The 41,852-nt window shown below is 66.3% G+C and carries 36 protein-coding genes; 21 read left to right on the top strand and 15 right to left on the bottom strand.

Going from position 1 to position 41,852, the window contains the following annotated elements; genetic code table 11:
* Positions 1-96: 96 nt before the first annotated feature.
* The 4 genes from FJU31_RS12160 to FJU31_RS12145 form a co-directional block, all read right to left on the bottom strand.
* Positions 97-1,332: a dipeptidase gene (locus FJU31_RS12160; protein WP_150454978.1), complete on the bottom strand. Its 1,236-nt coding sequence runs from the start codon at positions 1,330-1,332 to the stop codon at positions 97-99.
* Between the two features lie 89 nt (positions 1,333-1,421).
* Entirely contained in the window at positions 1,422-1,724 is a 303-nt protein-coding gene (locus tag FJU31_RS12155; RefSeq protein WP_150454977.1) for an antibiotic biosynthesis monooxygenase family protein, read from the bottom strand.
* Between the two features lie 59 nt (positions 1,725-1,783).
* On the bottom strand, positions 1,784-2,464 hold the full coding sequence (locus FJU31_RS12150) for a helix-turn-helix transcriptional regulator (RefSeq protein ID WP_150454976.1): 681 nt from the start codon (positions 2,462-2,464) through the stop codon (positions 1,784-1,786).
* Between the two features lie 110 nt (positions 2,465-2,574).
* Entirely contained in the window at positions 2,575-3,744 is a 1,170-nt protein-coding gene (locus FJU31_RS12145; protein WP_150454975.1) for a class I SAM-dependent rRNA methyltransferase, read from the bottom strand.
* A 350-nt stretch (positions 3,745-4,094) separates the two neighbouring features.
* On the opposite strand from FJU31_RS12145, the gene FJU31_RS12140 reads away from it, so the two are divergent.
* On the top strand, positions 4,095-5,057 hold the full coding sequence (locus FJU31_RS12140; protein ID WP_150454974.1) for a TerC family protein: 963 nt from the start codon (positions 4,095-4,097) through the stop codon (positions 5,055-5,057).
* 107 nt (positions 5,058-5,164) lie between these two features.
* On the top strand, positions 5,165-5,935 hold the full coding sequence (locus tag FJU31_RS12135; protein ID WP_150454973.1) for a rhomboid family intramembrane serine protease: 771 nt from the start codon (positions 5,165-5,167) through the stop codon (positions 5,933-5,935).
* Between the two features lie 87 nt (positions 5,936-6,022).
* Here the strand turns inward: FJU31_RS12135 and FJU31_RS12130 are convergent, their stop codons facing one another.
* The 6 genes from FJU31_RS12130 to rpmH form a co-directional block, all read right to left on the bottom strand.
* Positions 6,023-7,129: a glycerophosphodiester phosphodiesterase gene (locus FJU31_RS12130; RefSeq protein ID WP_150454972.1), complete on the bottom strand. Its 1,107-nt coding sequence runs from the start codon at positions 7,127-7,129 to the stop codon at positions 6,023-6,025.
* A 137-nt stretch (positions 7,130-7,266) separates the two neighbouring features.
* Complete coding sequence (gene mnmE, locus FJU31_RS12125; protein WP_150454971.1) at positions 7,267-8,616, bottom strand: tRNA uridine-5-carboxymethylaminomethyl(34) synthesis GTPase MnmE; 1,350 nt, start codon at positions 8,614-8,616, stop codon at positions 7,267-7,269.
* 3 nt (positions 8,617-8,619) lie between these two features.
* Positions 8,620-11,295: a polysaccharide deacetylase family protein gene (locus FJU31_RS12120; RefSeq protein ID WP_150454970.1), complete on the bottom strand. Its 2,676-nt coding sequence runs from the start codon at positions 11,293-11,295 to the stop codon at positions 8,620-8,622.
* A 158-nt stretch (positions 11,296-11,453) separates the two neighbouring features.
* On the bottom strand, positions 11,454-13,172 hold the full coding sequence (gene yidC / locus FJU31_RS12115; protein ID WP_150454969.1) for a membrane protein insertase YidC: 1,719 nt from the start codon (positions 13,170-13,172) through the stop codon (positions 11,454-11,456).
* The gene (gene rnpA, locus FJU31_RS12110) at positions 13,172-13,666 is read right to left on the bottom strand and encodes a ribonuclease P protein component (RefSeq protein WP_108770560.1); all 495 of its coding nucleotides are present in this window, start codon (positions 13,664-13,666) and stop codon (positions 13,172-13,174) included. The genes yidC and rnpA overlap by 1 nt, the downstream gene beginning before the upstream one ends.
* A 5-nt stretch (positions 13,667-13,671) precedes the next feature.
* Complete coding sequence (gene rpmH / locus FJU31_RS12105; protein ID WP_005411729.1) at positions 13,672-13,812, bottom strand: 50S ribosomal protein L34; 141 nt, start codon at positions 13,810-13,812, stop codon at positions 13,672-13,674.
* Between the two features lie 255 nt (positions 13,813-14,067).
* Here rpmH and dnaA point away from each other — a divergent pair, with 255 nt between their 5' ends.
* The 15 genes from dnaA (at position 14,068) to FJU31_RS12030 (ending at position 31,018) form a co-directional block, all read left to right on the top strand.
* The gene (gene dnaA, locus FJU31_RS12100) at positions 14,068-15,399 is read left to right on the top strand and encodes a chromosomal replication initiator protein DnaA (protein ID WP_150454968.1); all 1,332 of its coding nucleotides are present in this window, start codon (positions 14,068-14,070) and stop codon (positions 15,397-15,399) included.
* Between the two features lie 275 nt (positions 15,400-15,674).
* A complete protein-coding gene (gene dnaN, locus FJU31_RS12095) occupies positions 15,675-16,775 on the top strand; it encodes a DNA polymerase III subunit beta (protein ID WP_005411731.1) in 1,101 nt (366 codons plus the stop codon).
* Positions 16,776-17,660: 885 nt separating this feature from the next.
* The gene (gene recF / locus FJU31_RS12090; RefSeq protein WP_150454967.1) at positions 17,661-18,755 is read left to right on the top strand and encodes a DNA replication/repair protein RecF; all 1,095 of its coding nucleotides are present in this window, start codon (positions 17,661-17,663) and stop codon (positions 18,753-18,755) included.
* A 112-nt stretch (positions 18,756-18,867) separates the two neighbouring features.
* Positions 18,868-21,327 (top strand): DNA topoisomerase (ATP-hydrolyzing) subunit B, encoded by a 2,460-nt coding sequence (gene gyrB / locus FJU31_RS12085; RefSeq protein ID WP_150454966.1) that lies wholly within the window; start codon positions 18,868-18,870, stop codon positions 21,325-21,327.
* Between the two features lie 67 nt (positions 21,328-21,394).
* Positions 21,395-22,240, top strand: a complete 846-nt coding sequence (locus FJU31_RS12080) for a CPBP family intramembrane glutamic endopeptidase (protein WP_150454965.1) — start codon at positions 21,395-21,397, stop codon at positions 22,238-22,240.
* A 69-nt stretch (positions 22,241-22,309) separates the two neighbouring features.
* A complete protein-coding gene (locus tag FJU31_RS12075; protein ID WP_150454964.1) occupies positions 22,310-23,116 on the top strand; it encodes a M48 family metallopeptidase in 807 nt (268 codons plus the stop codon).
* A 131-nt stretch (positions 23,117-23,247) separates the two neighbouring features.
* On the top strand, positions 23,248-24,438 hold the full coding sequence (locus FJU31_RS12070) for a tetratricopeptide repeat protein (protein WP_150454963.1): 1,191 nt from the start codon (positions 23,248-23,250) through the stop codon (positions 24,436-24,438).
* 143 nt (positions 24,439-24,581) lie between these two features.
* Positions 24,582-25,250, top strand: coding sequence for an energy transducer TonB (locus tag FJU31_RS12065; protein ID WP_150455009.1), 669 nt, complete (start codon positions 24,582-24,584; stop codon positions 25,248-25,250).
* A gap of 92 nt (positions 25,251-25,342) precedes the next feature.
* A complete protein-coding gene (exbB, locus tag FJU31_RS12060; protein WP_079224460.1) occupies positions 25,343-26,104 on the top strand; it encodes a TonB-system energizer ExbB in 762 nt (253 codons plus the stop codon).
* Between the two features lie 59 nt (positions 26,105-26,163).
* Positions 26,164-26,586: an ExbD/TolR family protein gene (locus FJU31_RS12055; RefSeq protein WP_150454962.1), complete on the top strand. Its 423-nt coding sequence runs from the start codon at positions 26,164-26,166 to the stop codon at positions 26,584-26,586.
* Positions 26,587-26,589: 3 nt separating this feature from the next.
* A complete protein-coding gene (locus FJU31_RS12050; RefSeq protein ID WP_005411740.1) occupies positions 26,590-27,003 on the top strand; it encodes an ExbD/TolR family protein in 414 nt (137 codons plus the stop codon).
* A gap of 146 nt (positions 27,004-27,149) precedes the next feature.
* Positions 27,150-28,610 carry a cardiolipin synthase gene (gene cls, locus FJU31_RS12045; protein ID WP_150454961.1) on the top strand — a complete coding sequence of 487 codons (1,461 nt, stop codon included), beginning with the start codon at positions 27,150-27,152 and terminating at the stop codon, positions 28,608-28,610.
* Positions 28,611-28,653: 43 nt separating this feature from the next.
* Complete coding sequence (locus tag FJU31_RS12040) at positions 28,654-28,908, top strand: hypothetical protein (RefSeq protein WP_150454960.1); 255 nt, start codon at positions 28,654-28,656, stop codon at positions 28,906-28,908.
* Between the two features lie 9 nt (positions 28,909-28,917).
* A complete protein-coding gene (locus tag FJU31_RS12035) occupies positions 28,918-29,661 on the top strand; it encodes a pyridoxine 5'-phosphate synthase (RefSeq protein ID WP_150454959.1) in 744 nt (247 codons plus the stop codon).
* 244 nt (positions 29,662-29,905) lie between these two features.
* Positions 29,906-31,018 carry a PA0069 family radical SAM protein gene (locus tag FJU31_RS12030; protein WP_150454958.1) on the top strand — a complete coding sequence of 371 codons (1,113 nt, stop codon included), beginning with the start codon at positions 29,906-29,908 and terminating at the stop codon, positions 31,016-31,018.
* Positions 31,019-31,156: 138 nt separating this feature from the next.
* On the opposite strand, the gene FJU31_RS12025 is transcribed toward FJU31_RS12030, so the two are convergent.
* The 3 genes from FJU31_RS12025 to FJU31_RS12015 form a co-directional block, all read right to left on the bottom strand.
* Positions 31,157-31,864, bottom strand: a complete 708-nt coding sequence (locus FJU31_RS12025) for a 2OG-Fe(II) oxygenase (protein WP_150454957.1) — start codon at positions 31,862-31,864, stop codon at positions 31,157-31,159.
* Positions 31,865-31,972: 108 nt separating this feature from the next.
* Entirely contained in the window at positions 31,973-32,989 is a 1,017-nt protein-coding gene (locus FJU31_RS12020) for a class 1 fructose-bisphosphatase (RefSeq protein ID WP_150454956.1), read from the bottom strand.
* 274 nt (positions 32,990-33,263) lie between these two features.
* Positions 33,264-34,466 (bottom strand): amino acid aminotransferase, encoded by a 1,203-nt coding sequence (locus tag FJU31_RS12015; RefSeq protein WP_150454955.1) that lies wholly within the window; start codon positions 34,464-34,466, stop codon positions 33,264-33,266.
* 168 nt (positions 34,467-34,634) lie between these two features.
* Between FJU31_RS12015 and FJU31_RS12010 the strand changes: the two genes are divergently transcribed.
* Positions 34,635-36,758: a TonB-dependent receptor family protein gene (locus FJU31_RS12010; RefSeq protein WP_150454954.1), complete on the top strand. Its 2,124-nt coding sequence runs from the start codon at positions 34,635-34,637 to the stop codon at positions 36,756-36,758.
* Between the two features lie 62 nt (positions 36,759-36,820).
* Here FJU31_RS12010 and FJU31_RS12005 read toward each other — a convergent pair whose 3' ends face one another.
* The gene (locus FJU31_RS12005; protein WP_150454953.1) at positions 36,821-37,210 is read right to left on the bottom strand and encodes a hypothetical protein; all 390 of its coding nucleotides are present in this window, start codon (positions 37,208-37,210) and stop codon (positions 36,821-36,823) included.
* Positions 37,211-37,359: 149 nt separating this feature from the next.
* Between FJU31_RS12005 and FJU31_RS12000 the strand changes: the two genes are divergently transcribed.
* The 3 genes from FJU31_RS12000 (at position 37,360) to ligD (ending at position 41,245) form a co-directional block, all read left to right on the top strand.
* Positions 37,360-37,758: a hypothetical protein gene (locus tag FJU31_RS12000; protein WP_150454952.1), complete on the top strand. Its 399-nt coding sequence runs from the start codon at positions 37,360-37,362 to the stop codon at positions 37,756-37,758.
* Positions 37,759-37,849: 91 nt separating this feature from the next.
* Positions 37,850-38,779 (top strand): non-homologous end joining protein Ku, encoded by a 930-nt coding sequence (gene ku / locus FJU31_RS11995; RefSeq protein WP_150454951.1) that lies wholly within the window; start codon positions 37,850-37,852, stop codon positions 38,777-38,779.
* 3 nt (positions 38,780-38,782) lie between these two features.
* Positions 38,783-41,245 carry a DNA ligase D gene (ligD, locus tag FJU31_RS11990; RefSeq protein WP_150454950.1) on the top strand — a complete coding sequence of 821 codons (2,463 nt, stop codon included), beginning with the start codon at positions 38,783-38,785 and terminating at the stop codon, positions 41,243-41,245.
* Between the two features lie 109 nt (positions 41,246-41,354).
* On the opposite strand, the gene FJU31_RS11985 is transcribed toward ligD, so the two are convergent.
* The gene (locus tag FJU31_RS11985) at positions 41,355-41,750 is read right to left on the bottom strand and encodes a hypothetical protein (RefSeq protein ID WP_150454949.1); all 396 of its coding nucleotides are present in this window, start codon (positions 41,748-41,750) and stop codon (positions 41,355-41,357) included.
* Positions 41,751-41,852: the final 102 nt, after the last annotated feature.

Below are 41,852 nucleotides of genomic sequence, written 5' to 3'. Positions count from 1 at the left end.
CTCCTTTTGCGACCCCCCACATCGCCCCCTTCCCCCCCCCCCCCCCCCCCCCCCCCCCCTCGACTCTACAAAGGCGCGGTCGAGCGTGGCTCGACTCTACCGAGCAGCAGCGTAGGCCTGCGCCTGGCGCATCACCCGCAGCAGATTGCCACCCCAGATGCCGGCGATCTGCTGCTCGGTATAGCCCTTGCGCAGCAGCCACGCGGTGATCTTCGGCAACTGGCTGACATCAGGCAGGTCGCTCAGGCCACCGCCACCATCCCAGTCCAGGCCGATGCCCACGTGCTCGGGGCCGACCACCGTAAGGATGTGCTCGAAGTGGGCGAAGAAGTCGTCCAGGCTGGCGTGGCGCACCGGATGTTCATGGTCCAGCGCCTGCTCGGCCTGCTGCAGGGCAACGCCCTGGGCGATCGTCATGCCTTCCCAGCCGCCCAGCTGCTTGCTCAGCGCTTCTTCGGCCTGCTTGCGTTCGGGCGTCTTGGCGGTGTCGATCAGGTAGCCGCCATAGGCATTCACCTGGATCACGCCACCGGCCTTGGCCAGCTGGCGCAGGCGTGCATCGTCAAGGTTGCGCGGGTGGTTGTAGACCGCCTTGGCCGAGCTGTGCGACAGCACGAACGGCACCGGCATCATCGCCAGCAGGTCATCGAACACCGCATCGGAGGCGTGCGACTGGTCGATGACGATGCCCAGCTTCACCGCCGCGCGCACCAGGTCCTTGCCCGCCGGGCTCAGGCCCTTCCACTCCGCGCCCTTGGGGTCGGTGGCCGAATCGGCGAACTCGTTGTTGGCGAAGTGCACCGTGCTGAGCAGGCGCAGGCCGGCGCGGTGGTAGAACGAGAGCAGGCTGGGGTCTTCCACCAGCGGGCTGGCGTTTTCCATGCTGATGTACACCACGCGCTTGCCAGCGGCCTTGATGCGCGCGGCATCATCGGCGGTCAGCGCCAGCGCGAAGCGATCGGGGTTGGCCGCCAGCATCTGCCGGATCTCCAGCAGGCGCTGCAGGCCGTGGTCGCGCTCGGCCAGGTGGGCCGCTGCGCTGCGGTCGCCCTGGTCGGTGTAGATCGCCCAGAAACCACCATCCAGCGCGCCCTCGACCATGCGCGGGTAATCCACCTGCGAGAGCGCGTTGTGGTCGTGCCGCTGTTCGATGTCGAAGCCGGCGCGGCCGAAGTTGGCCGGCGTGTCGAGGTGGCTGTCCAGGGTCAGCAGGCGCTGCTGCAGGGCCTTGGCGCGAGCCAGTTCCTGCGCGCTGAACTCGATGGCATGGGCGGACAGCGGCGCACTCAGCGCCAAGGCAAGCAGCAGGGACGGGCGACGCAGCGACGGCATGGGCTCTCACCGGTTAGGAGAAGAGCCCGACCATAGCGCCGTGGCCCGCCGTTTTGTAGAGCCGAGCCCATGCTCGGCTGCCAGGCCGATCAACCCGGCAGGAAGTGCTGCATCAGCTGCAGCTCGTCAATGGCGGCCATGTACGGTGCGAAGCGCGCATCACCACCCGCGAAAGCCTGTGCTACCGCCTGCGCACTGGCCAGGTTCTGCCAGTGGGCGATGTCAACGAAGCGGTCGTCGCCGTCCATCGGTGAGAACGGCTGGTAGTCGATCAGGCCGGGGAACTGCGCGATGGCCGCGCGCAGCTGCTCACGCAGCATCGGCATGTCGGCACGGGCGTGCGGTTTGACGGTGAACACGGCCAGTTCGAGGACGGAAGAAGCAGGGTGCATGGTGATGCCCGGTGTTGGAGGAGCGCGTAGTCTGCGCAGCCCCTGCTGCCAGCGGGGTGTCAGTGGCCGCGCAGCGCCCAGGCCTGCTGTTGGTAGCCCAGATAAGCTTCCAGACCCACCTGCGCCGGCAGGTCCAGACTCTCTGCTTCGGCCAGGGCTTCGATGTGGTCCAGGCGGAAATCGCGGTAGTCCTGGCGCAGCGCGCACCAGCTGCCCAGCGTCCAGTGCTGGCCCCAGTGGAAAAGCCCCAGCGGGTAGACGGTGCGCACGCTGGTTTTGCCCTGCAGCGTGCGGTACTGCAGCTGCACGCTTTGGCCGGCGGCGATGGCCGCATGCAGCGGCTGCCAGCACGGCAGCGAAACGGGCATGGCACGCAGCGCGCGGGCAGTGCGCGGGCTGGCCGAGCGCGTGGGCATCGCCGCCTGCAGCTTGTGCAGCAGCGAACGCGCCGCAGGTTGCAGGTGGCCCGCGCCACTGCAGGCCAGCATTTCCACAGCCAGCTGCAGTGCCTCGGCTTCGGCTGCATCCAGGCTGAGCGGCGGCAGTTCGAAACCGGCGTCGAGTCGATAACCGATACCGGCCTCGCCGTAGACCGGAATTCCGGCCAGGGACAGGTCATCGACATAGCGGTAGATGCTGCGCACTGACAGGCCCAGCTCCGCCGCCAGCACGGCGGCGGTCACCGGCTGGCGCACGCGGATCAGGTTGACCAGCTGAAACAGGCGGTCGGCTTTGCGCATGGGCCCTTCTCTGGCGTTGCACGGCGGCCTGGGTTCTGTAGAGCCGAGCCCATGCTCGGCTGCCAGGCAGATCAGCCGAGCGTGGGCTCGGCTCTACAGCAACAGAAGGTTCAGTCAACCACGCGGCAGAAGACGGCCTTCAGGTAACGCGATTCCTGCACGTGGGCCATGAACGGATGGTCCGGACCGGCGCCGGCCACCTTCAGGATCTGGATCGTGCGGCCGGAGAAGTAGGCCGCGCGGCGCAGCATGTCGAGGAACTGGTCCTCGGCCACCAGACCGGTGCAGGAGAACGTGGCGAACAGGCCGCCCGGCTTGACCACGCCCAGCGCCAGCTTGTTCATGTCCAGGTACTTCTTCAGCGCGGTGATGACCTGGTCGCGGTCGCGGGTCATCTTCGCCGGGTCAAGGATCACCACGTCGTACTGCTCGCCGCGGTTGGCGGCATCGCGCAGCCACGGGAAGATGTCGGACTGGACGAACTTAGGGCGCACGTTGTTCAGGCGCGAATTGCCCTTGGCGATCTGGATGACGTCTTCATCGATGTCGATGCCGACTACTTCCGAAGCGCCACGCGCGGCCGCGTACACGGCGAAACCGCCGGTGTTGCAGCACAGGTCGAGCACGGTCTTGCCTTCCACCTGCTGGCACAGCCACTGCCGGTTCTCGCGCTGGTCGGCGAAGAAGCCGGTCTTGTGCGCACCGGCCGGGTCGGCACGGAACTTGATGCCGTACTCGGTGATCACCGACGCTTCGGTGGTGGTATTGCCGTGGAAGTCGAAGCTTTCCTGCTTCTGCACGTGTTCGTCGGCGAAGCTGTGGAAGCGGCAGCCCGGGAACTGTTCGCGCAGGGCGTCGTAGATCCACTCGCGGTGGCGGAACATGCCGGCGGCGAAGAATTCGACCACCACCAGGTCGTTGTAACGGTCCACCACCAGGCCGGACAGGCCGTCGCCTTCGCTGTGCACCACGCGCCAGGCGTCGGACACCGCGTCCAGCTTCAGCACGCCGCGGCGCAGCTCGACCGCCTGGGCGATCTTGCGCGAGAACCAGCCGGCATCGACCGGCTCGTTCGGGTCGGTTTCGAGGATGCGCACGGCGATGCGGGAGTGCCCGTTGTAGAAGCCACGGCCGATGAACTCGCCATCGATGCCGACGACGTCGACGATGGAACCTGGCTTGGGCCGGACGGTCGGCTTCTCGACCAGTTTCTGGAAGATCCACGGGTGGCTGGAGCGCCACGCGTTCTTGAGGCGGACAACGGGAAGGGGGGTATTCATCGGCCTATTGTAGCCGGGGGCGCTTTTGTAGAGTCGAGCTTGCTCGACTGAACGGGACCGTTCAGCAAAGGCCGTCGAGCAAGCTCGACGCTACGAGGGTGTGGCCTCCCCCATTTGACGGCGGACCGGCCAGGCCGCAGAATCGGCCCCAGAAGGGGAGTAGCTCCCAGACGTTGTCGCCGTCAATTCGAGCCCGCAGGCTCCGGTGCAACGGCAATTCCACCCGCGTGGGGTTGCGAGCGAGACCTTCGCCGTACTGGCGAAGCTCTGTCCCTGGATCCCCCTCCCGATCCTCCGTTGCAGATCCTCGCCGTCCGGCCTGGCATTCATCTTTCCAACGGATATTCCCAATGCAGACGATCGGTAATGTGTGGATGTGGGGCGGCTTCGTGGCGGTGGTCATCATCGCCCTGCTCGTCGACCTGGTGTTGATGCGACATGGCGGACCGCACAAGGTCACCTTCAAGGAGGCCCTGTGGTGGTCCATCGGCTGGGTCGTGCTGGCCCTGCTGTTCAACGCAGGCCTCTGGTACTACCTCAGCGAGACCGCTGGCCAGGTGGTGGCCAACAAGGTCGGCCTGGAGTTCCTGACCGGCTACCTGGTCGAGAAGGCCCTGGCGGTGGACAACATCTTTGTCTTCCTGATGATCATGAGCTACTTCGCGGTGCCGGAAGAACAGCGCCAGAAGGTGCTGATCATCGGCATCCTGGGTGCGATCGTGCTGCGTACGATCATGATCTTCGCCGGCAGCGTGCTCATCAGCCAGTTCCATTGGCTGCTCTACGTGTTCGGTGCCTTCCTGCTCTTCACCGGCTGGAAGATGTGGTTCGCCGCCGGCCAGGAGCCGGACCTGGAAACCAACCCGGCCCTGCGCTGGATGCGCAGGCACCTGCGCCTGCTGCCGGACTACGCCGGCAACGCGATGAGCGTGATGCGCGACGGCAAGCGCTGGTTCACCCCGCTGTTCGCGGTGCTGATCCTGATCGCGGTGACCGACGTGATCTTCGCGGTGGACAGCATCCCGGCGATCTTCGCCATCACCACCGACCCGTTCATCGTGCTCACCTCCAACGTGTTCGCGGTGCTGGGCCTGCGTGCGATGTTCTTCCTGCTGGCCGGCATGGCCGACCGCTTCCACCTGCTGCCGTATGGCCTGGCGCTGGTGCTGGGCTTCATCGGCATCAAGATGATGATCATCGACCTGTTCAAGATCCCGACCCCGGTGTCGCTGGGCGTGGTGGCAGCGATCATTGCCGCCACCGTGGTGCTCAGCCTGAAGTACCCGCCGAAGGAAGACGCCGGCCAGGCCTGAGTCTGAGCGGCCTGCGGCACCCGGCCGGCGGGATTGTCCCGTCGGCCGCTTCCACTCTCCCGTTGCGCTGGCCTTGGTTTCGCGCCGGCCACCGCCATTGCTGAGGTATGGACAACAACACGCCCCTGCCCGCCGGTGACGTGCCGGCCCCCCGCAACGACCGCCTGCGCATCCTGCGGGCGTTCAATGTCAGCCTCGGCGCCGTGCTGGTGCTGCTGGCCGTGTTCGCCCTGCAGGGCAGCTTCGACTGGCGGCCGTGGGCGGTCGCGCCGCTGGAGGCCAAGGGCCTGCTGGGGCTGATCGGCGGGCCGATGCTGCATGCCTCGGTCGAGCACATCGCCGCCAATGGCTTTGCGATCCTGATCCTCGGCACCCTGGCCGGCAGCGTGTACCCGAAGGCCACCGTGCGTGCCCTGCCCCTGCTGTGGCTGGGTTCGGGCATCGGCGCGTGGATGCTGGGCAACCCCGGCAGCGTGCACCTGGGGGCCAGCGGCGTGACCCACGGCCTGATGTTCCTGCTGGCCAGCCTGGGCCTGCTGCGCCGTGACCGCGCGGCGATCGCCACCGGCCTGATCGGCATGCTGTTCTACGGCGGCATGCTGATGACCATCCTGCCCCATGCCGACGGCGTGTCCTGGCAGTCGCACATGGGCGGTGCCTTCGCCGGCATCATCGCCGCGCTGCTGTTCCGCAACGCCGACCCGATGACGCCGCGCCCGCACTACAGCTGGGAGGATGAGGAAGACGAGGTCGAGGCACTGGCCGACGACGAGCTCGAGCCGCCTTCGCCGCGCCGCGTGCCGGTGCTGTGGCAGCCGCGCGAGGGGAACGATTACGTGGTGATCCCGTTCCGCCGGCCGGAAGACCCACGCGGTTGAGGCGAGGGGCCGCCGGGCATGGCCCGGCGCTACCGTGTGTGGGCGTCCGGGGTAGCGCCGGGCCATGCCCGGCGACGCGTTGCAGCGTCAGTTCCCCGCGGCGCCCATGCCATCCACCGCCTGCCGGCCCAGCGCCGGGTCATCGGTGAAGAACGCATCGATGCCGGTGGCCAGGTAGGCGCGCATCTCGGCGATCGAGCCTTCCGGGTTGCGCGCGCTGTCGGCGCCCTTGCGCAGGTTGCTGGCCTGGAAATGGTTTTCCGGGCGGAACGTGTACGGGATGACCATAAGGCCGGCCGCATGCGCATCGCGCACCAGCGCGGTCGGCGTGCCCAGCGCACCGTTGGCCTCCAGCGGGATAATCGAACGCAGTTCCGGACCGATGCCATCGGCGTAGCTGGCGATGTCCTTCAGCCCGGCCGGGGTCATCATCTGCGCATAGCTGAGCGTGCCACCGGCCTTGACCACATCGGCCGGGCGGGCATCGCCCTTCCACAGCAGCTGCAGCAGGCGGATGTTGCCGCCACGGCCGATCTTGCCGCGCAGGTAGCGCAGGTTGGCGGTCTCGAACGACTGGATCGTCACCGGCGCGACGGCGGTGTAGGCATTGCCGCGCAGCGCGGCCAGCACCTTGTCTTCCATCGGCAGGCCGATGGACTGGAAGTAGGTCGGGTGCTTGATCTCCGGCACCAGGCCGATGCCGCGGTTGGCGCGGCCGGCCTGCTGCATCAGGAAGGCCAGGATCTCGTCCAGGGTGGCGATGCGGAACTGGCCGTCGAACGCGGTGCTGCGCAGCTCCGGCAGGCGCTCGCGGGTGTAGAGGGTCTTCAGTTCGGCCAGGGTGAAGTCTTCGGTGAACCAGCCTTCCACCGTCTCGCCGTCGATGACCTTGGTGGTCTTCCGCTTGGCGAATTCCTTGTGCTCGGCCACATCGGTGGTGCCACCGATCTCGTTCTCGTGGCGGGCCACCAGCACGCCGTCCTTGGTCATCACCAGGTCGGGTTCGATGTAGTCGGCGCCATCGGTGATGGCCTGCGCGTAGGCCGCCAGCGTGTGCTCGGGCAGCAGCGCGCTTGCGCCGCGGTGGCCGTAGACGGAGACCTTCGCGGTCGCCGGCGTGGAAGTTTCAGCACTCATGGCCACCGATGGTGCCACGGCCAGCGACAACAGCAACGCACAACCCCACGACTTCACTGCGACTTCCCCAAGCGGTATGTGATGGGGTTCAGTATGCGGCGGGAATGTGACAGGTGGGGGAAGCCTGCACCTGTAGAGCCGAGCCCATGCTCGGCTGACCGGCAGAACAGCCGAGCATGGGCTCGGCTCTACAGTTACTTCCCGATGCAGAAGCTGGAGAAAATCCTGCCCAGCAGGTCATCCGCACTCATCTGCCCGGTGATCTCGCCCAGCGCGTCGTGCGCCAGCCGCAGTTCCTCGGCGGCCAGTTCCAAGTGTTCATGCACCAGCTCGCCATCGGCGCGCTGCGCATGTTCCTGCGCGCGTTCGATCGCATCCACATGGCGGGTTCGGGCCGAGAACTCGCCGTCCACCTGCTCCCCTGCTCCGGCCGAGGCAATCGAACGCAGGCGCGCGTGCAGGTCTTCCAGGCCTGCACCGGTGGCGGCCGAAACAAACACGCGGTCCGGGTCATCCAGCGTCGGCAACGCCGCCAGCAGGTCCGACTTGTTGTGGATGTAGACCTTGTGCGGTACGGCGGCCACGGACTCACCCAGCGCGGCTTCACCGGCGGCGGGGTCGCGCGCATCCAGCACGATGAGTGCCAGGTCGGTGCGTTCGATCTCCACGTGGGCGCGGCGCATGCCTTCGCGTTCGATGGCGTCGCCGCCATCGCGCAGGCCGGCGGTGTCGACCAGGGTCAGCTCCAGACCGTCCAGGCGGATGGTTTCGCGAAGGGTGTCGCGGGTGGTGCCGGCGATGTCGGTGACGATGGCGCGCTCGCTTCCGGCCAATGCATTGAGCAGTGAGCTCTTACCGGCATTCGGCGGGCCGATCAGCACCGCGTGCAGGCCATCGCGCAGGCGACGGCCGCGCTCGGCATCACGACGCAGCAGGGCCAGATCAGCGCGCGCCTGTTCCAGCCCACGCCGCACCTGCGCACCGCCCAGGGTATCCAGCGGTTCGTCGGCGAAGTCGATGGCCGCTTCCACGTGGATGCGCAGCAGCACCAGCTGTTCAACCACTGTATCGATGCGGCGCGAGAACACGCCATCCAGCGAACGGCGTGCCGCGCGCGCGGCGCGGTTGTCGCCCGCGGCGATCAGGTCGGCGATGGCCTCGGCCTGGGCCAGGTCGAGCTTGCCGTTGAGGAACGCGCGTTCGCTGAACTCACCCGGCCGCGCCTGGCGCGCGCCGAGCGCGATGCAGCGCGCGACCAGCTGCTGCAGCAGAACGGGGCTGCCGTGGCCCTGCAGTTCCACCACTTCCTCGCCGGTGAAGCTGTTCGGCGCGGGGAACCACAACACGATGCCATCGTCGATCACCTCGCCGTCGGCGTCGCGCAGTCGCGCGTAGTGCGCATGGCGCGGGCGCAGCGTGGGCGCGCCCAGCGCGTTTGCAACCGCCGCGGCACGCGGGCCGGACAGGCGCAGCAGGCCGACACCGCCCGCGCCGGGGGCACTGGCGATGGCGACGATGGTGTCGGTGCGGGTCACATCGTTCATGGCTCAGAGCTTCTCCAGCTGCGCGCGCGCCTGCGCGGCCCCGCTGCCCTGCGGCTGCAGGGCGAGGTAGGTGGTGTAGGCCTGCTTCGCCTTGGCCTTGTCGCCGGCGTTGAAGTAGGCATCGCCCAGGTTGAGGTGGGCCACCGCGCGCGACGGGTCGATCTTCAGGGTGTTCTCCAGCCAGCGCGCGGCTTCGGCGTAGCGCTGCTGGCGGTAGTAGACGAAGCCGAGGTTGTTGGCCGCCTGGGCAAAATCAGGCCGCAGCTTCAACGCTTCGGTGAACTGCGCGACGGCTTCGTCGTACTGCTTTTCACGGTACAGCTGCAGGCCACGGTCGTTGGCCTGCTGCGCGCGCTGGCGGTCCGAGGCGGGGCCGGCAGTGGGCACCACCAGTTTGGCCTTGCCGCCCTGCAGGTCGGCCACGGTCACCGGCGCCTGCGCGCCCTTGGCATCCTGCGCGGCGTCGACCTTGTTGTTCAGTGCGATGGCATCCGGGGTCAGCTGGTGCGTATCGGCGTTGAGGTATTCCTGGCTGTCCGGCACCTGGAACACGAACTCGCCGCCCTGCGAACCGGGCAGGCTGCCGAAGGCCGGAGTCTGGTGCGAGACGGCCGACACCGCCGGCGCCACGTAGGCGGCCAGTTCGGTACCGGTGATCAGGCCATCGCCATTGAGGTCGCCCTTGCCGGCCAGCGCCTGCAGCAGCACCCAGGTGAACACCGAATGGCCGTTCGGGCCTGCATCGGCCACCTGCTGGTCGGCACCGCCGGCGGTCAGCATCTGCCGCGCGCTGCGGCGTGCGTTCTCGCGCAGGAACGACGACGACGACGGGCCACCGCGGGTCAGGCCCAGGCCGCTGTAGCAGGCATCCATCACGAACATCACGTGTTTGGCCTGCATGCTCTCGGCGATGTTCTGGATATCGGTCATCGCGATGGCGTCGGTGGCGAATTCCTTCGGGTCCGAATCCACCGGGATGATGTAGCCGAGGTCGCGGCCTGAAGCGAGCTGGCGGGTGGCGCCGTGCCCGGCGAAGAACACGAACACGCGGTCATTTTTGCCGGTACGGTCGTCGGCAAGGCGGTCGTGGAAGGCGGCCAGGATGTTGTTGCGGGTGGCCTGCTCGTTCTTCAGCACGATCACCTGCGAGGACGGGAAACCGAACTGCCCGGTGAGGGTGTCGGCCACCGCCTGCGCATCGTGGCTGGCATATTCCAGCTTTGGCCACTTGGCGTAGTTGTCGATGCCGACCACGATCGCCCACGACTTCTCGTAGCCGGTGGTGACCGTGGCGTCGCTGGTCGCGCCCTTGCGTGCACGGGCGACGGTGAACTCGCGGCCGTTCCAACCGGCGAACTGGTAACCCTCGGCAATCAGCCGATCAAGGATCTGCGGCAGCGCCTTCACCGCGCGGTCGTGGATGTCATGGAACAGGATGATGCCGCGCTGTTCCTTGTTCACCTGGCCGAGCACGCGCTGCACGATCGATTCCGGCACCGGGTCGGCCCAATCCATCGAATCGATGTTCCACATGATCGACTTCAGGCCGGCTTCGTTGAGCAGCTGCAGGCCTTCGGCGTTGCGCGCGCCGTACGGGAAGCGGAACAGCGGCGCACGCTTGCTGTCGACATCCTTCAGCAGGGTGTCGGTGTCGAGCACCTGCTGGCGCAGCGCATCGCCGGTGGTGCGCGAGAGCTGGGCATGGGTCAGGCTGTGGTTGCCCACCGCGTAGCCCTCTTCCATCAGGCTGCGGCTGATCTTCGCCATCGGCCCCAGGCTGACCTTGCCATCGGCCTCGACCTTGCCCAGGTTGCGGCCCACTTCGAAGAACACGCCCGGCACGTCGTAGCGCTTGAGGATGGCCACCACTTCTTCGGTGTAGGCCTTGTGCGGGCCGTCGTCGAAGGTCAGCACCACGGTCTTGGCCGGCAGGTCGCGGCCGAAGATCTCGCGGTCACTGTCCTTCATCGACATCGGGTACGGCTCGATCACCCCGTAGTCGCGCAGGATCGCCTCGCGGCTGTAGTCCTTGTGCAGGTGGGCGATGTAGTCCTCCCACTTCTCTCGCTTCAGGTCGATGGCGCGGGTGCGCTCGAAGCGGCTGAAGATGCGGGTCAGTTCCTGGTTGTAGTTGCGCTCGATCTCATCCAGCGCGTCCAGGTCCTCGCCGATGCGCTGGTGCAGCTTCACCGCCGGCAGCGAGGAATCCGCGCCGACACGTTCGTGCAGGTCGCGCAGCACTTCGCGGAAGGCCAAGCGATCGGCATCGAACAGTTCCGGCGCCGATTCGATGTAGTCCAGCACGGTGCCCAGCGTGGCGAAGCGCTGCGGGCTGCCACCGCGCAGCAGGCTGTCGAACTGCGCGGCGATGGCGGTGCGCTGTTCCAGCCCGTCGTGGAACAACTGCTGTCCGATGCGGGTGGACGTGCCACGGTCGGCCGCGCTCTGCTGCTCCTCGTCGGCTAGCAGCACGATGATGCGGCGGTAGCCATCGAGCTGCTTCTGCAGCGCGGCCAGCAGCGGCGCGGCGGCCGGATCGGCGGCGGCGGCGGCCTGTGCGCTGGGCTGGGTGACGGCGGCGGCGGCGGGCGCCTTGCCCTCCTTGTCGCCGCAGCCGGCAACGGCCAGGGTCATCAGCAGCGAGGGCAGGAACAGGCGGAACGACGACGCACGCGGCATGGCAGGCTCGATGGATGGGGACACGGTGTGCGGGCGATTCTAACCCCGCATGCGAAAAGCCCGCCTTGCGGCGGGCTTCTGCGGGGATCAGCATCGGTAGCGTCGACCGTTGGTCGACTGTTCCAACGCCAGTCGACCAACGGCCGACTCTACCCGGATTAATTAATCATGACCGGGGCCCGGGCGGTGGTCGCCCGCCGCGGCACGCCGCCGTGGCGCTTGGTCATCCACCACTGCTGCAGCAGGCCCAGGCCGCCGTTGACCACCCAGTACAGGACCAGGCCGGACGGCATGAAGGCCATCATGAAGCCGAAGACCAGCGGCATGAACTGCATCATCTTCTGCTGCATCGGGTCCATGCCCGGTGCCGGGGTCAGCTTCTGCGTGGCCCACATCACCGCCATGTTGATGACCGGCAGGATGAAGTACGGGTCACGCGCGGTCAGATCCTGGATCCAGCCCAGCCACGGCGCCTGGCGCAGTTCGACCGACTCGACCAGCACCCAGTACAGCGCGAAGAAGATCGGCATCTGGATGAGGATCGGCAGGCAGCCGCCCATCGGATTGATCTTTTCCTTCTTGTACAGCTCCATCATCGCGGTCTGGAACTTCTGGCGGTCATCGCCATAGCGTTCCTTCAGCTGCGCGATGCGCGGCTGGAAGCGACGCATCTTCGCACCGCTCTTGTACTGCACGGCCGACAGCGGGTAGAGCACCAGCTTCAGCAGCACGACCAGGCCGACGATGGCCCAGCCCCAGTTGCCGACCAGCTTGTGCACCTGGTTCAGCACCCAGAACAGGCCCTGGCCGATCACCGCCATCATCGAGAAGCGGCTGTAGTCGACCACGCGGTCCAGGCCCGGCACGTCTTCCTTGGCGATCTGGTTGACCAGCTTCGGGCCGACCCACAGGCGGGCTTCGGTGCTGGTGGACTGGCCCGGGGCCACGGTGAAGGCCGGGCCACGCGCTTCGATCAGGTCACGGCCGGCTACCTGCGACAGCACGTAGTGGGCGGTCTGGTCCTTCTGCGGGATCCAGGCGGTGAAGAAGTGGTGCTGCAGCATCGCCAGCCAGCCGCCGGTGATGTTCTGGTTCAGCGCGCCATCGTCCAGGTAATCCTTGAACGCACGACGCTGGTACTTCTTGTCGTTGTCGTACCAGGTGGCACCGTTGAAGCTGAACGAGTCCGGGTTGGTCATGTTCCGCGACAGGATGGTCGGGGTACGGTCCAGGGTGCGGTAGACGTAGCCGTTCCACGGGGCGGCGCCGGTGTTGCTGACCTCGTCCTTGAAGCGCACGGCGTACTCGTTGCGCGAGACGGTCAGGGTGCGCTTGATGGTCACGCCGTTGTCGGCGGTCCACACGAACGGGATCTGCAGTTCGTTCTGGCCGTCGGCCAGCACGAAGTCGCGGACGTCACCGACCAGCTTGAAGCCATCGGCGCCCGGCGCCGGGGTGTTCTTGTCTTCGCTGGCCCAGCCGCTGATCGCGCTGTACGGATGCGCGGGGTCTTCGGTCAGCAGGCGCACCGGGGCGCTGCCTTCTTGCTTGGACTGCGGGAACTGCAGCAGCTCGGCGTCGAGCACGCGGCCGCCGTCCACCACCAGGCGCAGCACGTCGGTGGTGATGGTCACGCGCTGGGCGGCCGGGGTGGCGCTGGCCTGGGCCTGCTGCGCCGCGGCCTGGCCCGGGGCACCGGGGACCTGCGCGCTGGGGATGCTGCCCGGGGTCGCACCCGGAACGCTCTGTGCGACGGCCTGGGCCGAGGGGGTGGTCGGGGCCGGGGTCGGCGCGGCCTTTTCACGGCCCCACTCCATCCACAGGAACACGGCCACCATCAGCCAGGCAAAAATAAGGAATACGCGGGTCTGGTTCATCAGCGGACAGGCTCGGCGGGGCCGGGACGCGATGCCGGCTCGATCAAAGAGGGAGGTGCGATGCCATCTGGCGGCGGCATTGTGCCGTCCACGCCCGGCGCGGGCAATGCACGCAGGCGCCGCAGCAGGCGCAGGAAGGCCTGGCGGATGTCGTCGTTGCTGGCAGAACGCGCAGCACTACGAGCCACGACGACGAAGTCGCCTGGCTGGATATCGGTTCGTGTCTGACGCAGGATGTCGCGCAGGACGCGCTTGATCCGGTTACGCCCCACGGCGTTCGGATCAACCTTGCGGGAAACCGCCAGACCCAGCCTGGCCGGCCGGTCAGCCGGCAGCCAGTGCAGGGTCATCAGCGGATCGGACACACGGCGGGCGCCGTTGAAGACCGTTGAATATTCGGCACGCGTGCGAACCCGCGCAGAGCGAGGGAATCGCTTGCGCGGGTCTGCAGTATTCACTGTCGAAGGGATTGCGTCTGCCGCGATGTGCGGCATGGCAATCAGGCGCTCAGGACTTTGCGGCCCTTGGCGCGGCGACGCGACAGGATCTTGCGGCCGTCAGCGGTCTTCATACGGGCACGGAAGCCGTGGTCGCGCTTACGCTTGAGGTTGCTGGGCTGGTAGGTGCGCTTGGTGGCCATGTGGGCCTCTCGTATGAATGGGACGGGAAAGAACCGGAAATTCTAGAGAGGTGTCCCCCCCTGCGTCAACCCCTTGTGACTACGCCAATTCACCGGGCTGTGCAATAGCTGTGGATCTTTTTGTGAATAAGTGCGGGACAAGCATTCCGAAGCCGGGCGCTCGGTGGTAGTCTGAGCCATCCATTTCCCCCCTTTCAGGCCTGTGTTTGGGCGCGTTGTCGCGCCTGTGCACAGGTCACCGGACGATTATTGCCGATGGATGCCTGGTCCCGAAGTCTCGAACGCCTCGAAGCGGAGTTCCCGCCGGAAGATGTTCACACGTGGTTGAAGCCGCTGCAGGCCGATCTGCGCGCGGACAGCCTGGTGCTGTATGCCCCGAACGCCTTCATCGTCGACCAGGTGCGCGAGCTGTACCTGGCCCGGATCCGCGAGCTGCTGACGCACTTCGCGGGTTTCGGCGACGTTTTTCTTGAAATCGGCTCGCGCCCGCGGCCCTCGGACGCGCAGAACACGCCGGTTTCGAGCGCGGCGACGGCGGTGGCAGCCGAACCGCAGGTGCCGTTCGCCGGCAATCTGGACAACCACTACACCTTCGCCAACTTCGTCGAAGGCCGCAGCAACCAGCTGGGCCTGGCCGCTGCCTTCCAGGCGGCGCAGAAGCCGGGCGACCGCGCGCACAATCCGCTGCTGCTGTACGGAGGCACCGGCCTGGGCAAGACCCACCTGATGTTTGCCGCCGGCAACGCCATGCGCCAGGCCAACCCGGGTGCGAAGGTGCTGTACCTGCGTTCGGAACAGTTCTTCAGCGCGATGATCCGGGCCCTGCAGGAAAAGACCATGGATCAGTTCAAGCGCCAGTTCCAGCAGGTGGACGCGCTGCTGATCGATGACATCCAGTTCTTCGCCGGCAAGGACCGCACCCAGGAAGAGTTCTTCCACACCTTCAACGCGCTGTTCGACGGCAAGCAGCAGATCATCCTGACCTGCGACCGGTACCCGCGCGAAGTCGAGGGCCTGGAAGCGCGCCTGAAGTCGCGGCTTGCCTGGGGCCTGTCGGTCGCGATCGAACCGCCGGACTTCGAGACCCGCGCCGCGATCGTGCTGGCGAAGGCCCGCGAACGCGGTGCCGAGATTCCCGATGATGTTGCGTTCCTGATCGCCAAGAAGATGCGCTCCAATGTGCGCGACCTCGAAGGCGCGCTCAATACCCTGACCGCCCGTGCCAATTTCACCGGCCGCGCGATCACCACCGAATTCGCCCAGGAAACCCTGCGCGATCTGCTGCGCGCCCAACAGCAGGCGATCAGCATTCCCAACATCCAGAAAACCGTTGCCGACTACTACGGCCTGCAGATCAAGGATCTGCTGTCCAAGCGCCGGACCCGTTCGCTGGCCCGCCCGCGCCAGGTCGCCATGGCCCTGACGAAGGAACTGACCGAGCACAGCCTGCCCGAGATCGGCGATGCCTTTGCCGGTCGCGATCACACCACGGTGCTGCATGCCTGCCGCCAGATCCGGACCCTGATGGAAACCGACGGCAAGCTCCGCGAAGACTGGGACAAGCTGATCCGGAAGCTGAGCGAATGATGCACGGACGCTGATGAGGCGTCATCGCACAAAACGGTGCAGAATCCGGTAGCAAGCACGGGATGAGTTGTGGATAAAAAAGACGTCGTAAAACGCGGCAAATTTATCCACAACTTTCCCCACCCCCTGCGGGGCGGTAATGCAGAGGGTTTCTCGGCTAGAAACTCTTTTTATTACAAAGACTTAGCATTGTTTTCCAGCGATTCTGTCTCTACCAGCACCACCAAGCTTTTGATTTATTCCACATTTTTTAAAGCATAGGGGCACGGAACCACATGCGTTTCACACTGCAGCGCGAAGCCTTTCTCAAGCCGTTGGCACAGGTCGTCAACGTGGTCGAACGCCGCCAGACCCTTCCGGTTCTGGCCAATTTCCTGGTCCAGGTGCAGAACGGCCAGCTGTCGCTGACCGGTACCGATCTGGAAGTGGAGATGGTGTCGCGGATCGCGGTTGAAGATGCCCAGGACGGCGAAACCACCATCCCCGCCCGCAAGCTGTTCGAGATCATCCGTGCCCTGCCCGACGGCAGCCGGATCACCGTCTCGCAGACCGGTGACAAGATCACCGTACAGGCCGGTCGCAGCCGCTTCACCCTGGCAACGCTGCCGTCCAACGACTTCCCGTCGGTGGACGAAGTGGAAGCCACCGAGCGCGTGGCCATCGGCGAAGCGACCCTGAAAGAACTGATCGAGCGTACTGCGTTCGCGATGGCCCAGCAGGACGTGCGCTACTACCTCAACGGTCTGCTGTTCGACCTGCGCGGTGATGCCCTGCGTACCGTCGCCACCGACGGCCACCGCTTGGCCCTGTGTGAAACCGACCTGGCCAAGCCCAGCGGTTCCAAGCGCCAGATCATCGTGCCGCGCAAGGGCGTGACCGAACTGCAGCGCCTGCTGGAAAGCGGCGATCGCGAGATCGAGCTGGAAGTCGGCCGCAGCCACGTGCGCGTCAAGCGCGACGATGTCACCTTCACCTCGAAGCTGATCGACGGTCGCTTCCCGGATTACGAGGCCGTGATCCCGATCGGCGCCGACCGCGAAGTGAAGGTGGATCGCGAAGCCCTGCGTGCCTCGCTGCAGCGTGCCGCGATCCTGTCCAACGAGAAGTACCGCGGTATCCGCGTGGAAGTCTCGCCGGGCAACCTGAAGATCAGTGCGCACAACCCGGAGCAGGAAGAAGCCCAGGAAGAGATCGAGGCCGACACCACGGTCAGCGATCTGGCCATCGGCTTCAACGTGAACTACCTGCTGGATGCCCTGTCCGCCCTGCGCGACGAGGAAGTCATCATCCAGCTGCGCGATTCCAACTCCTCGGCGCTGGTGCGTGAGTCCAGCAGCGAGAAGTCGCGCCATGTGGTGATGCCGCTGCGTCTCTGACAATGTGCTGTTCCACGTGAAACAGGAAAACGCCCGGTTGCTCCGGGCGTTTTTTTTGGTTCCACGTGGAGCATTGATGCGAATCCGGTTTTGCGGCACTTCGCGTTTCGATCTACTGCTTCTTTTCGCGGAGGACTCGAGCAGCGCGAGTTGCGATACCTGCCCACGTCCGGGTTCAACGGATTCCAGGGATGGTTTCAGCAAGCCGATCCCCCTCCTGCTGACGCTACTGTCCACAGCCCTGATTTCTGCCCGCTGGGTGCTTCCCTAGCTTTTAAATCTGGGTATAAATCTAAAGCATGGTGGTGATGGTAGGGCCAGATTTCGTAGAAAACAGAGCTATCTATTTGATTTCAATGGCATTTGTGCGCCTGAAACCCCCTGTATATGGGCCCTTGGGGCTGGGGCGGAAGCTGTGGATAGTTTTCCCGGCGGCTGAAAGTGGCTTTTTTATCCACAGATTGCCCATACCTTGTGTATAAGTCATACAGACCCGCTGTGGATAGCGTGGAACGCATGGTCAGAATTCTTTGAAATCTGTGGAACGCCGCAGTCCGCTGCCCTGTAGATTTCAAGCAATTCACGGCGGTCGTCATCGATGCGTAGGCAGCGCAGCGCAGTACCCAGGTGCGAGCCGCTGAAAATTCGCTGATTTCTGGGGGCCAATACCGTGCCCGGTGCTGCAGATTTCAAGAAATTTACGGTATCTGGCGCCGCCCTCGGACGTGCCTGCGCTGGGATTTTCCACGTGGAACGGCCGGGTGATGTCCGCCACGTCCTGCCCTGCCGGCCCCGCCTTGCCCGCAACGGCGTTCTTGACCGATGCAGTAAGCTGATGGATTCCCTGCCCTGCTACCGCCCCGAGCGGATGGTCTCCCGCGTCCCATGCTGATCCGCCGCCTCGCCTTGAACCAACTGCGCCGCTTCAGTGCCGTGGAACTGTCACCCCAGCCGGGTTTGAACCTGCTGACCGGCGACAACGGCGCGGGCAAGACCAGCGTGCTCGAGGCCCTGCACTTGATGGCCTATGGCCGGAGCTTCCGTGGCCGTGTCCGCGATGGTCTCGTCCGCCAAGGCCAAGAAGCGCTGGAAATCTTCGTGGAATGGGACGAACAGCGGGCCGATCACCCGCCGCACCGCCGCAAGGCTGGTCTTCGCCATAGCGGGCAGGACTGGAAGGGTCGCCTGGACGGCGAAGACGTTGCCCAGCTCGGCAATCTCTGTGCGGCGTTGGCTGTAGTGACCTTTGAACCGGGCAGCCACGCCCTGGTCAGCGGCGGTGGCGAACCGCGCCGTCGTTTCCTCGATTGGGGCCTGTTCCACGTGGAACCAGACTTCCTTTCGCTGTGGCGCCGATATTCCCGGGCGCTCAAGCAACGCAACGCGCTGTTGAAGCAGGGCGGGCCCTCGCGGATGCTCGATACCTGGGACCACGAGTTGGCTGAGGCGGGCGAACCGCTGACCAGTCGCCGTCAGCACTACCTGGAACGGCTGCAGGAACGGGCGATTGCCCTGGCAACCGCGCTGGCACCGCAGTTGGGCATCCAGGGCCTGGATCTCAGTCCGGGCTGGCGCCGGCACGAACTGCCGCTGGCCGATGCGCTGCTGCTGGCCCGCGATCGCGACCGCCAGGCCGGTTACACCTCGGTAGGTCCGCACCGGGCCGACTGGAGCGTGGATTTCCACAGCATTCCCGGCCGGGATGCACTCTCACGTGGCCAGGCCAAGCTCACTGCCCTCGCCTGCCTGCTGGCCCAGGCCGAGGATTACGCCGAACAGCGCGGGCAATGGCCGGTCATTGCGCTGGATGATCTGGCATCGGAGCTGGACCGCACCCATCAGGCCCGTGTCCTCGAGCGTCTACTGGCCGGTCCGGCACAGATCTTCGTAACGGCCACCGAGACCCCGGCGGCCCTGGTGGACCTCACAGGCATCACCCGGTTCCACGTGGAACATGCGCAGATCGCGGCTGTGCCATAGTGGCTACATCAGGGCCTGCGGGGCCCGGCTGGTATAATTCAGGTTGCACCCCTTCTTACCCGGCGCATCGCACCTGTGCGGTGACCGACCTGCGGAGCCTACGGCAAGCGCAATGACCGACGAACAGAACACCCCGGCAAACAACGGCAACTACGACGCCAACAGCATCACCGCCCTGGAAGGGCTCGAGGCTGTGCGCAAGCGTCCTGGCATGTACATCGGCGACGTCCACGACGGCACCGGTCTGCACCACATGGTGTTCGAGGTCGTCGACAACTCGATCGACGAAGCCCTCGCCGGCCACGCCGACCACGTCGCGGTGACGATCCACGCTGACGGCTCGGTGTCGGTGTCCGACAACGGCCGAGGTATCCCGACCGGCAAGCACGAACAGATGAGCGCCAAGCTGGGCCGCGAGGTTTCGGCGGCCGAGGTCGTGATGACCGTGCTGCACGCAGGCGGCAAGTTCGACGACAACAGCTACAAGGTTTCCGGCGGCCTGCACGGCGTAGGCGTCAGCGTGGTCAACGCGCTGTCGCAGAAGCTGCTGGTGGACGTATTCCAGAACGGCTTCCACTACCAGCAGGAATTCAGCAACGGCGCCGCGGTCAGCGCGCTGGCCAAGCTGGAAGACACCACCAAGCGCGGCACCACCGTACGCTTCTGGCCGTCGACCGTGGCCTTCCACGACAACGTGGAATTCCACTACGACATTCTGGCGCGCCGCCTGCGTGAACTGTCGTTCCTCAACTCCGGCGTCAAGATCGTGCTGGCCGACGAGCGCGGCGACGGCCGTCGCGATGACTTCCACTACGAAGGCGGCATCCGCAGCTTCGTGGAGCATCTGGCCCAGCTGAAGACCCCGCTGCACCCGAACGTCATCTCGGTCACCGGCGAGCACAACAACATCGTGGTGGACGTGGCGCTTCAGTGGACCGACTCCTACCAGGAGACGATGTACTGCTTCACCAACAACATCCCGCAGAAGGATGGCGGTACCCACCTGGCCGGTTTCCGCGGCGCCTTGACCCGCGTGCTCAACAACTACATCGAGCAGAACGGTATCGCCAAGCAGGCCAAGATCAACCTGACCGGCGATGACATGCGCGAAGGCATGATCGCGGTGCTGTCGGTGAAGGTGCCGGACCCGAGCTTCTCCAGCCAGACCAAGGAAAAGCTGGTCAGCTCCGACGTGCGTCCGGCGGTGGAAAACGCCTTCGGTGCGCGCCTGGAAGAGTTCCTGCAGGAAAACCCGAACGAAGCCAAGGCCATCGCCGGCAAGATCGTCGACGCGGCGCGTGCCCGTGAAGCGGCGCGCAAGGCCCGCGACCTGACCCGCCGCAAGGGCGCGCTGGATATCGCCGGCCTGCCGGGCAAGCTGGCCGACTGCCAGGAAAAGGACCCGGCGCTGTCCGAACTGTTCATTGTCGAGGGTGACTCGGCAGGTGGCTCGGCCAAGCAGGGCCGCAACCGCAAGAACCAGGCGGTGCTGCCGCTGCGCGGCAAGATCCTCAACGTGGAGCGTGCCCGCTTCGACCGCATGCTGGCCTCGGACCAGGTCGGTACGCTGATCACCGCGCTGGGCACCGGCATCGGCCGCGACGAGTACAACCCGGACAAGCTGCGGTACCACAAGATCATCATCATGACCGACGCCGACGTCGACGGCGCCCACATCCGCACCCTGCTGCTGACGTTCTTCTACCGTCAGATGCCGGAGCTGATCGAGCGCGGTTACGTCTACATCGGCCTGCCGCCGCTGTACAAGATCAAGCAGGGCAAGCAGGAGCTGTACCTGAAGGACGACCCGGCGCTGGACAGCTACCTGGCCAGCAATGCGGTGGAAAACGCCGTGCTGGTGCCGGCCGCGGGTGAGCCGGGCATCGAAGGTGCCGCGCTCGAAAAGCTGCTGCTGACCTTTGCCGGCGCGCGCGACGCGATCGAACGCAATGCGCACCGCTACGACCGCAGCCTGCTCGAAGCGCTGGTCGACTTCGTGCCGATGGACCTGGCCCACCTGCGCGGTGCCGCTGAAGGCCAGGGCCTGGATGCACTGGCCCAGCGCCTCAACCAGGGCCGCCTCGGCAGCGCGCGTTTCACCCTGGAACTGCAGGAGCCGAACGACGAGCGTCCGGCCGCCGTGCTGGTGACCCGCCGCCACATGGGCGAGGAACACGTGCAGGTGCTGCCGCTGGCCGCCTTCGAAGGTGGCGAACTGCGTGCCATCTACCAGGCTGCCAGCCTGCTGCACGGCCTGGTGCGCGAAGGCGCCACCATCGGCCGCGGTGCCAAGTCGGTCGAAGTGGACAGCTTCGCCAAGGCACAGAACTGGCTGCTGGAGGAAGCGAAGCGCGGCCGCCAGATCCAGCGCTTCAAGGGCCTGGGTGAAATGAACCCGGAACAGCTGTGGGATACCACCGTCAATCCCGATACCCGCCGCCTGCTGCAGGTGCGCATCGAGGATGCTGTCGCGGCTGACCAGATTTTCAGCACCCTGATGGGCGATGTCGTCGAACCGCGTCGTGACTTCATCGAAGACAACGCGCTGAAGGTCGCCAACCTGGATATCTGACACGCTTCGACCGTGGCCGGTGCGCGGGGATGCGCGCCGGCCCTTGCCCTCTGATCGCAGGTAATCGATGTCCGCTTCCGTCCCGGTACCCGCCCCGCCGCCCGTTCCGCCAGCCTCGGCTGCGCCGCGCCGCGGTTCGCCCGTGGCAGGCTTCTTCATCGATCTGGGCATCGGCGCCGCCACGCTGTTCATCCTCAGCCTGGTCGCTGGCCTGGCGTGGGGCCTGTATCGCGGCATCCAGGTCGGCTACGCCAGCGCGAAGAACAACGGCGCGGGCATCGACCCGTCCAGCGTGACCGAAGCGCTGGGCACGCCTGGTGCCCTGGCGCAGGTGCTGATGGCCCTGGTGTCGACCGGTGGCGCGGCGCTGCTGCTGTACTTCCTGCGGCGGCCGGCCAATGCCGCCGAACGGCAGGCCTCGGCGCAGGCGCTCCGGCGCCCGTCCACCTGGGGCTGGACCCTGCTGGTGGCCACGCTGATCGTGATCGGCAGCAATGGCATCGCCTTCCTGGCCAAGCAACTCGGCGTGGAACCGGTGCCGACCAACCTGGCGCTGATGCAGCACGCCATCGAGCGGTTCCCGCTGTTCCTGGTGCTGTTTGCGGTGGTGCTGGCGCCGGCCTACGAGGAACTGCTGTTCCGCCGCGTGCTGTTCGGGCGCCTGTGGCAGGCTGGCCGGCCCTGGCTGGGCGTGCTGCTGAGCAGCCTGGCCTTCGCCCTGATCCATGAGATCCCCGGCACCAGCGCCAACGGGCCAGCCGAAATCGCCCAGCTGTGGCTGGTCTACGGCGGCATGGGCGCCGCGTTCTGCTGGCTCTACCGGCGCACCGGGACGCTGTGGGCGGCGATCATCGCGCACGGCCTGAACAACGCCGTGGCACTGGCCGCGCTGGTGTTCTTCGGGTCAATGTAAGGCCGTGGCCGGTTGACGAAAAATTAAGCGGGCCCGGTCCACACTGCCTGCATGAACACGGGGGATTCCATGAAATCACTGCTGCTTGCCCTGCTCATCACCGTGCTGGTCGGTGCCTGCGCGACCACCACCTCACCCACCGGCCGCCGGCAGATGGTCGGTGGCGTGTCGCAGGCCCAGCTGGATCAGCTGGGCGCACAGGCGTTCGCGGAAACCAAACAGAAGGAAAAGATCAGCACCGACGGCCGCCAGAACGCCTACGTGCAGTGCGTGGTCAATGCGCTGGTTGCGCAGCTGCCGCCACAGTACCGGGGCGTACGCTGGGAAACCGCCGTGTTCGTCGACAAGGAACCCAATGCCTTCGCCCTGCCCGGCGGCAAGGTGGGCGTGAACACCGGCATCTTCACTGTTGCCAAGAACCAGGATCAGCTGGCGGCGGTCATCGGCCATGAGATCGGCCACGTCATCGCCCGTCACCACGAAGAGCGCATCACGCGGCAGATGGGCGCGCAGACGGGCCTGTCCGTGCTGGGTGCGTTGGCGGGTGCTGCCTACGGCGAAGGCGCGGCCAGTACGGTCAACCAACTGGGCGGTACCGCTGCCCAGACTGCGTTCCTCTTGCCCGGCTCACGTACCCAGGAATCGGAGGCCGATGTGATCGGCCAGCGGCTGATGGCCGATGCCGGTTTCAACCCAGCGCAGGCGGTTGATCTGTGGCAGAACATGATGGCCGCCAGTGGCGGACGCAGCCCGCAATGGCTGTCTACCCACCCCGATCCGGCCAATCGCATCCGCGAACTGCAGCGCGATGCGCCGTCGCTCGCACCCGCTTACCAGCAGGCCCAGGCCGCTGGACGCAGGCCAAAGTGTGGTTGAGTGCGCAGATTCATGCTGTATTGCAGCACATAAAACGATTTCTCACGCCATCTGTTTCTGATACGTTTGGCGGCTCAGATTTTTCTGACAGTCCGACTTTGCCGCTGACGGCGGTTCGATCGAGGTGAACGATGATTTTCCGCAACCACAAAGCTGTGCTTTCCGTCCTCATCGCGACCGCCCTGACCGGCGCCGTGGTCACCGATGCCTTCGCGCAGTCCTCGCGTTCGTCCGAGCGCGGCAACCGCGGCGGCAAGCAGCAGGCCAAGGCCGAAGTCCTGTACCCGAATGCCACTCGTGAGGAGCCGAAGGAAAAGGCGTCCGCGAAGATGGGCAAGCAGCTGCAGAAGCTGATTGACAGCTACAACGACCAGAAGTTCCCGGAGACCCTGCAGATTGCAGGCGAGATCCTGGGCAACAGCGCGTCGAACAACTACGACAAGTCGCTGGCCGCACAGCTGGCTTCGCAGGCCGCCTACCAGAGCGACGACACCGCCGGTGCCATCGGCTACCTGAAGCAGGCGCTGCAGCTCAATGGTCTGGACAACAACGGCCACTATCAGTCGATGCTGATGCTCGGCCAGCTGCAGCTGCAGGAAGACCAGACCGCCGAAGGCCTGGCCACGCTGGACAAGTACTTCGCCGAGACCAAGTCGAACAAGCCGGAAGAGCTGGTTGCCAAGGGCCAGGCCCTGTACCAGCTGCAGCGTTACCAGGAAGCCATCCCGGTGCTGCAGCAGGCCATCGCCGGTGCGACCGAGCCGAAGGACAACTGGAACCAGCTGCTGATGGCTGCCCTGTCCGAAGCCGGCCAGACCGGTGAAGCGGTCAAGACCGCTGAAGCCCTGGCCGCGAAGAACCCGAACGACAAGAAAGCCCAGCTGAACCTGGCCAACATGTACATGCAGGCCGATCAGATGCCGAAGGCCGCCGCGGTGATGGACAAGCTGCGCAGCAGCGGCCAGCTCACCGAAGAGCGCGAGTACAAGCAGCTGTACTCGATCTACGCCAACACCGAGAACAAGGAAAGGGACGTCATCGCGGTCATCAACGAAGGGTTGCAGAAGGGCATCCTGAAGCCGGACTACCAGGTCTACCTGGCGCTGGCCCAGTCCTACTACTACTCCGACCAGGTGCCGCAGGCGATCGAGGCGTGGCAGAAGGCCGCCCCGCTGTCCAAGGACGGTGAGACCTACCTGAACCTGGCACGCGTCCTGCATGCCGAAGGTCGCATTCCCGAGGCCAAGAAGGCCGCCCAGGAAGCTCTGGCGAAGGGCGTGAAGAACCAGGCTGATGCCAAGAAAATCATCAACCTGAAGTAAGTAGGAATAACGCCTGAATGCCTGCAAGGTTGATGCGCAGGCGCTCAGGATTGGTATAAGCTTGGAGGTTCCTGCGGTGTCATGCACCGCTGATCAGGGATCCCGCCCCCGGGATCCCGGCCCCACTATTGAGCTCTTGGCGCATGACGGAACAACTAGTCGTTCACCGGTACGAACAAACTGAAGAATCGGGGCTGAGCTGGCCGCGCATCTTCGGCATCGCGTTTGTAATCGCCCTGCATCTGGCCGCCTTCATGATGCTCCTGATCCCCGCCGTGGCCCCCAAGGCCGTGGCTGAGAAGGAGCGCAACGTCATGGTGACCATCGTCGACGCGCCGCCGCCGCCTCCGCCGCCGCCGCCGCCGCCGCCGCCGCAGGACACCCCGCCGCCGCCGGTGAAGAACCTGTCGCCGCCGAAGCCCTCGCCCGTCCCGCCGCCGCCGCAGGCGCCGGTCGTCGACGTGCCGGAGCCGCGCCCGAACGACATCGTCACCCCGCCGTCGCCGCCGTCGCCGCCGTCGCCGCCCGCCTCGATCGAGGCCAGCGTCGACATCTCGTCGAAGGCCATGAATCCGCCGCGTTACCCGCCGGCCGCTTTCCGCGCGGGCATCCAGGGCGAAGTGATCCTGATCATTGATGTCGATGCCCAGGGCAACGTCACCAATGTCACGGTGGAAAAGTCCAGCCGTAACCGCGACCTGGACCGTGCTGCGATGGAAGCTGCCCGCAAGTGGCGTTTCAACGCCGCTGAATCTGGCGGTAAGAAGGCTGCTGGCCGCGTCCGCGTCCCGGTCAACTTTGCACTGAACTGATGCGAGCGGGTGGTCGCCGGCCACCTCTCCTCCAGTTCGATTGTCTAGCTTAGCTACACCCTTTATCACCACACACAACAAAGGTAAGCGTCATGCTGCAGGAACTTTTCATCGCCGCTGCTGCCGGGGGCAATCCGTCCAACGCCCTGTCGCAGATGGGCTTCGAGCATCTGATCCACGAGATGACCACCCAGCCGGGTGACTTCGCTGTCTCCTGGGTGGTGCTGCTGACCCTGATCGTCATGTCGGCCATGTCCTGGTACTGGACCGTCATCAACATCTTCCGTTCGGTCCGACTGAAGAGCGCTGCCGATCGCGTCGTCAGCCTGTTCTGGGACACCCCGAACGCACAGGACGCCATCCGTGCGATGGAAGAGCAGCCGGCTTCCGAGCCGTTCTCGAAGATCGCTCTGGACGCTGCCCAGGCGGCTGCCCACCACCAGCGTGCTGAAGGCGGCGCCACCGGCGGTCTGGGTGAGAACCTGAGCCGTTCGGAGTTCGTCGACCGCGCCCTGCGTCAGGCCGTGACCCGCGAAAGCAACAAGCTGCAGTCGGGCATGACCCTGCTGGCCACCGTCGGTGCAACCGCTCCGTTCGTCGGTCTGCTGGGTACCGTGTGGGGCATCTATGGCGCGCTGATCAAGATCGGTGCCACCGGCTCCGCTTCGATCGACGCCGTTGCAGGCCCGGTGGGTGAAGCGCTGATCATGACCGCCATCGGTCTGTTCGTCGCAATCCCGGCCGTGTTCGCCTTCAACTTCTTCAGCAAGGTCAACAGCGCGACCATCAGCAAGTTCGATACCTTCGCGCACGACCTGCACGACTTCTTCGCCACCGGCTCGCGCGTCCGCTGATTGCGGCGCGTGACCCTGCGACGAACGACGTAGTCACCAAGATCTAGACGGAGCCCGTTATGGCTTTCAGTAGTGGTAACAGCGGCGGCCCCATGGCCGACATCAACGTGACGCCCCTCGTGGACGTGATGCTGGTGCTGCTGATCATCTTCATCATCACGGCGCCCCTGATGTCCCACAAGGTCAAGGTGGATCTGCCGGAGGCCAACCTGGTCCAGAAGGAAGACGCTGAAAAGCGTTCTGGCCCGATCACCCTGGCAGTCAAGGAAGACGGCTCGATCTACTGGAACGACGAAGAAATCAACAAGCAGACTCTCGAGTCGCGCTTGGCGACCGCCGCCCAGCAGACCCCGCAGCCGCCGCTGAACCTGCGTGGTGACCGCACCACCAAGATGCGCGTCATCAACGACCTGACCAAGGTCGCGCAGGAGCAGGGCATGCTGGACGTCGGCTTCGTCGCGACCAAAGAGAAGGGGCAATAAGCCATGGCATTCAGTAGTGGTGGTGGCAAGGGCCCCATGGCCGACATCAACGTCACGCCCCTCGTGGACGTGATGCTGGTTCTGCTGATCATCTTCATCGTGACCGCGCCGATCATGACGTACCCGATCGCCGTGGACCTGCCGCAGCGCGTGCTCAACCCACCGCCGCAGCTGGTCGAACCGCCGCCGCCGATCGAGCTCAAGATCGACGCCAGCAACCAGGTCTCGTGGAACAACAGCCCGATCAATACCAGCGAGCTGCAGCAGCGGATGGAGCAGGAGGTCCAGCGTGACCCGACCAACCAGCCTGAGCTGCGCATCGACGCAAGCCCGGATTCCGAGTACGACGTGATGGCCAAGGTTCTGGCCGCCGCGAAGAATGCTCAGATGAAGAAGATCGGCTTCGTGCAGCAGTAATACGTACGACCGCAGCACAACAGTCATGACGCGACTGCAGACGCCCCTGGAGACAGGGGCGTCTTTTTTTGCGCGCTGGGGTCAGAGCTCTTCCCTGCGGCAAGGGGTCCGACCCCAACCACCCCCGCGCCCGCTATGATCGGCGCATGCTCGCCCTCTTCGATTCGCTGCGCCTCTGGCTCGATGGCATTGCCCACCTGGGAACGATCCTGGCGGTGGCGTATCTGCTTTACCTCCTCGCCCTGACCGGCTGGATCATGCTGCAGAAGCGCGAGCCGGTGGCCACGCTCAGCTGGATCCTGTCGCTGGCGCTGCTGCCCTACCTCGGGCTTTTCATCTACTACCTGCTGGGCCCGCAGAAGGTGAAGCGCCAGCGCCTGCGCCGTGGTCGCGCGCGCTCGGGCATGGAGCACTACAGCGATGTCTGCCCGCCCGATGCCGGCTGCACCGAGCTGGCCAAGGTCGCCCAGGCTACGACCGGCCTGGCGCCCAGCAGCGCCACCGAAGTGACTTGGCTGGTGGACGGCGCGACCACCTATGCCGCGCTCATCGAGGCCATCGGCCAGGCGCGCGATCACGTGCACCTGGAGTACTACATCTTCAATCCCGACCACGCCGGCACCGCCCTGCGCGATGCCCTGGTCGAGCGCGCGCGTGCAGGCGTGCAGGTGCGCCTGCTGCTCGACGCGGTGGGCTCCTCGTCGTTGCCGGCGCGCTTCCTGCGGCCGCTGCTCGAAGCCGGCGGCGAAGCCATCTGGTTCCACCCGCGGCAACTGCTGAAACCCTTCAAGCGCCCGTGGTTGAACCTGCGCACGCATCGCAAGCTGGTCATCATCGACGGCCATCTGGCCTTCACCGGCGGCATCAACATCACCGACGAAGAAGACGAGAGCCGCAACCCCAACGCCTACCGCGACCTGCACATGCGCCTGCGCGGCCACGTGGTGCGCAGCCTGCAGCTGGTGTTCGCCGAAGACTGGCTCTACGCCAGCGGCCAGGAGCCGTCGCGCTTCGATATCGCCCGCCTGTGGCCGGCAGACATGCCGCTGCGTGGCGATGGCAGCATTGATGCGCAGGTGCTGGTGTCCGGCCCGGACTCGGGCTGGGAAACCATCCACCGCCTGCACGTGACGGCGATCCACGAAGCCAATGAGCGGGTCTGGCTGGTGACCCCCTACTTCGTGCCCGGTGAGGCCGCGCGCATGGCCCTGACCTCGGCGGCGCTGGGCGGCCTGGACGTGCGCCTGCTGGTGCCGAAGATGAGCGACTCCTGGTTCGTCACCCAGGCCGCACGTTCCTACTTCGACGAACTCCTGCATGCCGGGGTGAAGATCTACGAGTACGGCCCGCGCATGCTGCACACGAAAGCCTTCATCGCCGACGACGATGTCTGCATCGTCGGCAGCGCCAACTTCGACCACCGCAGCTTCCGGCTGAACTTCGAGCTGTCGATGATGATCAGCGACCGCGACCGTGTGGCGGAACTGGCCACGCTGCTGCAGGCCGAGTTCGACAGCGCCACCCGCGTGCATGACCAGGCCGGCCGCTCGCTGTGGCTGCACCGCCTGCCAGAAGCCTTCGCCCGCCTGGCCTCGCCGCTGCTCTGACGCAGCGCTACACTGCGGTCGATGCCCCGGGGAGGATTGGAACATGTACTGGCTGTACCTGCTGCTGGCGCTGGGCTGCTTCGCCTTCGCGCTGAAGACCCCGAACATGGGCCTGATGTCGCTGGCCCTGCTGGCCGCCCTCGGCTTCCTGCTGGCATGGGTGCGTGGCCGCCACGTCGCCCGCTTTGGTGACCTGCAGCGTGACCCGTCCACCCTGGTCGATGCCGAGGAGCTGCGCCGCCTGCGTGAGCAGGCCCGCGCGCATGACGGCACGCCCCCACCCTCTTCCGCACCGTAGTTCCGTTCCATGACCCAGCTCAGCGTCAACGTCAACAAGATCGCCGTCCTGCGCAACTCGCGCGGCGGTGCCGAACCCGATGTCGTGCGTGCGGCCCAGGCCTGCCTGGACGCCGGCGCCCACGGCATCACCGTGCATCCCAGGCCGGACCGTCGCCACATCACCGCCGAGGATGTGCTGGCGCTGTCGACCCTGACCCGCGCCCGCGGCGTCGAGTTCAACATCGAAGGCAACCCGTTCGCACCGCCGCGCGAGGGCTATCCGGGCCTGCTGCCGCTGTGCGCGCAGACCCGCCCGGCGCAGGCCACCCTGGTGCCCGATGGCGATGGCCAGATCACCTCGGACCATGGCTTCGATTTCGAGCGCGATGGGGAGCGCCTGCGCCCGCTGGTGGCCGAACTGAAGGCGATGGGCTGCCGCGTCAGCCTGTTCGTGGACGCGGGCAACCCGCTGCTGGAACAGGCCGCGGAAGTCGGCGCCGACCGCATCGAGCTGTACACCGGACCGTATGCCGAAGCGCACGCGGCCGGTGATGCCGCCGCGATGCTGGATCTGTTCGCCACCGCCGCGCGCCGCGCCCAGGCCGTCGGCCTCGGTGTGAATGCCGGCCATGACCTTTCGCAGGACAACCTGCGTGACTTCCTGGCCGCGGTGCCGGAGGTGCTGGAGGTGTCGATCGGCCACGCCCTGATCGGTGAGGCCCTGTATGACGGCCTCGACGCCACCGTGAGGGGCTACCTGGCCCTGCTGTAACGGCTGACGCCGGGCATTGCCCGGCAGCCACCGCTGCCCATCGCAGCTGCTGAGACGTCCGTGGCCCATGCTTCCGGCCTGCTGCGGCGATGGCGCCTGCGCGACCACGTGAAGCCTGTGGATAACACTGGGGTCAACGTGCCGTCGGATCCGCCCCAACGCCTACAGCTACGTGAATCCTGGCCGCTTGCGTCGCCTGTGGTTAGCAATAATACTAATGCCTCTGAAACGGCCGGAGGGCGCCATGCAATCCCACCCTCGCAACGCCCAGGCCGCCATCAAGGGCCGGGGTTCCACCTCCCACCTGGCTGGCCGCTTCGAAAGCACGGTGAGCGAAGCGGTCGATGACGGCTGGGCCATCGACCATAGCGAAGAATTCCTCGCCCCGCGCCTGCGCACCGAGGTGCGCGCCGAGACCGCGCGCAGCATCATCAGCCGCAACAATTCCCCGGACGTGGGTTTCAGCCAGTCGGTGAACCCGTATCGCGGCTGCGAGCACGGCTGCTCATACTGCTTCGCCCGCCCCTCGCACGCCTATCTGAACCTGTCGCCGGGCCTGGATTTCGAAACCAAGCTGTTTGCCAAGACCAATGCGCCGCAGCTGCTGCGCAAGGAACTGTCAAAGCCGGGCTACGTGCCGCAGCCGATCGCACTGGGCATCAACACCGATGCCTACCAGCCGATCGAGCGCAAGCTGAAACTCACCCGCCAGCTGATCGAAGTGATGCTGGAGACGAAGCATCCGTTCTCGCTGATCACCAAGAACGCGCTGGTGGAGCGCGATATCGATCTGCTGGCACCGCTGGCGGCAGAGAACCTGGTGAGCGTGCACTTCTCGGTGACCTCGCTGGACCCGCACCTGTCGGCGAAGCTGGAGCCGCGCGCTTCCGCGCCGCATGCGCGTCTGCGCGCGATGAAGCGCCTGCACGACGCAGGCATACCGGTGGGCGTGATGGTGGCGCCGGTGATTCCGTGGATCAACGACAGCGAACTGGAAGCCGTGCTGGAGGCCGCGCATGACGCCGGTGCCGGAACCGCCGGTTACGTGCTGCTGCGCCTGCCGCTGGAGGTAGCGCCGCTGTTCCGCGACTGGTTGGACACGCACCACCCTGATCGTGCCGCGCACGTGATGAGCACCATCCAGCAGCTGCGTGGCGGCAAGGACTACGACAGCCAGTTTGGCACGCGCATGCGTGGCCAGGGCGTCTATGCGGATCTGTTGAACAACCGCTTCAAGCTGGCGCGGAAGCGGCTGGGCTTCAACGCGCAGAACAGCCACTGGCCGCAGCTGGACTGCAGCCGGTTCCAGAAGCCGCTGCCGCCGCAGAAGGAATCACCGCAGGGGTCGTTGTTCTGATGTCCGTAGAGTCGAGCTTGCTCGACTGCTCTTCTGCTTTCAGTCGAGCAAGCTCGACTCTACGGAGCCAAGGCAGTCGAGCAAGCTCGACTCTACGGAGCCAAGGCAGTCGAGCATGGCTCGACTCTACAAACGGCGTTACCCGCCAAACAGCTTCTGCGCGCTCTGGAAGAGGATCCAGCTGGTGGCGATGAACTTGTCGCCGCCCTGCGGCCGGTTGCCGCGATGGGTGTGGGTGAACGCGGTCGGCGCGATCAGCAGGCTGCCGGTGCGCGGTGCGATCTTGCGCCCCTGGAACAGGAACTCGGTCTCGCCTTCCTCGAAATCGTCGTTGAGGTACAGCGTCCACAGTACATGCCGGTGCAGCGTTTCCGCCTGCGCATCCTTCGGGTACAGCTCGCAGTGCCAGTACGGGTAACCGCCCTCGCCCGCCGCGTACCACTGCAGGTTGATCGCACCTGGGCGCAGACAGGTGCGGGCCAGCTCCGCCAGCTGCTCCGGCGCCATGTCGGGGAAATCCTCGGCTGACAGTCGGCGCGGCTGGCCGTTGCTGTCCTGGATCTGCAACATCAACGGTGCGATCAGAGCCTGTGGATAACGGCGTAGATAAGTCTGCAGCCCGGCGAAAACCGCCTGTTGCAGCAGGGTGTCCACGTCGCGCCACGCATCCAGGCCGCTGATGCGCAGATCCTTGCTGTGCTTGAGTTCGGGGAACACACCACTGCCTACCGCACCGGGTTTCAGGCCCTGGCTGCTGCGCATGCGGGCGACGATGGCGGCGCACACGTCACTGGGGACGGCGTTGTGGATGACTTCGATGAGATCGACCGGGCCCGGCTCGTGCATGCATGCAATCCTTCGGCGGCAAGGGCTTGATGGTGCCGTTTGCCGCCGCTGCTGTCACCCCGCGGTCATGTCATCGCACTGCCATGACCGCTGTAGGGATGGCCGCCATCAAGCGGTCTTCGCGTCATGCTCCTGGTGATAACGCACCGCTTCGGCCACTTCCTCGCGCGAGCCGAGGAACACCGGCACGCGCTGGTGCAGGTGGTTGGGCTGCATGTCGAGGATGCGCTCGCGACCGGTGGATGCGGCGCCGCCGGCCTGTTCAACCAGCAGGCCCATCGGGTTGGCTTCGTACATCAGGCGCAGCTTGCCGGCCCTGTCCGGCTCTTTCTTGTCACACGGGTAGATGAAGATGCCGCCGCGGGTGAGGATGCGATGCACGTCGGCGACCATGCTGGCGATCCAGCGCATGTTGAAGTTCTTGCCGCGCGCGCCTTCCTTGCCGGCCAGCAGGTCCTGCACGTAGCCCTGCATCGGTGCTTCCCAGTGGCGCTGGTTGGACATGTTGATGGCGAATTCCTGGGTGGCTGCCGGAATCTGCATGTTTTCGGTGGTCAGCACGAACTCGCCGGTCTCGCGGTCCAGGGTGAAGGCATGCGTGCCGTGGCCGACGCTGAGCACCAGCTGGGTGCTGGGCCCGTAGATGCAGTAGCCGGCGGCAATCTGCTTGCTGCCCGGCTGCAGGAAGGCTTCATCGCCCGGCAATTCGACGTTGGTCGGGCAGCGCAGCACCGAGAAGATGGTGCCGACGGAGACGTTGACGTCGATGTTGGAGCTGCCATCGAGGGGATCGAACAGCAGCAGGAAGTCACCGCGCGGGTAGATGTCCGGCACGGGCTGGCTGTGGTCCATCTCTTCCGATGCGCAAGCGGCGAGGTGGCCGCCCCAGGCGTTGGCTTCCAGCAGGATCTCGTTGCTGATGACGTCCAGCTTCTTCTGCGCTTCGCCCTGCACGTTGCCGGTGCCGGCTTCGCCGAGTACGCCGCCGAGGGCGCCCTTGCTGACGGCGATGGAGATGCTGGTGCAGGCGCGGGCGACCACGGCGATCAGCTGGCGCAGGTCGGCGTTGATTCGGCCGGCGTGCTGTTGCTGGATCAGGAAGCGGGTCAACGAAGTACGGGACATGAGCGGGCAGGTCTCGGCAGCAGGAAAACGCCTATTGTCGCTGCTGTGCGCGGCGCGTGCGTGATTGGTTTGAGGCGAAATCGTTTACAAGAGCATTACGTTGCAGAAGCGGTGTGCTCCCTCTGTAGAGCCGAGCCCGCGCTCGGCTGATCTTCATCCGTCACTCCACACAAGCCGAGCGTAGGCTCGGCTCTACAGCAACCCTCGACGAAACCGTGACCACAAAACAAAGGCGCCTTTCGGCGCCTTTGTCTCAACACATTGCTGCGTTGCCTCAGCCCTTGGCGACGGTGGCCACGGCCTTGGCGACGTATTCCAGGTTGTTCTGGTTCAGCGCGGCCACGCAGATGCGGCCGGTGCCGACGGCGTAGATGCCGAACTCGTCGCGCAGGCGTTCGACCTGCTCACGGCTCAGGCCGGAGTAGGAGAACATGCCGGCCTGTTCGTTGATGAAGGCGAACTGCGGCGCACCGGCGGCGGCGAGCTTTTCGACCAGGCCCTGGCGCAGGGCGTGGATGCGCTCGCGCATCTCGGTCAGTTCCTGCTCCCACATCGCACGCAGGTCCGGGTTGGTCAGCACGCCGGCCACCAGCGCGGCACCGTGGGTGGACGGGCTGGAGTAGATCGTGCGGATCACGCGCTTGACCTGCGACTGCACGGCCTTCGCATCAGCGGCGGTCGGGGCGACCATCGACAGCGCACCCACGCGTTCGCCATACAGCGAGAACGACTTGGAGTAAGAGTTGGCAACGATGAAGCTGTCGATGCCGGCCTCGGCGATGATGCGCACGGCGGCGCCATCCTGCTCGATGCCCTTGTCGAAGCCCTGGTAGGCCATGTCGATGAAGGGGAACAGCTGCTTGTCCTTGAGGACTTCGGCCACCTGCTTCCACTGGCTGACGGTGAGGTCGGCGCCGGTGGGGTTGTGGCAGCAGGCGTGCAGCAGCACCACGGTGCCGGGCTGCAGCTTCTGCAGGTCGGCCAGCATGCCGTCGAAATCGACGCCATGGGTGGCGGCGTCGAAGTAGGTGTACTCAACCACGTCGAAACCGGCGGCACCGAACACGGCGCGGTGGTTTTCCCAGCTCGGGTTGCTGATGGCGATGGTGGCGTGCGGCAGCAGCTTCTTCAGCACATCGGCGCCGACGCGCAGCGCACCGCTGCCACCGACGGTCTGTGCGGTGGTGACGCGGCCGGCGGCCAGCAGCGGCGAGTCCTTGCCGAACACCAGCTCACGGGTCGCCTGCGTGTAGGCAGGCAGGCCGTCAATCGGCAGGTAGCCACGCGGTTTGGCTTCGGTGGCGAGCTGCTGCTCGATCTGCTTGACGGCGCGAAGCAGCGGAATGCGGCCGCTCTCGTCATAGTAGATGCCCACACCCAGGTTGACCTTGGTCGGGCGGCTGTCGGCGTTGTACGCCTCGGTCAGGCCCAGGATCGGGTCGCCCGGGACCAGTTCCACGTTTGCAAAGAAGGACACGGCAGTACTCGTTCTATTTGAGGGGGAGAAGAAGCGCGGGTCGTGAAGCAGCGGCCGTCGGCCACAGCCATGCCATCGTAACAAAGCGTGCCACCCGCGCGGCGGCCATCGTCACGCCGCAGCCCGTACCATGGCGTGTTGTTTCCCCGCCGTGCGTGTAGCTGAACGATGAAAGATTCCCCGGTGCCCCGCCGCCTGCCCCTGCTCATTGCCCTGCTGCCGTTGCCGGTGCTGGCCCAGAACGCCACCGACCCTGCCCCGCAGCAGCTGCCGACCGTGGAAGTGCAGGCCGCACGCGTGCAGGGCATTGATCCGTTCGCGCTGCCGGCCAGCCAGGACACGGTGTGGGTGGGCGACGACCGCAGCGGGCCCGGGGTGCAGGTGTCCGAGGCGCTGGCCGGGGTGCCCGGGGTGCTGGCGCGTGACCGCCAGAACTATGCACAGGACACCCAGCTGTCGATCCGCGGCTTCGGCGCGCGTTCCACCTTCGGCGTGCGCGGCGTGCGCGTGCTGATCGATGGCGTGCCGGCCACCATGCCCGATGGCCAGGGCCAGCTGTCGCACGCCAGCCTGCTCGGTGCCGAGCGCATCGAGGTGCTGCGCGGCCCGTTCTCCGCCCTGTACGGCAACTCCTCCGGCGGCGTGCTGCAGGTGTGGAGCGCGCAGGGCCAGGCCGGCGATCCGTGGCGGCTGCGGGTGAACGCCGGTGCCGACAATACCGTCAGCGTTGGCGCGCAGCTGCGCGGTGCCGGCCCGGTGATCGACTACAACATCGCCGCCAACCACTTCCACACCGATGGCTGGCGCGACCACAGCGAGGCGCGGCGTGAGTCGTTCAACGCACGGCTGGGCGCTGAAGTCGGCGGCGGCCGCCTGGAGCTGCTGCTCAACGCGCTGGATGCCCCCGATGCGCAGGACCCGCTGGGCCTGACCCGCGCGCAGGTGGCGGCCAACCCGCGCCAGGCCACGGCCGTGGCCGAGCAGTACAACACCCGCAAATCGGTGCGCCAGCAGCAGGCCGGCCTGCGCTGGACCCGCGAAAGCGGCGCCCAGCGCTGGCAGCTGATGGGCTACGCCGGGCAGCGCGCGGTGACCCAGTTCCTGCCGATCCCGCCCACCGCGCAGGCCAACCCGCTGCATGCCGGCGGCGTGATCGACCTGGACGGCGGCTATGGCGGCATGGACGCGCGCTGGGGCTGGAAGGGCGACCTGGCCGGGCGCCCGCTGGACGTGGTGGCGGGCATCAGTGCCGACCGCCAGCGCCAGCACCGCACCGGCTACGAGAACTTCGTCGGCAGCACCCTGGGCGTGCGCGGCCGCCTGCGCCGCGACCAGATCGACACCGTGCAGAACGTCGACCAGTTCGCCCAGGCGTGGTGGCAGTGGAGCCCGCGCTGGTCGCTGCTGGCCGGCGTGCGCCACAGTGCCGTGCGCTTCGAGTCGGACGACCGCTACATCACCGGCAGCAACCCCGACGACAGCGGCCGCCGCCGTTACCAGGCGACCACGCCGGTGGCCGGGGTCAGCTTCGAGGCCACCCCGCAGTGGCGCCTGCACGCGGCGGTCGGACGTGGCTTCGAGACCCCCACCTTCAACGAGCTGGGCTACCGCAGCGACGGCCAGGCCGGCCTGGCGCTGGACCTGTCGGCCGCGCGCAGCCGCAACATCGAGGTCGGCAGCAAGTGGCACGCGCAGAACGGAACCCGGCTCGATGTCAGCGTTTTCCGCGCCGTTACCGACGATGAGCTGGCCGTTGCCAGCAACACCAATGGCCGCAGCACCTACCGCAACATCGGCCGCACCCGCCGCCAGGGCGTGGAACTGCAGTACCAGCAGCCGCTGGCCGAGCAGTGGGAACTGCAGCTGGCCTGGACCTGGCTGCAGGCGCAGGTGCGATCGCCGTACCTGACCTGCGGCGGCAGTGGTTGCCGCGTGCCCGACACGGTAGTGGCGGCCGGCAGCCGCCTGCCCGGCGTGCCGCGGCAGCAGGCCTTCGCCCGCCTGCAGTGGTCGCCCGGCGACTGGCAGTGGGCGCTGGAGGCCAATGCCAGCAGCGACACGGTGGTGAACGACCTGGCCACCGAGCGTGCACCCGGCTACACCGTGCTGAACCTGGAAGCGGGCCGCCGCTGGGCCCTGCCCGGCGGTGACCTGCGTGCCTTCGCGCGGCTCGACAACCTGCTGGACGAGGCCTACATCGGCTCGGTGATCGTCAACGATGGCAACGGCCGCTTCTACGAACCGGGCCCGGACCGGCGCGCCAGCGTGGGCCTGCAATGGTCGTGGCGCTGATGCGCCTGGTCGGCGGCGCCAGTGGAGCCAACGCTACGCTGGCGGCACTGGCGCCAGCGGCCTCAATCCGGTGCCTTGGCCGGTACGAAGGGTGAGGTCGGGTCACTGGCCGGAAACGTCTCTTCCAAGGCCTGGTCCTGGTTGTCACTGGCGTGCTGCTTGCGCTCGCGGCGCTTGAGCGGACTTTCCTGGCCGCCGCGGTTCCGGTCGCCACAGTCCTTCCTGTCCAGTGCCGCCTGTTCAACCTCGCGTTTCACTGGCAGACGCGGGTCGTCCTGCTGCGCGGCCTGCGGGCTACGCGGGTCGGGATGCACCGGGTGATTTCCGGCATCGACGAAGGGGGCGCCGGTGCCGCGGAAATCGGCTTCATCATTGTCGTGCTTGGCGCGCTGCTCGCCAGCCACGGGCGCTGTCGTCTCGCGCAGCGGGTCGCGGGAGGTATCTCGGTTCATGGCGGTCATTTCTCGCTGGGCGGGAAGTCCACTTAACTCCTGTGGAGGTAAAGCCACCGCGAACCCCGCGTCATGAACACCTCTGTCACCAGTGCATAACAGCGTGGCGCGTATCCCTGCCAGCCCAGACACTGATGCAGGACCCCGCCATGGCCCGCCTGGAACGACCCGCACCGTCCGTCTTCAACGCGCTGCTGGACCCGTTGTCAACGCGCAGCCCGAAACGGGGAACCCGCCGCCATCCGGACCCGCAGGCTGTGGCGCAGGACTATCTGCAATACATGCTGACGGATTACGAAGGGCGCCGCAGCCACGGCCAGCGGAACTGGCGCGACCTGTGCCCGGTCTACGCCTTCGCCCTGACCACCCATGCGGCCGACTGGCCCCGCGGAGGTGATGTGGATACCTGCGAGGAGCTGGCCGCGCATTGGGATCAGATGCGAGGGCAGTCACGCCTGGATTGGGCGCAGGCGTGGCCCGTGGTGGAGGATGCCTGGCGCGCCCTGGACCACATTCCAGTCACCGCCGTGAGGCCTCTGCTGCAGTAGTAGCGGCCATCCCGCCTCCACACGCCCGACACGGTCGTTTCACGGCGGGCCACCGAAGCTGGGCGTCCATGCTGACTGCCCAGGTACGCCCATGGCCCGCCCGATCTGGACCGGTACCCTCTCCTTCGGCCTGCTGAACGTGCCGGTGTCGCTGATGTCCGGCGAGCGCAAGGTAGACCTGCAGTTCCGCATGCTCGACTCGCGCGACCGCAAGCCGATCCGCTTCGAGCGGGTCAACGCCGATACCGGCGAGGAAGTGCCGTGGAAGGACATCGTCAAGGCCTTCGAGTACGACAAGGGCAGCTACGTCGTGCTGGAAGAAGGTGACATCCGCTCGGCCGCGCCGGAGAGCCATGAAACGGTGGAGGTGGAGTCGTTCGTCGACGCCGCGCAGATCGATCCCCGCTACTTCGAAAAACCCTACCTGCTGGTGCCGGGAAAAAAGGCCGAGAAAGGTTACGTGCTGTTGCGCGAGACGCTGCGCAGCACACGCAAAGTGGGTATCGCCCGGGTAGTCGTGCGCACGCGCGAGTATCTGTGTGCAGTGATGCCTAATGAAGACGCGCTGGTGTTGATGATCCTGCGCTACCCGCAGGAACTGGTCGATCCGGAGGATTACAAGCTGCCTACCGGCAGTCTTTCCGATTACAGGATCACCAGCAAGGAGACCGCGATGGCCGAACAGTTGATCGAATCGATGGCCGGTGACTGGGATCCCACGCAATACCACGATGAATTCCGCGAGCGCCTGCAGCAGGTGTTGAACAAGCGCATCAAGGCCAAGGGCGGCACCACCCAGGTGGAAGAGGAGCCGGTGGCGCGCGAGGATGCCAGCACCAACGTGGTGGATTTCATGGCGCTGCTGCAGAAGAGCCTGGAGGCCAACAAGCGCACGCCGGCGAAGAAGACCACGGCGCGCAAGGCACCGGCGAAGAAGGCTGCGAAGAAGGCGACGAAGAAGACCGCCGGCAAGGCCGCCAAGGCGACGAAGAAGGCCGCACCGCGCCGCAAGGCAGGCTGAGCCATGTCGCTGCACCAGTACCGCCGCAAGCGCCGTCTTGGCGGTGGCAGCGGGCAGACGCCAGAGCCGGATGATGGCCCAGCCGCAGGCAATCCGAAGCGACGCCCGCAGTTTGTCATCCAGCTGCACCACGCCAGCTCGCGGCACTACGATTTCCGCCTGGAAATGGATGGCGTGCTGAAGAGCTGGGCAGTGCCGAAGGGGCCGTCATTGCGGGCCGGCGAAAAGCGCCTGGCGGTGGAAGTGGAGGACCATCCACTGTCCTATGCCGGCTTCGAAGGGGACATTCCCGAAGGCCATTACGGCGCCGGCCACGTGCAGGTGTTCGACCATGGCAGCTGGGCCTGCGAAGGCGACCCGCTGCAGGCGCTGGCCGAGGGCAAGATCGACTTCGCACTGCACGGGCAGCGCTTGAGTGGCGGCTGGAAGCTGGTGCGCACGGCCATGAAAGGGCGACAGGTGCAGTGGCTGCTGATCAAGCGTGACGATGCCGACGCGCGCGACGCCGAGGCCGATGATCTTGTGGAGAGCGCCATGCCTGCACCCAGGGCCGCAGCAAAGAAGGCGAAGAAGGCAACGCACGCGGCACCCCGCAAGGCAGACGCACGCTGGCACACGCGCGCGCTGAAACTGGCCGGTGCACGTGACCATCCGTATCCGCGCGGCTTCAAGCCGCAGCTGACTGATCATCGCGACACCGCACCCGATGGCGAACGCTGGCTGCATGAGATCAAGTGGGACGGCTACCGCCTGCTGGCCGACCTGCACGAGGGCGAGCTGAAACTGCGCTCGCGCAATGGCCTGGACTGGACCGACGACTTCCCCGAAGTCGCCCAGGCCGTGCGCGCGCTGCCGGTGCGCGATGCGCGCCTGGACGGCGAGCTGGTCGTGCTCGACACGCAGGGACGCAGCGACTTCGCGGCCCTGCAGCGTGTCATTGATGGCAGCTCGAAACAGCCGCTGCGCTACATCGTGTTCGATCTGCCCGGCGTGGCTGGCGTGGACATCAGCCGCGCGCCGCTGCTGCAACGCAAGGCCTTGCTGAAGGACCTGATCGGACCGGAGCCGGGCACGCTGGCCTACAGCGAGCACGTGCTCGACCATGGCCCTGCGGTGTTCGCCGCCAGCGGCGAGGCCGGCTTTGAAGGCATCGTCAGCAAGCAGGTCGATGCGCCCTACGTGAACGCCCGCGCGCGCAGCTGGGTGAAGGTGAAGCATGAGGACACCGACGAGTTCGTCATCATCGGCCACACCGCGCCCAAGGGCAGCCGGGTCGGCTTCGGTTCGCTGCTGCTGGCCACACCCGACGCCGGCGGCCTGCGCTATGTCGGTCGGGTTGGCACCGGCTTCGACGATGCGGCGTTGAACGCGCTGAGCAGCGCGCTGGCGCCGCTGGCGGTGAAGAAAGCGGTGCTGGAGCTGCCGGCGCATGTTCCCTTCCGCGCGGCCAGCGTGCGCTGGGTGAAACCGGTGGTGGTGGCCGAGGTGGCTTTCCGTGGCTGGGGCAAGGAAGGGCTGCTGCGCCAGGCCAGCTTCAAGCGCCTGCGCAGCGACAAGAAGACACAGGACCTGGCCATTGCACCGGCAGCAGGCCGCGATGATGTATCGGTGGCCATCAGCCATCCGGAACGCGTGGTGTACCCGCAGCGCAAGCTCAGCAAGGGCGACGTGGCCGACTACTACCGGCAGATGGCGCGCTGGATCCTGCCGGAGATCGCCGGCCGCCCGCTGTCACTGCTGCGCTGCCCGGATGGCGTCGGCAAGGCCTGCTTCTTCCAGAAGCATCATGGCCCCGGTCTGGGCGACGCCGTGCATGCGGTGCCGCTGCAGCAGAAGAGCGGCCGCGAGGACTACGTCTACATCGATGATGCGCGCGGCCTGCTGCAGCTGGTGCAGATGAATGCCCTGGAGCTTCACCCGTGGGGCGCCACGGTCGAGGATCCCGAGCATCCGGACCGGCTGGTATTCGACTTGGACCCCGGCGAAGGTGTGAGCTGGGCCACGGTGAAAGCGGGTGCGCGCGACGTGCGCGACCGCCTGCTGCAGGTCGGCCTGCAGAGCTTCGTGCGGCTGTCCGGCGGCAAGGGGGTGCACGTGGTGGTGCCGCTGCAGCCGAAGGCCGACTGGGAACAGGTCAAGGCGTTCTGCGAAGCCTTCGCCCAGGCGATGGCGCTGGAGCAGCCCGATCGCTACGTGGCGACGATGAGCAAGGCCAAGCGCGAGGGCGTGATCTTCATCGACTGGCTGCGCAATGCGCGCGGCGCCACCAGCGTGTGTTCGTGGTCGCTGCGCGCGCGGGAGAGCGCGGGCGTGGCGGTGCCGCTGCGCTGGGAGGAGCTGGCGAGAGTGAGCGCCGCCGATGCGTTCCCGATGGACAAGGCCCTGGCGCGCGCGAAGCGCCTGAAGGAAGACCCGTGGCGCGGGATGGAAATGTTGCGGCAGGTGTTGCCGACCGGTAACCGGTAGCGCCGGGCCACGCCCGGCGACGCAGGGCTCGGGGAAGTCGAACGGCTTGGCCGTTAGGATATAGACCGGACCGGCAATGCCCGGCGGGCACCGAGCCTAGGGGGAATCATTAAGCCTGTGTTGCGCTGCGTGACGGACGACGCCCGAACCACCAGCCACCGAGCAGCTGCACCGGCAGCGACACCAGCAGCGCGATGGCGAACCAGCGCGGGAAATCGCCGCCCATCACCCACAGGCCGTAGCCGCTGCCGAGTGCCAGCAGGGTCCAGATCGAGGTGCCATGCGCACGCGGCCAGCACGGTGCGTAGTACGTGGCGAAGGCGATGCCGGCGATGCCGCCGAGCACGGTGAAGGCCAGGTCCCAGCCCAGTTGCGCTTCGCTGCCGGGGTGCAGGCCGAACAACGACGGCAGCCAGCCGCCGGCACTGCTGACCAGGGCCAGCGCGAGCAGCGCGCCGACCAGGGCGACGACGGACAGGAAAACGGTCTTGAGCATTTCGGGCATGCCGTGATTGTACGGCGCTCCGGGCTGCGTAGAGTCGAGGGGGGGGGGGGGGGGGGGGCCGGGGGGGGGGGGGGGGGGGCAGAGGCAGCGCACGGGGGCGGG

Origin of the sequence: Stenotrophomonas cyclobalanopsidis (assembly GCF_008710035.1) — a bacterium.
In the GTDB taxonomy this organism is placed as follows: Bacteria; Pseudomonadota; Gammaproteobacteria; order Xanthomonadales; family Xanthomonadaceae; genus Stenotrophomonas; species Stenotrophomonas cyclobalanopsidis.
Note: the sequence above shows the minus strand (reverse complement) of the source record. Positions and strands in the feature narration are given on the sequence as shown.

Bases quoted from the DNA above. Each gene is read 5' to 3' on its own strand.
- FJU31_RS12160 (WP_150454978.1), bottom strand. From the start codon at position 1,332: ATGCCGTCGCTGCGTCGCCCGTCCCTGCTGCTTGCCTTGGCGCTGAGT.
- FJU31_RS12155 (WP_150454977.1), bottom strand. From the start codon at position 1,724: ATGCACCCTGCTTCTTCCGTCCTCGAACTGGCCGTGTTCACCGTCAAA.
- FJU31_RS12150 (WP_150454976.1), bottom strand. From the start codon at position 2,464: ATGCGCAAAGCCGACCGCCTGTTTCAGCTGGTCAACCTGATCCGCGTG.
- FJU31_RS12145 (WP_150454975.1), bottom strand. From the start codon at position 3,744: ATGAATACCCCCCTTCCCGTTGTCCGCCTCAAGAACGCGTGGCGCTCC.
- FJU31_RS12140 (WP_150454974.1), top strand. From the start codon at position 4,095: ATGCAGACGATCGGTAATGTGTGGATGTGGGGCGGCTTCGTGGCGGTG.
- FJU31_RS12135 (WP_150454973.1), top strand. From the start codon at position 5,165: ATGGACAACAACACGCCCCTGCCCGCCGGTGACGTGCCGGCCCCCCGC.
- mnmE (WP_150454971.1), bottom strand. From the start codon at position 8,616: ATGAACGATGTGACCCGCACCGACACCATCGTCGCCATCGCCAGTGCC.
- FJU31_RS12120 (WP_150454970.1), bottom strand. From the start codon at position 11,295: ATGCCGCGTGCGTCGTCGTTCCGCCTGTTCCTGCCCTCGCTGCTGATG.
- yidC (WP_150454969.1), bottom strand. From the start codon at position 13,172: ATGAACCAGACCCGCGTATTCCTTATTTTTGCCTGGCTGATGGTGGCC.
- rnpA (WP_108770560.1), bottom strand. From the start codon at position 13,666: ATGCCGCACATCGCGGCAGACGCAATCCCTTCGACAGTGAATACTGCA.
- rpmH (WP_005411729.1), bottom strand. From the start codon at position 13,812: ATGGCCACCAAGCGCACCTACCAGCCCAGCAACCTCAAGCGTAAGCGC.
- dnaA (WP_150454968.1), top strand. From the start codon at position 14,068: ATGGATGCCTGGTCCCGAAGTCTCGAACGCCTCGAAGCGGAGTTCCCG.
- dnaN (WP_005411731.1), top strand. From the start codon at position 15,675: ATGCGTTTCACACTGCAGCGCGAAGCCTTTCTCAAGCCGTTGGCACAG.
- recF (WP_150454967.1), top strand. From the start codon at position 17,661: ATGCTGATCCGCCGCCTCGCCTTGAACCAACTGCGCCGCTTCAGTGCC.
- gyrB (WP_150454966.1), top strand. From the start codon at position 18,868: ATGACCGACGAACAGAACACCCCGGCAAACAACGGCAACTACGACGCC.
- FJU31_RS12080 (WP_150454965.1), top strand. From the start codon at position 21,395: ATGTCCGCTTCCGTCCCGGTACCCGCCCCGCCGCCCGTTCCGCCAGCC.
- FJU31_RS12075 (WP_150454964.1), top strand. From the start codon at position 22,310: ATGAAATCACTGCTGCTTGCCCTGCTCATCACCGTGCTGGTCGGTGCC.
- FJU31_RS12070 (WP_150454963.1), top strand. From the start codon at position 23,248: ATGATTTTCCGCAACCACAAAGCTGTGCTTTCCGTCCTCATCGCGACC.
- FJU31_RS12065 (WP_150455009.1), top strand. From the start codon at position 24,582: ATGACGGAACAACTAGTCGTTCACCGGTACGAACAAACTGAAGAATCG.
- exbB (WP_079224460.1), top strand. From the start codon at position 25,343: ATGCTGCAGGAACTTTTCATCGCCGCTGCTGCCGGGGGCAATCCGTCC.
- FJU31_RS12055 (WP_150454962.1), top strand. From the start codon at position 26,164: ATGGCTTTCAGTAGTGGTAACAGCGGCGGCCCCATGGCCGACATCAAC.
- FJU31_RS12050 (WP_005411740.1), top strand. From the start codon at position 26,590: ATGGCATTCAGTAGTGGTGGTGGCAAGGGCCCCATGGCCGACATCAAC.
- cls (WP_150454961.1), top strand. From the start codon at position 27,150: ATGCTCGCCCTCTTCGATTCGCTGCGCCTCTGGCTCGATGGCATTGCC.
- FJU31_RS12040 (WP_150454960.1), top strand. From the start codon at position 28,654: ATGTACTGGCTGTACCTGCTGCTGGCGCTGGGCTGCTTCGCCTTCGCG.
- FJU31_RS12035 (WP_150454959.1), top strand. From the start codon at position 28,918: ATGACCCAGCTCAGCGTCAACGTCAACAAGATCGCCGTCCTGCGCAAC.
- FJU31_RS12030 (WP_150454958.1), top strand. From the start codon at position 29,906: ATGCAATCCCACCCTCGCAACGCCCAGGCCGCCATCAAGGGCCGGGGT.
- FJU31_RS12025 (WP_150454957.1), bottom strand. From the start codon at position 31,864: ATGCACGAGCCGGGCCCGGTCGATCTCATCGAAGTCATCCACAACGCC.
- FJU31_RS12020 (WP_150454956.1), bottom strand. From the start codon at position 32,989: ATGTCCCGTACTTCGTTGACCCGCTTCCTGATCCAGCAACAGCACGCC.
- FJU31_RS12010 (WP_150454954.1), top strand. From the start codon at position 34,635: ATGAAAGATTCCCCGGTGCCCCGCCGCCTGCCCCTGCTCATTGCCCTG.
- FJU31_RS12005 (WP_150454953.1), bottom strand. From the start codon at position 37,210: ATGAACCGAGATACCTCCCGCGACCCGCTGCGCGAGACGACAGCGCCC.
- FJU31_RS12000 (WP_150454952.1), top strand. From the start codon at position 37,360: ATGGCCCGCCTGGAACGACCCGCACCGTCCGTCTTCAACGCGCTGCTG.
- ku (WP_150454951.1), top strand. From the start codon at position 37,850: ATGGCCCGCCCGATCTGGACCGGTACCCTCTCCTTCGGCCTGCTGAAC.
- ligD (WP_150454950.1), top strand. From the start codon at position 38,783: ATGTCGCTGCACCAGTACCGCCGCAAGCGCCGTCTTGGCGGTGGCAGC.
- FJU31_RS11985 (WP_150454949.1), bottom strand. From the start codon at position 41,750: ATGCCCGAAATGCTCAAGACCGTTTTCCTGTCCGTCGTCGCCCTGGTC.